This window comes from Chryseobacterium pyrolae (genome assembly GCF_025153485.1).
GTDB lineage: Bacteria > Bacteroidota > Bacteroidia > Flavobacteriales > Weeksellaceae > Chryseobacterium > Chryseobacterium antibioticum.
Window position 1 is genome coordinate 173,014 of sequence record NZ_JANZQH010000009.1, and the last position, 55,379, is coordinate 228,392.

The 55,379-nt window shown below is 36.9% G+C and carries 42 protein-coding genes and 1 pseudogene (1 of these 43 running past the window's edge); 26 read left to right on the forward strand and 17 right to left on the reverse strand.

The window, feature by feature from the left end; translation table 11 throughout:
* Positions 1-2,592, forward strand: partial view of a PD-(D/E)XK nuclease family protein gene (locus NZD88_RS17730; RefSeq protein ID WP_259830911.1) — the 3' portion only. Its footprint begins 102 nt before the window's first position; the window shows 2,592 of its 2,694 coding nt (coding positions 103-2,694); its start codon lies beyond the left edge, outside the window; the stop codon is at positions 2,590-2,592.
* A 62-nt stretch (positions 2,593-2,654) separates the two neighbouring features.
* Here the strand turns inward: NZD88_RS17730 and NZD88_RS17735 are convergent, their stop codons facing one another.
* From NZD88_RS17735 to NZD88_RS17750, 4 genes are all read right to left on the reverse strand, one after another.
* A complete protein-coding gene (locus NZD88_RS17735; protein WP_259830913.1) occupies positions 2,655-4,601 on the reverse strand; it encodes a T9SS type A sorting domain-containing protein in 1,947 nt (648 codons plus the stop codon).
* A 163-nt stretch (positions 4,602-4,764) separates the two neighbouring features.
* Positions 4,765-5,943, reverse strand: coding sequence for an acyl-CoA dehydrogenase family protein (locus NZD88_RS17740; RefSeq protein WP_259830915.1), 1,179 nt, complete (start codon positions 5,941-5,943; stop codon positions 4,765-4,767).
* 128 nt (positions 5,944-6,071) lie between these two features.
* Positions 6,072-6,860: an NUDIX hydrolase gene (locus NZD88_RS17745; RefSeq protein WP_169234191.1), complete on the reverse strand. Its 789-nt coding sequence runs from the start codon at positions 6,858-6,860 to the stop codon at positions 6,072-6,074.
* 23 nt (positions 6,861-6,883) lie between these two features.
* Complete coding sequence (locus NZD88_RS17750; protein WP_259830916.1) at positions 6,884-8,071, reverse strand: MFS transporter; 1,188 nt, start codon at positions 8,069-8,071, stop codon at positions 6,884-6,886.
* Positions 8,072-8,246: 175 nt separating this feature from the next.
* Here NZD88_RS17750 and NZD88_RS17755 point away from each other — a divergent pair, with 175 nt between their 5' ends.
* The 6 genes from NZD88_RS17755 to NZD88_RS17780 all read left to right on the forward strand — a co-directional run bounded on the left by NZD88_RS17755 (position 8,247) and on the right by NZD88_RS17780 (position 18,878).
* Positions 8,247-11,168 (forward strand): SusC/RagA family TonB-linked outer membrane protein, encoded by a 2,922-nt coding sequence (locus tag NZD88_RS17755; RefSeq protein ID WP_259830918.1) that lies wholly within the window; start codon positions 8,247-8,249, stop codon positions 11,166-11,168.
* A 10-nt stretch (positions 11,169-11,178) separates the two neighbouring features.
* The gene (locus tag NZD88_RS17760) at positions 11,179-12,723 is read left to right on the forward strand and encodes a RagB/SusD family nutrient uptake outer membrane protein (RefSeq protein WP_259830920.1); all 1,545 of its coding nucleotides are present in this window, start codon (positions 11,179-11,181) and stop codon (positions 12,721-12,723) included.
* A 3-nt stretch (positions 12,724-12,726) separates the two neighbouring features.
* Positions 12,727-14,160: a glycoside hydrolase family 30 protein gene (locus NZD88_RS17765; protein WP_259830922.1), complete on the forward strand. Its 1,434-nt coding sequence runs from the start codon at positions 12,727-12,729 to the stop codon at positions 14,158-14,160.
* 9 nt (positions 14,161-14,169) lie between these two features.
* Positions 14,170-16,392, forward strand: a complete 2,223-nt coding sequence (gene bglX / locus NZD88_RS17770) for a beta-glucosidase BglX (RefSeq protein WP_259830924.1) — start codon at positions 14,170-14,172, stop codon at positions 16,390-16,392.
* Between the two features lie 193 nt (positions 16,393-16,585).
* Positions 16,586-17,395, forward strand: a complete 810-nt coding sequence (locus tag NZD88_RS17775) for a glycoside hydrolase family 16 protein (protein WP_259830925.1) — start codon at positions 16,586-16,588, stop codon at positions 17,393-17,395.
* Positions 17,396-17,438: 43 nt separating this feature from the next.
* Positions 17,439-18,878 carry a glycoside hydrolase family 30 protein gene (locus NZD88_RS17780; protein WP_259830926.1) on the forward strand — a complete coding sequence of 480 codons (1,440 nt, stop codon included), beginning with the start codon at positions 17,439-17,441 and terminating at the stop codon, positions 18,876-18,878.
* 277 nt (positions 18,879-19,155) lie between these two features.
* On the opposite strand, the gene NZD88_RS17785 is transcribed toward NZD88_RS17780, so the two are convergent.
* Together NZD88_RS17785 and NZD88_RS17790 are read right to left on the reverse strand one after the other, a co-directional pair.
* Complete coding sequence (locus tag NZD88_RS17785; RefSeq protein WP_169234199.1) at positions 19,156-19,977, reverse strand: enoyl-ACP reductase FabI; 822 nt, start codon at positions 19,975-19,977, stop codon at positions 19,156-19,158.
* Between the two features lie 120 nt (positions 19,978-20,097).
* On the reverse strand, positions 20,098-20,397 hold the full coding sequence (locus NZD88_RS17790; protein ID WP_259830927.1) for a hypothetical protein: 300 nt from the start codon (positions 20,395-20,397) through the stop codon (positions 20,098-20,100).
* Between the two features lie 138 nt (positions 20,398-20,535).
* Here NZD88_RS17790 and NZD88_RS17795 point away from each other — a divergent pair, with 138 nt between their 5' ends.
* Both NZD88_RS17795 and NZD88_RS17800 read left to right on the forward strand, forming a co-directional pair.
* Positions 20,536-21,093 carry a DNA-3-methyladenine glycosylase I gene (locus NZD88_RS17795; protein WP_259830928.1) on the forward strand — a complete coding sequence of 186 codons (558 nt, stop codon included), beginning with the start codon at positions 20,536-20,538 and terminating at the stop codon, positions 21,091-21,093.
* A 267-nt stretch (positions 21,094-21,360) separates the two neighbouring features.
* Entirely contained in the window at positions 21,361-22,740 is a 1,380-nt protein-coding gene (locus NZD88_RS17800) for a hypothetical protein (protein ID WP_259830929.1), read from the forward strand.
* Between the two features lie 145 nt (positions 22,741-22,885).
* On the opposite strand, the gene NZD88_RS17805 is transcribed toward NZD88_RS17800, so the two are convergent.
* The 4 genes from NZD88_RS17805 to NZD88_RS17820 form a co-directional block, all read right to left on the reverse strand.
* Positions 22,886-23,761 carry a hypothetical protein gene (locus NZD88_RS17805; RefSeq protein WP_259830930.1) on the reverse strand — a complete coding sequence of 292 codons (876 nt, stop codon included), beginning with the start codon at positions 23,759-23,761 and terminating at the stop codon, positions 22,886-22,888.
* Between the two features lie 278 nt (positions 23,762-24,039).
* Complete coding sequence (locus NZD88_RS17810) at positions 24,040-24,582, reverse strand: hypothetical protein (protein ID WP_259830931.1); 543 nt, start codon at positions 24,580-24,582, stop codon at positions 24,040-24,042.
* Between the two features lie 70 nt (positions 24,583-24,652).
* Positions 24,653-26,269, reverse strand: a complete 1,617-nt coding sequence (locus tag NZD88_RS17815) for a polymorphic toxin-type HINT domain-containing protein (protein ID WP_259830932.1) — start codon at positions 26,267-26,269, stop codon at positions 24,653-24,655.
* A gap of 16 nt (positions 26,270-26,285) precedes the next feature.
* Complete coding sequence (locus NZD88_RS17820) at positions 26,286-28,430, reverse strand: type VI secretion system Vgr family protein (RefSeq protein WP_259830934.1); 2,145 nt, start codon at positions 28,428-28,430, stop codon at positions 26,286-26,288.
* Between the two features lie 594 nt (positions 28,431-29,024).
* On the opposite strand from NZD88_RS17820, the gene NZD88_RS17825 reads away from it, so the two are divergent.
* Positions 29,025-29,783, forward strand: coding sequence for a Rossmann-fold NAD(P)-binding domain-containing protein (locus tag NZD88_RS17825; protein WP_259830935.1), 759 nt, complete (start codon positions 29,025-29,027; stop codon positions 29,781-29,783).
* A 142-nt stretch (positions 29,784-29,925) separates the two neighbouring features.
* Here the strand turns inward: NZD88_RS17825 and NZD88_RS17830 are convergent, their stop codons facing one another.
* Together NZD88_RS17830 and NZD88_RS17835 are read right to left on the reverse strand one after the other, a co-directional pair.
* On the reverse strand, positions 29,926-30,780 hold the full coding sequence (locus NZD88_RS17830; protein WP_169234208.1) for a nucleoside phosphorylase: 855 nt from the start codon (positions 30,778-30,780) through the stop codon (positions 29,926-29,928).
* A gap of 20 nt (positions 30,781-30,800) precedes the next feature.
* Entirely contained in the window at positions 30,801-31,253 is a 453-nt protein-coding gene (locus tag NZD88_RS17835; RefSeq protein WP_259830936.1) for a hypothetical protein, read from the reverse strand.
* Between the two features lie 398 nt (positions 31,254-31,651).
* On the opposite strand from NZD88_RS17835, the gene NZD88_RS17840 reads away from it, so the two are divergent.
* The 3 genes from NZD88_RS17840 (at position 31,652) to NZD88_RS17850 (ending at position 36,977) form a co-directional block, all read left to right on the forward strand.
* Positions 31,652-33,481 carry a cytochrome c peroxidase gene (locus tag NZD88_RS17840; RefSeq protein WP_259830937.1) on the forward strand — a complete coding sequence of 610 codons (1,830 nt, stop codon included), beginning with the start codon at positions 31,652-31,654 and terminating at the stop codon, positions 33,479-33,481.
* A gap of 388 nt (positions 33,482-33,869) precedes the next feature.
* Positions 33,870-36,023, forward strand: a complete 2,154-nt coding sequence (locus NZD88_RS17845; RefSeq protein ID WP_259830938.1) for an alkaline phosphatase PhoX — start codon at positions 33,870-33,872, stop codon at positions 36,021-36,023.
* 54 nt (positions 36,024-36,077) lie between these two features.
* A complete protein-coding gene (locus NZD88_RS17850; protein ID WP_259830939.1) occupies positions 36,078-36,977 on the forward strand; it encodes a leucine-rich repeat domain-containing protein in 900 nt (299 codons plus the stop codon).
* Positions 36,978-36,979: 2 nt separating this feature from the next.
* On the opposite strand, the gene NZD88_RS17855 is transcribed toward NZD88_RS17850, so the two are convergent.
* The 3 genes from NZD88_RS17855 to NZD88_RS17865 all read right to left on the reverse strand — a co-directional run bounded on the left by NZD88_RS17855 (position 36,980) and on the right by NZD88_RS17865 (position 38,168).
* On the reverse strand, positions 36,980-37,303 hold the full coding sequence (locus NZD88_RS17855) for a translation initiation factor (protein WP_259830940.1): 324 nt from the start codon (positions 37,301-37,303) through the stop codon (positions 36,980-36,982).
* Between the two features lie 108 nt (positions 37,304-37,411).
* Entirely contained in the window at positions 37,412-37,735 is a 324-nt protein-coding gene (locus tag NZD88_RS17860; protein ID WP_259830941.1) for a helix-turn-helix domain-containing protein, read from the reverse strand.
* 16 nt (positions 37,736-37,751) lie between these two features.
* Complete coding sequence (locus tag NZD88_RS17865) at positions 37,752-38,168, reverse strand: transposase (protein ID WP_259830942.1); 417 nt, start codon at positions 38,166-38,168, stop codon at positions 37,752-37,754.
* 417 nt (positions 38,169-38,585) lie between these two features.
* On the opposite strand from NZD88_RS17865, the gene NZD88_RS17870 reads away from it, so the two are divergent.
* The 8 genes from NZD88_RS17870 (at position 38,586) to NZD88_RS17905 (ending at position 48,694) form a co-directional block, all read left to right on the forward strand.
* The gene (locus NZD88_RS17870; protein WP_259830943.1) at positions 38,586-40,016 is read left to right on the forward strand and encodes a tetratricopeptide repeat protein; all 1,431 of its coding nucleotides are present in this window, start codon (positions 38,586-38,588) and stop codon (positions 40,014-40,016) included.
* Positions 40,017-40,531: 515 nt separating this feature from the next.
* Positions 40,532-41,980, forward strand: coding sequence for a tetratricopeptide repeat protein (locus tag NZD88_RS17875; protein ID WP_259830944.1), 1,449 nt, complete (start codon positions 40,532-40,534; stop codon positions 41,978-41,980).
* Positions 41,981-42,583: 603 nt separating this feature from the next.
* Entirely contained in the window at positions 42,584-43,369 is a 786-nt protein-coding gene (locus tag NZD88_RS17880) for a hypothetical protein (RefSeq protein WP_259830945.1), read from the forward strand.
* Positions 43,370-43,746: 377 nt separating this feature from the next.
* On the forward strand, positions 43,747-45,288 hold the full coding sequence (gpmI, locus tag NZD88_RS17885; RefSeq protein ID WP_259830946.1) for a 2,3-bisphosphoglycerate-independent phosphoglycerate mutase: 1,542 nt from the start codon (positions 43,747-43,749) through the stop codon (positions 45,286-45,288).
* A gap of 151 nt (positions 45,289-45,439) precedes the next feature.
* On the forward strand, positions 45,440-46,420 hold the full coding sequence (locus NZD88_RS17890) for an acyl-ACP desaturase (RefSeq protein WP_169234215.1): 981 nt from the start codon (positions 45,440-45,442) through the stop codon (positions 46,418-46,420).
* A gap of 95 nt (positions 46,421-46,515) precedes the next feature.
* Complete coding sequence (locus NZD88_RS17895) at positions 46,516-46,947, forward strand: BT0820 family HAD-type phosphatase (protein WP_169234216.1); 432 nt, start codon at positions 46,516-46,518, stop codon at positions 46,945-46,947.
* A 170-nt stretch (positions 46,948-47,117) separates the two neighbouring features.
* Positions 47,118-47,927, forward strand: a complete 810-nt coding sequence (gene map / locus NZD88_RS17900; protein WP_259830947.1) for a type I methionyl aminopeptidase — start codon at positions 47,118-47,120, stop codon at positions 47,925-47,927.
* A complete protein-coding gene (locus tag NZD88_RS17905) occupies positions 47,927-48,694 on the forward strand; it encodes a class I SAM-dependent methyltransferase (protein WP_169234218.1) in 768 nt (255 codons plus the stop codon). Before map ends, NZD88_RS17905 begins: the two co-directional genes overlap by 1 nt.
* A gap of 71 nt (positions 48,695-48,765) precedes the next feature.
* Here NZD88_RS17905 and NZD88_RS17910 read toward each other — a convergent pair whose 3' ends face one another.
* Positions 48,766-49,092: a DMT family transporter gene (locus tag NZD88_RS17910; RefSeq protein ID WP_169234219.1), complete on the reverse strand. Its 327-nt coding sequence runs from the start codon at positions 49,090-49,092 to the stop codon at positions 48,766-48,768.
* A gap of 230 nt (positions 49,093-49,322) precedes the next feature.
* Complete coding sequence (locus NZD88_RS17915; protein WP_259830949.1) at positions 49,323-49,886, reverse strand: Crp/Fnr family transcriptional regulator; 564 nt, start codon at positions 49,884-49,886, stop codon at positions 49,323-49,325.
* A gap of 224 nt (positions 49,887-50,110) precedes the next feature.
* Between NZD88_RS17915 and era the strand changes: the two genes are divergently transcribed.
* The 5 genes and pseudogenes from era to NZD88_RS17940 all read left to right on the forward strand — a co-directional run bounded on the left by era (position 50,111) and on the right by NZD88_RS17940 (position 55,237).
* Positions 50,111-50,986, forward strand: coding sequence for a GTPase Era (era, locus tag NZD88_RS17920; protein WP_259830950.1), 876 nt, complete (start codon positions 50,111-50,113; stop codon positions 50,984-50,986).
* Positions 50,987-51,053: 67 nt separating this feature from the next.
* Positions 51,054-51,482: a DoxX family protein gene (locus tag NZD88_RS17925; RefSeq protein ID WP_259830951.1), complete on the forward strand. Its 429-nt coding sequence runs from the start codon at positions 51,054-51,056 to the stop codon at positions 51,480-51,482.
* Positions 51,483-51,816: 334 nt separating this feature from the next.
* Entirely contained in the window at positions 51,817-54,219 is a 2,403-nt protein-coding gene (locus NZD88_RS17930; RefSeq protein ID WP_259830952.1) for an alpha/beta hydrolase family protein, read from the forward strand.
* A 157-nt stretch (positions 54,220-54,376) separates the two neighbouring features.
* A pseudogene (locus tag NZD88_RS17935) lies at positions 54,377-54,469 on the forward strand (Crp/Fnr family transcriptional regulator); the annotation flags it as partial.
* Positions 54,470-54,733: 264 nt separating this feature from the next.
* Positions 54,734-55,237, forward strand: a complete 504-nt coding sequence (locus tag NZD88_RS17940; protein WP_259830953.1) for a GNAT family N-acetyltransferase — start codon at positions 54,734-54,736, stop codon at positions 55,235-55,237.
* Positions 55,238-55,379 lie beyond the last annotated feature (142 nt).

Here is a 55,379-nt window from a genome sequence, read left to right on the forward strand (position 1 = left end):
CGGCAAATCCTGGAAGAAAACAATTATTCAGGATTTCTTCCCAATTTTTTTACCGTAGAAGAACTGATTGACAGGATCGCAGATAAACAGCCGGTTCAGGGGATCTCATTGTGGCTTTTTGCCTTTGATGTCTACCGCAGCCTTGGTCTTATCCCGAAAGATGATTTTGCAGACTTTTTAAAATGGTTTCCGACCCTTCAGAAGGATTGGGATGATATTCTCAAGTTCTCTGAGAGCGATGAAGCGGTACTGCAGTATATGTTTGATGAGGAACGTATTAAGGAATGGGCTCAGGATTTGGGAGACGATGACGATGTTCCCCGTAAAAAATTCCTGAATTTCTGGCAGAATATGAATATTTTTCTTCCTGTTTTAAAGAAAAAACTGCAGGAAAAGAACTGGGCGACTTCCGGAATGATCCACGAGACAGCCAAAGCGAAGATTGTAGATTTTGCTAAAAATACTTCTGAACATTTTGTTTTTTGTGGCTTTAATGCCTTTACACCGGTGGAAGAGAAGCTGGTAAGAAGCCTGTTGCAGTGGAATAAAGCACAGTGTTTCTTTCAGGCAGACCGTTATTATTTTGATGATGAAAGGCAGGAGGCCGGAAAATTCCTCAGAAATCACAAAACATGGAAAGAATTTGATGATAAAAGAGCTTTTCAGTGGATTGAAGACGATTTCAACCAACCTAAAAATATAAAAGTCTATGAAGTTTCAGGAAATGTAACGCAGACTAAAGTATTGCCTGAAATTTTCAAAGAAATTGAAAATAAAACCTATTCCAATACAGCAGTAGTATTGCTGGATGAAAACCTTCTTCCTGCAAGTCTGGATGTGATGTACGGTGTTGATAACCTTAATATTACCATGGGTTTTCCCCTGAAGAATCTTTCTTTTTCCAATGCTATAAAACAACTTTTCTACCTTCAGAAACAACTGGAGAAAAACAAATCTTCCTATTACTACAGAGATATTTTCCCGATTCTTGAGGAGCTTCCGAAATCAGCTGAAGACGAGCTGATTATCAGTAATTTCAGGACAAAAATAGAGGAGAGGAATATTGTTTATATATCAAGAAAGCTTTTGGAAGAACTTCTGAGTGGTCTTTCTTATTATAATCTTCTTAAAAAAGCAGACCATACGGGGGTGTATCTGGATATGCTTATTGCTTTCTGCCGTGATATTAAATGGCTTGAAATAGATGATATCCAGTATGAAAATGTTTCCCACTTTGAGAGTGCGTTCAGGATCATTAAAAATCAGCTCAGTCCATATGATTTTGAAATTAAGATGGAAACGCTGGAAATCCTGATCAACCAGCACGTGAATTCAGAAAGTATAGATTTTCAGGGAGAGCCGCTCCGCGGACTGCAGATCATGGGACTTCTGGAAACCCGTCTTTTGAATTTTGAAAATGTGATCATGCTTTCGGTAAACGAAGGAAAACTCCCTTTGGGAAATTCACAGAATACGTATATTCCGTTTGATATTAGAAGATATTTTGATCTTCATACGTTTTTGGAAAATGACAGTATTTACGCCTATCACTTTTACAGACTGATTCAGGATTCTCAAAATGTCCATCTGTTGTACAATGCACTTAGCTCAGGAGTAAATACCGGAGAAAAGAGCAGGTTCATTACCCAGATCGAAATGGAGAGCTCACATCCGATAGAACATCTTATTATAGAAAATTCGTCCGAGCCTATTGCCTCAAAACCGATAGAAATCCCGAAGACGGAAATTGTATTGGAAAGGCTTCAGAAATGGAAAGAGAAAGTGTCTGCTTCACACCTTACCAGCTACCTTTATAATCCGATAGATTTTTACCTTTCTAAGATATTAAAGACCTCTGAAACGGATGAAATAGAAGAAGAACTGTCTGTCAAGAATTATGGAAATCTGGTTCACTATTCACTTCAAGAAGTATATGAAATACTTAAAGGTAAAGTTTTAAAGGAAAAGGATTTACAGAATTCAATTAAAGATATAGATCAATATATTAATGTTGCTATTGAAAAGCTTAAACATCAGCCTGAGTTCTATGAAAAAGGAATGAATTACATCCACAGGGCTATTGCTAAAAAAGTAATTGAAAACGTTCTCAACCATGATCTTGAACTGGTGAGAAACGGTAATACGCTTGAGATTTTAGACATTGAAAAGAGATTTGAAAATGTAGATTTTTATCTTGACACCCATGACAAAATTTCTTTCTTGGGATTTATTGACAGGATAGACCGCCTGAACGGAACCTTAAGAATTATCGATTATAAAACTGCAAAAATTAAAAATCTAACGGTAAAGATAGATGAGAACAATGTAGCGGATTATTTCCATAACAGCGAGAGAAAACAGGCTCTTCAGCTTTGCATTTATCACTATGTGGTACAGAATCTTCCTGAATTTTGGGGGCTTCCTATCGAAACCGGAATCTGGAGTTTTGCAGAAGCTAAAAAGGGAGTAGTTTCCCTGCAGTTTGATAAAGGAAGTATTGACGATGCCATGATGTCTGTGAAAAACCTTATCCTGGAGATTCTGAATCCTGATCTTAGCTTTATCGAAAATATTCAATCTTATTCCAATTAAAAATGCACCCCATTGCTGGAATGCACTCAATTTGAAATGAAGAATATACTAGTGTTATCGTATTATAGTTTTACTTTTTTGTTGACTGTTTTTCCGTCAGTACCAACCATCTGAACAATATAAATTCCTGATTCTAAGCTTTTAGATTCAAATTCCGGCTTATTGACCTCCTGCTGAAGAATCAACGCTCCTGAAATGCTGTAGATACTGATGTTTTTAATACCTTGATCTGCTCTCGCAATGATCTGGCGGTTTTTCGTCAATATATCAGCTTTATTGGCTAATAAACGATCTGTCTGTGCTTTTTTGAACTGCAGATTGTAATATTGAGTGACGATTTCAAAGGTATTATTTTGATTGTCAATGTCTTTTGTGTCAATTCCTCCATTTGCAGTATACTGTTCCTGAGATACTGTTTTCAGTAAATTTTTATTCGTATCAAAAATATTGACAGCGATCAGTTCTTCCTGAGGAAGTTTCAGTTTTAAAACACCGTTGATTTCAGACTGTATGATCTCATTTTCAGGAACTTCTATAGGGGTGCTCTTAACGTAGGGAATCAATTTCTGATTATTATTTTCCTGTACTTTTAAAAGATAAACACCATCTTTTAATGCCGATAAACTGCTTTCCGTCCCGGATTTACTGGCTGCTTTCTCCTGATTGAAATCTGTAATTCCAACCAGCTGCATACCACCAAGATCTGGTTTTAGCTGTGAAGAATAAAGTGAATTAGCCTTCGGCAGATGATTCGCCTGTTGCTTTGAGCTCAGTATAGCCCATTGATTCAAAAGGCCGCCGCTTCTAAGAGTATTGAATTTTGCATTGGATGCCAGCGTGAAAGGAACAATGCCTCCCACATGGCCTAATGGTCCCCAATAGAAAGAATCCAGTTTATATTTATTCAGGTCCCACCATGCATAATATCCACGTTGTACATCGATTGTTTTTGATGTATTTTCTGGTGGAATGGCTAGGTCTACTGTAGAATGTCCCAATGTCATAGGTGTTTTGTTGTACCAGTCATAGACATCCTTAGGTTTCATGCATCGTCTGAGATTATTATTAGGGTTATTGGTAACATCATTGACGAAGCTCTGGGTGAAAAGATTCCTCCAGATCACCGGTCCCCAAAGAAGGCCTCCGTTATCCTGAACGACATGATAATTATATTTATCCAGATATTCCGGTGAAATGACCTCCGAAATGCTTGTATTATAGGTTTTAAAGCCTGTGTTGTTACAGGTATGGAGTACATTGGCAAGGAAGGAAGTGAATGGATAGAAATCTTTTTCTAAAACTCCTTTGTTTAATGTAACCCCTGAAAAATCATAAGGTCCGTCTCCCATATACGCATACTTGAATTTCAGGTTGCCGGGATTGGAAACATTCAGCATTTTTAAAGTGGACATTGCTGCGTGCGCGCCCTGGGAATAACCTGCCAGGAAGTATTCATCATAGCGTTTTATTCCTTGCTGGGCCAGAACTTTATTGGCAGCCTTCACAAAATCTATTGTTGCTCCGGCTTCCGTAGCATAATCTACATAGGGATGAACTCCGTCTCCAGTCCCCATTCCTACATAGTCAGGTGCCATCAAGATATATCCATTGAGTACATAAGAAAGTTCGACGACAAATCCGGCCGTTAAAGCTCCTTTAAAATTAGAAGGGACATTATCCCTGCTATCTGTGGTTCCGTGGTCAGATACAACCGTAGAGAGCTTAAAATCGACATTTGGGTACATCAGCAGCCCGGTCGCTTTTACTAAAACATTTTTTTCATTTTTGGTGTAGTAAGTAATTTTGTATCCTTTGAGGCCTACATTGAAACCGTTGAGATAACTGACGAAGTCAGGTGCATTCTGTTCGCCAAGACTATTGGCAATGAAATCAACAACGCCCTGCGGCGTCAGATCCAGTTTTTGTTCAACGTTCACAAGATCTCCTGCCTGTTGAGCAAAAAAGAACGGTGCCGTTAAACCTAATAAAAGCATCGAGATTTTTTTCATATCAATATTTTTTTAGTGGTATTAAAGTAGATATTTTTAATAAAACTATAATAATATTAATGGATCAATAATTATTCAGTGAATATAAGTTCCCTGCAAAGTGAGTAAAACAAGGAGTCCGGCCATTCGGCCGGACTCCTCTTCTGTATATTTTGGTTTTTAATTAAAAAGCATTGATTCCTGTAATATCTAAACCGGTGATCAGTAAATGAACATCATGCGTTCCTTCATAAGTGATCACAGACTCCAGGTTGGCTGCATGTCTCATCATCGGGAATTCACCCATGATTCCCATACCCCCAAGGATTTGTCTGGATTCTCTTGCGATATCGATAGCTATTTTTACATTGTTACGTTTAGCCATTGAGATTTGTGCAGGACTTGCCTTATGATCATTTTTTAGATTTCCTAACTGAAGACATAGCAACTGAGCTTTTGTGATTTCTGTTAAGAATTCAGCCAGTTTCTTCTGCTGAAGCTGGAAAGCTCCAATTGGTTTTCCAAATTGTCTTCTTTCTTTAGAATACTGAACGGCTGTACAGTAGCAGTCAATTGCTGCACCGATTACACCCCATGATATTCCGTATCTTGCTGAATTCAAACAAGATAAAGGTCCTTTTAATCCGGTTACTCCCGGAAGTAAGTTTTCTTTAGGAACTTTTACATCATTGAATACCAGTTCTCCGGTTTTCGATGCTCTTAAGCTCCATTTATTATGAGTTTCAGGTGTTGTAAAGCCTTCCATTCCTCTTTCAACGATCAGTCCCTGTACTTTTCCTTCTTCATTTTTAGCCCATACTACTGCGATGTCGCATACCGGAGAATTCGTGATCCACATTTTGGCACCGTTCAGAAGATAATGGTCACCCATATCTTTGAAATAGGTTTCCATAGAACTTGGATCAGATCCGTGGTTAGGTTCAGTTAGCCCAAAAGAACCGATCATTTCTCCAGCAGCAAGTTGCGGAAGATATTTTTTCTTCTGCTCCTCAGAACCGAATTCATTGATCGGGAACATCACCAGCGAGCTCTGTACCGAAGCAGCAGAACGTACCGCAGAATCTCCTCTTTCCAATTCCTGCATAATCAAACCGTAAGAAATCTGATCTAACCCTGAACCACCGTATTCAACCGGAATATATGGACCTAAAGCCCCGATTTTCCCCAATTCTTTCATTAAGCCCGGAATATCAGTATGATTTTGCGCGGCCTGGTCAATTTGCGGCATTACAAAACTCTCCACCCAATCTCTTACCGATTGACGGATCAGTTTGTGTTCTTCAGTAAGTAAAGCATCAATTCCGTAGTAGTCTGGAATGCTTGTAAGAGGATAATATGACATGATTTTTTGATTTGCCTAAAAGTAAGACTTTTCGTGTGGTTTGAAAAATTTTTTTGAAAATCTTTATTGTCTTTGATTCTCAATAAGATAAAACTGCATCATCATGATTTCAGCAGAAATACAATCTCCTAAGATTCCTCATCGTTGGAGATAGGGTACTGATTGGCAGCATTGTGTACCTTACTTTTGAACTTATAGAGGTACGGAGCTTTGTTCGCAGATCCGTCATAAAATTTCTCTAATCTGTCCAGAATATTTAAACTTAATATCTTACGCTGGAAATTATTTCTCCTGAATTTCTGGTTCAAAATAGTTTCATACAGCGACTGAAGATCTTTCATGGTAAATTTCTCCGGAAGAAGATTACTGGCAGCCACCTCTGTATTGATATTCATACGCAGGTATTCCAGGCCGGTTTCTATGACCCTGTCGTGGTCAAAAGCCATTTTAGGAAGCTTATTTACCTCAAACCATTCGCAACTTTCATTGAAGGCATCCGGAAAAGTATTGGCAACGGAAAAATCGATCAGGCTACAGTAACCCACTGTAATAAATCTTTGGAAGATCCAGTGATCTTTGGGAACCTCGATTCCCTTATTGTTAAGAAGGATCTGGTGGACATTATTCTCTGTACGGTCAATTCTCCCGAAAGTGTGGAACTGTTTCAGGAAAAGATCCTGAAGGTGCGTTCTTTCATAGAGTACTCTGGCAGCGGCCTCACGAAGATCTTCATCATTAAAAACAAAGCCTCCCGGAAGCGACCACAGATCCAGGTCGTGGTACTTTAAAAGCAAAACCTTCAAAATATTATTGTGAAAACCAAATATCGTGCAGTCAACAGATACGTGTGCTACAAAATCTTTTGTATCAATAAGTTCCTGAAGGGTTTCTTTGTTTTTGGTGTCTTTGATTTTCATGGGAGTAAAAATAAAATTATTTTCTATAATTTCTTTCCTGCGAGCTTAAAATATATTAAACTCACCGTAAAAAGCACAGAAACAGCAAGTAAAATGTATAGAGGATAGTAGTTTAATAACTGTTTTCCGAACAAAACAGACATGAGAATAGAACTGACAGAGCTGCCCAGTGATGAAAAAATCACAATCAGGGAAGTAAACAGGTTGATTTTTTCTTTATTGATCTGTGCAATCATTTTTGAGTTGATGACAGGGTAGAGTGGTGACAGAAAAAGCCCGATCACCGGAAATAAAAACAAAATAATGCTGGAATGTACAGAATCAAAATACTGGATTCCCAGGATCATCAGAAGCACAGCCATAATTAAAGAAATACATAATACGTAATATCTTGATAATGAGAATCTCTGAATGATATTAGCCGTCACCGTTCTTCCTGCATACGAAAAAAGGGCAAGGAAAGAAGTGGCCTGCAAAGCAAAGAATGAATTGACATTCAGATGGTTTTTATAAAAGGAGGGAAGCCATGAATTGAAACCCTGTTCTACAAATACAATAAAGAAAACCACAGCAAGAAACGCAATCGTTGCTGGTTTTGCAAATGCTGAAAGTTCCGAAATAAGGCTTCCATTCTCCGTTTTTTTAGCTTCCGAAATATTTAATTTTGAAAATAAAAATATTGTTATTGCACAAAGTACAGCTATAGACAGGAACCCGAATTTCCAGAATTCGGAATAACGACTGGAAATCAGCCATCCAAAACCTGTATTAACTACAAAAATACCTGCCATAAAGGTGGCTTCTACGCTGTTCATCATTTTGGCAAGAGACTTTTCATCTGAAATATTATTTCTGATAATGCCGAAAACGCAGATCTTACCTACCGCAAAACAGGTCCCGATAATGGCAAACCATACCTTGTAAAACCAAAAATCTTCTACAAAAGGAAGAAGACAGGAACAGATTCCTACAATGACCAGGGCCGATATAAGCGCCTTTTTGGTCCCGGTCTTACTAATGAAATTTACGGCGAAAAGGGAAATAAATGCGATCGGAAGATCCTTGAATGATTCTAAAAAGCCTAACTTTTCATAAGTGATCTTTGCTTCCGAAAGCTGAAGAATCACAATGCCCATGCAGTTCAAGACCATTGAGAAAATAAGGAAGGTCAGTTTTAAAGGAAGTGAAATATGGGAAAGCTTGGTTGTCATTTTGGGGATTTTTTTATTCGTTTTTTTGGGTAATTTTATGAATTATGAAGTGAATATAGTGCTTTGAACTCCCAAAAATAAACGAAAAATTAAAATAATTATGAATAGAATGTTAATTAATTAAAAAAAAATATATTTTTATTGTCTCAATTTGAGAATTAAAAACTAACTGTATATGGATTTAAGAATATCAAGAAGCCTGGGAGTGGTTGCTGTGCTGTATTTTACAGCTAATTTTAGTGCACAGACCAGCGTAAAGGACACCGTTCCCAAGGAGAATAAGATAGAAGAGGTCATCATGATCGGTTATGGTAGCCAGAAAAAAAGTAATGTGACAGGAGCCATATCAAGTATAAAAGCTTCGGACATTGAAAATTCTCCCACAGCAGGAAGACCGGAACAGATTATGCAGGGGCGTGCGGCAGGTATAAGTGTAGTATCAAACTCAGGGCAACCTGGAACCGCTGCCACAGTGCGTGTACGTGGAATCACAAGTTTTGGTGCCGGAAGTAATGATCCGTTATGGGTAGTAGATGGAATTGTAGTAGACAATATCGGATGGCTGAACCAATCTGATATTGAAGGAATGGAGATTCTTAAAGATGGTGCTTCTGCCGCTATTTATGGTGTTTCAGCTGCAAAAGGGGTAGTTCTTATTACGACTAAAAAAGGAGCAAAAGGGAGAATGAATCTTTCTTATAATGGTTTCTTTGGAGTGGGAAGTGCCGCAAAAAAACTGGACCTACTGAATGCAACACAGTATGGGAATATAATGAATGAAGTGATTGCCAATGATAATATGTATAACAATCTCAATCCTCCTAATCCTCCTATGTTTGCTAATCCAAACTCATTGGGAATAGGAACTGATTGGCAGAAACAAATTTTCAATTCGGCACAGCGTCAGTCTCATGAATTCAGCATCAGTGGAGGAAATGATAAATCTTCTTTCTATACTTCCTTTGGATATTATGACCAGCAGGGTATTGTCTTGAGAGATATTTCGAATTATAAGAGAATTAATGCCAGATTTAATTCAACCCATAAAGTTTTTGACTTTTTAACCATAGGGCAGACTTTTGCTTATACCCATACAAAGTCTCAGGGAATCAATGATAATAATGAATTTGGAGGGCCTTTAAGCTCTGCCATCAATTTAGATCCCGTAACTTCTGTTTTAGCTACAGATCTTAGCCAGCCTGTTTATACGAATAACCCCAATATTGTAAGAGACGCCAATGGAAATCCTTATGGAATTTCACCCTATGTAAGTAAAGAAATGTCTAATCCATTAGCATTTCAGGAAACTCAAAGAGGTAGATACAAATGGTCTGACGATATTGTTGCCAATGTTTTTGGTGAGCTTAAAATCAATAAAAATCTTAATTTTAAATCTACTGTCAATGGCAAACTGTCTTACTGGGGAAATCAGGCATTTACTCCATCAGCGTTTCTAAGTACCGCAAACAACAACCTCTCTAATAGTTTGTTCAGAGAACTTCAAAGAAAATTCGAATGGAATACGGAGAACACCCTTACTTATCAAAATAAATTTGGTGAACACAATCTAAGTGTTTTACTAGGTCAGGGTTATTATGAATATAACATTAGTTACGGACAGAATGCAACATTTAAGAACCTTCCAACGAATGACTGGCAAGAAGCTTCCTTTAATTTTGATGTTGGAGAATCTAACAAAACTTCTAATGCCTGGGATGGAAAACAAACTCATAAAGCGTCTTACTTTGCAAGAGTAGTGTATGATTACAATAACAGATATCTTTTCACAGGTACAATCCGTAGAGATGGATCATCAAAATTCGGAAGCAATAACCACTGGGGTAATTTTCCGGCAATGTCTTTAGGATGGAATGTTTCCAATGAAAGTTTCTGGCCCGAAAACAAGGTGGTTACCAGCTTTAAGTTAAGAGGTGGATATGGTGTATTGGGAAATGATGCCATTGATGATTTTGCATTTGCCAATTTCCTTGTTCCGGGTAGTAATTATACTTTCGGAGATAATATTATTCATGTAGGATATGCACCAAGTACATTAGAGAATCCTGATCTGAAGTGGGAAAGAACCTCGCAATTTAACATTGCTGCAGATCTTAAACTTTTCAGGAATTTTGATTTAAGTGTTGATCTTTACAGAAAAAAGAGTACCGATATCTTAAGAAGAGTTGAGCTTCCTGGTTATTTAGGATTAAGCCAGAATCCTTTTAGAAATATTGGGGATATGAATAACGACGGGATTGAAGTGACTTTAGGCTATAAGAAGAGTTGGGGTGATTTCGGGATGTCTGCAAACGGAAATTTTGCCTATGTAAAAAATGAAATTTTAAGACTGGAAGGAAATAGAGAGTATGTTACTTTCGCTGGTTTCCAAACATTGGGGACTGTATCCAGATTACAGGTTGGTGAATCTTATGGCTCTTTTTACGGATACAGAAATATCGGTGTTTTCCAGAATCAGGCAGAAATTGACGCTTACAGAAACGCAAGCGGTCAGCTACTCCAGGATAAGGCAAAACCGGGAGATTTCAAAAGAGAAGATGTAAATGGTGATGGAGTCGTTGATATCAAGGACTATGTTAACTTAGGTAATTCTGTACCAAAATATACATTTGGCCTTACCCTAAACATGAATTATAAGAATTTTGATTTAATGGTATTTACGCAGGGACAGGCCGGAAATAAAATTTTCCAGGGGTTGAGAAGACTTGATATACCCGAATCTAATTATCAGACCTCAATTTTAGACCGATGGACAGGTGAGGGCACTTCTAATACAGTAGCAAGAGTAACCAAAGATGATCCTAACCAAAACTATACAGCAATGTCAGATTATTATTTGCAAAAAGGAGATTATCTGCGCATTAAATTAGTTCAGCTGGGATACACTCTTTCTAAAGATATAGCAAAAACGATTGGAGCTTCCAAAATAAGATTTTATGTAACAGGAGAGAATCTGGTTACTTTCACGAAGTACACCGGCTATGATCCTGAAATTGCAGGAGCTGATACTTTTGGTATAGACAGGGCTTTCTATCCACAGGCAAGAACGTTCCTTTTTGGTGCTAATGTTCAATTTTAATCTATAAAAAATGAAAAATAAAAATTTTATATATAAAAGTATTTCCGTTTTAATGCTTACTGGGATTAGCTTTGGAGCAGTTTCTTGTAACAATGGTAATTTGGAAGATGTTAAAAATACAGGAACCTTCGATTCAAATAATTATTTCAAAAATGAAGAGCAGTCTTTCGCAGGACTTGTTGCGACGTACGATATGATGAGAAAATATTCGGGCGGATTTGAAAATATGGTCACATTCTTTAATGGCGCTTCTGATGATTTCTATTCCGGAGGAGGAAGTTCTTCAGATGGCGCAGGTATCCAGGGGTTTTCAAATTATACGCTTAATCCGGTGATTATGCCTGCCAGTTATTGGAAAGATTATTATCAGGGTATTGCAAAAGCCAATCTTTTATTGGACAGAATTCCCAATGCCAATATGAATGATCAAACAAGAAAAAGATTTATTGCAGAAGCAAAAGTGTTGAGATCATTATATTATTTTGAATTATTGAGAATGTTTAAAAATATTCCTTTAATATTAAAGCCTGTTCTAGTAACAGACGACTATTATAATATTCCTCAAGAAGATCCGGCAAAAGTTTATGCACAGATAGAAAATGATATTGTTTCAGCACTTGGAGATCTGCCTATGACTATTCCTGCCAATAATCTAAACGAAATTGGTAGAATTACACAAGGCTCAGCGAGAGCGATCTTAGGTAAAATTTATTTATACGATAAGAAAAACACTGAAGCTGCTGCTCAATTTGAACAGGTCAACGGTACACCTGGGCAAACAAGCCAATATGGGTATAAGCTTGTTTCCAATTTTTCCAGCCTTTGGGTGATAGATAATAAATTTACTACAGAATCCATCCTTGAAGCAATGCATACCAATAGAGGAAATGGAGTTTGGGATAACTGGGGATCTGGTAAAGATGAAGGGAATGCAGTAAATCAGATGGTTGGAATCATTTCTTATGGAACTAATACAAACATTCCCAATAATGATGCCCCAAGTATCCACTCTGGTTGGGGATTTAATCCTATTACAGATGATTTATTCAACTTTATGCAAGGTGATCCTCGTCTTAATGCAACTATTTTTAATGCTAAAATTTTAAAACAACAAAATAAAATCACTTATTCTCCAGGTTTTAGAGATACAGGATATTTCTTAAATAAATATTTACCAAGAAAAGCTGATGAGTCTACTCAACCGGGAAATACAGAACTTAATTTCCGACAAAACTATATCGTAATTAGATTAGCAGATACCTATTTAATGGAAGCAGAAGCCTTAGGCGGTGCAGGAGGAAGAGCCCAGGCATTGTTGGATGCGGTGAGAGCGAGAGTAGGGCTTACTTCAGTTCCGGTTTCTATGCAGGCGATTAAAGATGAGAGAAGAAGAGAATTAGCAGGAGAAGGTCACAGATGGTTCGATTTGGTAAGATGGGGTGATGCTTCGTCTAAACTCGGTCCAAGAGGATTTATTGCAGGTAAAAATGAAGTATTACCAATTCCTTTCAATGAACTAATCAACACAGCTTTGAAACAAAACCCTGGCTATTAAAATATGAAGTTTCACAATTTATATAGTTTCTTTTTAAAAAGTACTACACTGCTGTTTAGCGGTGTGGTACTTTTGCCTTTAAGTTCTTGCAAGTCTAATCTGAATAATAATGGGAATCAAGTTCAGGTTTGGCTTACAAAAGGTGATGAAAGTGTACAACTACAACAACAATCTTCGATCAGTTTTGTAAATAACTCCAACAATTTTCAACATATTGAAATTGATGATACTCAGAAGTTTCAATATGTTGACGGTTTTGGATATACCCTCACAGGAGGCAGTGTTGAAGTAATCAACCGTCTTTCCCCTTCAAAAAGAAAAGCTTTGCTCAATGAACTTTTCGGAAATGATAAGAATTCTATTTCTATCAGTTATCTCAGATTAAGCATTGGTGCTTCTGATCTTGATGGCAGAGTTTTTTCATATGACGATCTTCCGGAAGGGCAGACAGATCCCAAGCTTTCAAAATTCAGTCTGGCCAATGATAGAGATCTTATAGCTATGCTGAAAGAGATTTTGGCAATTAATCCTAAAATTAAAATCATCGCAGCTCCGTGGTCACCCCCGGTTTGGATGAAAGATAACGGTAAATCAAAAGGAGGAAGTTTAAAACCTGAATTTTACAGCGTTTACGCAGAATATTTTGCAAAATATATCCTTGGAATGAAAAAGGAGGGAATTACCATTGACGCTGTGACACCTCAAAACGAACCTCTTCATCCGGGAAACAATCCAAGTCTTTTTATGCCGTCTGATCAGCAGAGAGATTTTATCAAAGGTCATTTAGGCCCCGTCTTTAAAGCCAATAATATCAAAACAAAAATTGTAGTCTACGATCATAACTGCAACAAACCGGAATATGCCCTTGATATTCTGAAAGATCCAGAAGCTTATCAATATATTGATGGCTCAGCCTTCCATTTGTATGAAGGTGATATTTCCGCTTTAAGCACGGTGCACAACGCATTTCCTGATAAAAATTTGTATTTTACCGAGCAATGGACGGGATCGAAAGGCACTTTTAACGAAGACCTGAACTGGCACGTTAAAAACGTAGTCATCGGTTCCATGAGAAACTGGAGCAGTATTGCTTTGGAATGGAATGTAGCGAATGATCCACAATATAAGCCTCATACAGACGGAGGATGTACGGAATGTAAAGGAGCAATAACGGTTTCCGACAGTGAAAATTTCACCAGAAACGTTTCCTATTACATCATTGCGCACGCTTCCAAATTTGTTCCTGCAGGTTCTCAGCGTATTGCTTCCACACAGACAGAAACCCTTTCTACGGCGGCATTTAAAACCCCGGCCGGAAAAACAGTACTGATTATCCAGAATGGAAACAGTACTGATGAAAGTTTTAATATCAAATATAACGGAAAGATTGCTCCCGTCATCCTTTCAGGAAATTCGGCAGCAACTTATGTTTTTTAATTTAATATCATGAAAAAAGTTTATTTCTTACTGGCATTTTCAGCATTGGGAATGAATGCTTACGGGCAGAAAACAGTTGATCAGAAAGTGGCAGAGCTGTTGTCTAAAATGACACTAGAAGAAAAGGTAGGGCAGATGGTCCAGTATAGCGGATTTGAATATGCTACCGGACCTCAGCAGTCTAACTCGGCAGCAGTTTTAGAAGAAATAAAAAAAGGAAAAGTAGGTTCTATGCTGAATGTTGCCGGAGCAGAAGAAACAAGAGCTTTCCAGAAGCTGGCTCAGCAATCCAGACTAAAAATTCCTTTACTGTTCGGGCAGGATGTTATTCACGGATATCGTACAACCTTTCCAGTCAACTTAGGTCAGGCCGCAAGCTGGGATCTTGGATTAATAGAAAGGTCAGAAAGAATTGCGGCTACTGAAGCTGCGGCTTACGGGATCCACTGGACTTTTGCGCCTATGGTAGATGTTGCCAGAGATCCGAGATGGGGAAGAGTGATGGAAGGTTCGGGAGAAGATACTTATCTGGGAACACAAATTGGGTTGGCGAGAATCAAAGGATTTCAGGGGAGGGGTTTAGGAAGTCTTGATGCTGTGATGGCCTGTGCCAAGCATTTTGCTGCATACGGTGCAGCAGTCGGCGGAAGAGATTACAATTCTGTCGACATGAGTTTAAGACAACTTCATGAAATATATCTGCCTCCATTTAAAGCTGCTGCGGATGCGGGAGTGGCTACATTCATGAATTCTTTCAACGATATCAATGGAATTCCGGCCACGGCAAACCAATACATCCAAAGAAATCTGCTAAAAGGAAAATGGAATTATAAAGGTTTTGTGGTTTCGGACTGGGGAAGTATTGGTGAAATGATTCCTCACGGTTATGCTAAAGATGCTAATGAAGCGGCTCAAAGAGCAATTCTGGGCGGAAGTGATATGGATATGGAAAGCCGTGTTTATATGACGGAACTTCCCAAATTGGTAAAAGAAGGAAAAGTAGAGGCAAAATGGTTAGATGATGCGGCGGGAAGAATTTTAACCAAGAAATTCGAGATGGGGCTTTTCGATGATCCGTACAGGTTCAGCAATGAAAAGAGACAGAAAGAGCAGACCGATAATCCGGAGCATAGAAAATTTGGAAGAGAATTTGGCTCCAAAAGCATTGTTCTCCTTAAAAATCAGGGAAATATTCTTCCACTTTCAAAAACGGTAAAGACCGTTGCCTTAATCGGCCCTTTCGGAAAAGAGACCGTAGCTAATCACGGTTTCTGGTCTATTGCCTTTAAAGATGACAACCAAAGAATCGTTTCGCAATTTGACGGGATTAAAAACCAACTCGATAAAAACTCAACTTTATTATACGCAAAAGGATGTAATGCCGATGATCAGGACAAATCTATGTTTGCAGAAGCGGTGGAAACTGCAAAAAAGGCAGATGTAGTCATTATGACCTTAGGTGAAGGACATGCGATGAGTGGCGAAGCAAAAAGCAGAAGCAGTATCGGTTTCTCCGGCGTTCAGGAAGATTTGCTTAAAGAAATCGCTAAGACCGGAAAACCAATTGTATTAATGATCAATGCCGGAAGACCGCTCATTTTCAATTGGGCTGCAGACAACATTCCTGCTATTACTTATAACTGGTGGCTGGGAACTGAAGCTGGAAATTCTATTGCTGATGTTCTGTTCGGAGCCGTGAACCCCGGAGGGAAACTTCCGATGAGCTTCCCGAGAACTGAAGGACAGATCCCCATTTATTATAATCATTACAATACAGGAAGACCGGCGAAAAATTCTACAGAAAGAAATTATGTTTCAGCGTATATTGATCTTGATAATGATCCAAAGTTTCCGTTTGGCTACGGGTTAAGCTACACAGATTTTAAATATGCGGATATGGTTTTAAGTTCAGCCAGCCTCAAAGGAAATCAGACATTGACAGTTAGCGTGACCGTTTCCAATACCGGAAAATATGATGGAGAAGAAGTAGTACAGCTATATATCAGAGATCTTTTTGGGAAAGTAGTAAGACCCGTGAAAGAACTGAAAGGTTTCCAGAAAGTAGCCATTAAAAAAGGAGAAAGCAGAAAAGTAGAGTTCAGGCTGACTCCGGAAGATTTGAAGTTTTTCGATGATGAACTGAATTTTGACTGGGAAAGTGGTGAATTCGATATTATGGTGGGAACTAATTCTCAAAACGTACAGACGAAAAGAGTCATCTGGATTCAATAAAATATTCAATGGAGACGGGCTTTAGCCCGCTTTGGGAAAATAGCAGAGAATCTGACATGTAGATTGTAAATGATTAATAGAAATAAGATTGTCTGGAAAACGAAAGATATTCAATAGGAGCGGGCTTCAGCCCGCTTAACTTAAAAAAATAAAAAATGGCTTTAGCCAAAACCTAATTAGTAGAGTTGCATTCATGAACATCAAACTCCAAAATATCATTCAGTTTTGTACTATGGGGATAGTCATCTTTTCTGCGACTAGCTGTGTTTCAAACAAACCAGATTCCGGGAAGAAACTGATCTGGAGCGATGAATTTAATGGAAAAGGGCTTCCTGATTCCTTAAAATGGAACTATGATGTAGGAGGTGACGGCTATGGAAACGAAGAAGCCCAGTTTTATACCAAAAACAGACTCGAAAATGCCAGAATGGAAGATGGCAATCTTATTATTGAAGCCAGAAAAGAAAACTGGCAAAAGAATAAGTATACATCCGCAAGGCTTTTAACCAAAGGGAAGTTTTCCTTTCAATACGGAACAGTAGAAGTAAGAGCAAAGCTTCCCAAAGGTCGCGGAACATGGCCCGCTATCTGGATGATGAGTGAACATATGAAAGAATGGCCGGATGATGGCGAACTGGATATTATGGAACATGTAGGTTTTAATCCGGGCTACGTTCATGCTTCGGTACATACCAAAAAGTATAATCATATTCAAAGGACCCAGAAAACGGATACTTTGATCGTGAAAGACGTAAGTGAAAAATTCCATGTCTATAAAGCAGACTGGACTCCGGAAAAAATTGACGTATATATTGACGGACAGAAGTTTTTTACTTACGAAAATAAAGAAAAGACCTATGAAGCATGGCCTTTCAATCAACCCTATTTTCTAATTTTAAACCTGGCGGTAGGCGGTTTCTGGGGCGGAAAAGAAGGAATTGATGATCGTATTTTTCCACAAAAATATTATATAGATTACGTAAGAGTTTATCAAAATAAATAATGAAGCGAGGGCAGTTGAGTCCAAAAACAGAAAGAAAAAGATTATGAAAAAACTAATTGTGAGCTGTCTGACAGTTGGAACGTTGTTAAACATCAATGCACAGAACTACTGGAAGAAGAATGCAGGGAAAACAGCGAAAGTTATTTTAACCAGTTCCAAGACCAATGAAAAGATGGCGGATAAAGGAACGGTTAAGTTTGAGAAATTTGGACAGCCGAAAGAAACAGATGCCTGTATCTTCGTGGATCCTGATTTTAAATATCAGAAACTGATCGGAATAGGAGGTGCCATCACGGATGCATCTGCAGAAACTTTTTATAAAATGCCGAAGAATAAGCAGAAAGAGATTATGGAAGCTTACTTTGGAAAAAATGGACTGGGGTACACCGTCGTTCGTACGAATATGAACTCCTGTGATTTCTCCAGCGATTCTTATACCTATGTGGAAGATAATGATACGGCTTTGAAGACTTTCAATATTGCCCATGACGAAAAGTATAAAATCCCGATGATTAAAGAAGCTCAGAAAGCTATCGGCAAAGATTTTACCTTCTATTTCTCTCCTTGGAGTCCACCGGCATGGATGAAATCTAATAAAAGTCTGTATAAAGGAGGCAGGCTGGAAAACCAGTATTACCAGACCTGGGCAGATTACTATATTAAATTCATCAAAGAATACGAAAAGAGAGGAATCAACATCTGGGGACTGACGGTTCAGAACGAGCCGATGGCCACACAGAGCTGGGAATCCTGTATTTATTCTGCGGAAGAAGAAGGAGAGTTTCTGAAGAACAATTTAGGACCAACACTCTGGAAGAACGGGTACAAAGATAAAAAAGTAATGATCTGGGATCACAACAGAGACCTGATTTACCAAAGAGCAACCACTACTTTAAGTGATCCTGAAACGTCTAAGTATGCCCATGGAATTGGCTATCACTGGTATGAAACCTGGAACAATAAAACCCAGCTTTTTGATAACTTAACTGAAACCCAGAGAGCTTTTCCTGATAAATTCCTGGCTTTTACAGAAGGATGTAAAGAACAGTTTAATATGTCAAAAATTTATGACGTGAGCTTAGGAGAATTATACGGCAGAAATATGCTTAATGATTTTAATAAAGGAACGGCTCTATGGACAGACTGGAATGTGCTGCTGGATGAAACCGGAGGTCCGAACCATGTCGGGAACTTTTGTTTTGCACCGATCATTGCTGATACCAAAACAGGAGAATTACATTATACTTATGAATATTACTATGTTGGTCATGTTTCAAAATACATTAAGCCGAATGCTCAGAGAATCGGAAGTTCTTCCAACAGGGCTGCTCTAACCTCGACTACTTTCATGAATGAAAACGGACAATTGGTTACCGTGATCATGAATGATTCCGAAAACGATATTGAAACGAATCTGTGGATCGAAGGAATGTCTGCCAAGCTATCGGCCCCGGCACATTCTATACAGACTGTTATTTTATAGAATTAAATTTAATGGCTGGAAGCAGGAAGAGGGAGGCTGGAAGTTACTGTTGAGCAGATTATCTCTGTCAGTCATTATGAAATATGATGTAGTAGCCTTTAGAATAGTAATATAAACGTATTGCAGTTGTTTTTTCAGATTCAAGAACTTCCTTCTTCTGGCTGGCTTCCAGCTTCCTTACTAAAGATTTAAAAACTTCATATTAGCATTATTTTAAAGAGAACCGGCGGCCTCGTAGAGGCCGCCGGTTTATTTTTGATATAAATTATTAATCAGATTAACTATTTTTACTTTCAGCGTCATATTTGTCCACAACTTTTTGCGAAACCCCTGTATTGCTAAACCCTCCATCGTGGAAAAGATTCTGCATCGTTACTTTTTGAGTAAGATCAGAGAACATGCTTACACAATAGTTCGCACAGTCAAGCGCCGTAGCATTTCCTAGCGGAGACATATCGTCTGCGTACCCTAAGAAACCTCCGAAACCTTTTACACCGCTTCCTGCCGTAGTAGGAGTAGGAGATTGAGAGATCGTATTGACACGTACTTTTCTTGCGCCCCAATAGTTTCCGAAAGATCTTGTGATGCTTTCAAGATAGGCTTTGTTGTCTGCCATATCATTATAATCCGGGAAGGTTCTCTGCGCTGCAATATAAGTAAGGGCAAGGATGCTTCCCCACTCATTCATACAGTCTTTTTCCCAAGCTACACGCATTACTTTGTGGAAAGAAACAGCGGAAATATCCCAGCCTTTTTCTAACCAGTCGTAATTCATTTCTGTATAATGCTTTCCTTTTCTTACATTTACGGACATGCCTATTGAATGAAGGATAAAATCTATTTTACCATATTTCGCAACAGCAGCATCAAAAAGTTTTTCAAGATCTTCCACAGAAGTAGCATCTGCACCTATCACTTCAGAACCTGTTTTTTCTGCTAAACCATTAAGTTCTCCCATTCTCAACGCAATTGGAGCATTGGATAAGATAAATTCAGCACCTTCTTCATGACATCTTTCTGCAACTTTCCACGCGATAGATTGCTCATTAAGGGCTCCAAAAATAATTCCCTTTTTGCCTTTAAGTAGACCGTATGACATAATTTTTTAATGTTTATTTAAATACAAATGTAGCAATAATTTGTGTTTGCGACATAATAAAAATGGAGCCTTATTGATTTAAGACTCCATTTTTTTGAAAATATTTATATGACTGAAATTTTAATTGGTTTTCTTATTCCATTCTGCTTTTACATCCTCTGCTGCATCTTTTGTTTTTTCCCATGCATCATTGGCTTTATCTTTAATGTCATCCCATGCATCAGAAGCATTATTTTTTACCTTCTCCAACCAATCTTCCTGGCTAGCCTCCTCATCATTGTTTCTTTTTTCATTGATATAATCTTTTGCTTTACCAGCCAGATCTTCAATTTTCCATTTTGCATTGTCTGCGGCATTCTTTAAAGAATTTTCCGTGTTGTTTACTGCATCTTCCGCTTTGTTGTATTCTGAATTGTTCATAATGTGTAATATTTTATTGTTGTGTACCAATAATTAAACAAGAACCATTCCTAAAATCCGGGGGTATTGTTAAACTTTTCTTAATCTTTTGTTATACTTTTCTAAATCAGTGCTAACTTTAATTTAAAATATACTGTTATGAAAAAAATACGCTGTGGCTGGTGCGAGAAAGATGATCTCTACAGACAATACCATGATGAAGAATGGGGAAAACCGGTCTATGACGATGAAACCATCTTTGAGTTTCTGGTTCTTGAAAGCTTTCAGGCAGGGTTGAGCTGGTATACCATTCTTTCTAAAAGAGAGAACTTCAGAAAAGCTTTTGATGATTTTGATTATCAAAAAATTGCTCATTATACCGATGAAAAAATAGAAGAACTCATGAAAGATTCCGGCATTATCAGGAACCGTCTTAAAATTAAGGCCACTGTTTCCAACGCACAAAGATTCCGGGAAGTACAGCAAGAGTTTGGCAGTTTTTCCACTTACATATGGGGTTTTGTAGAAGGAAAGCCTATTGATAATAGCCCGGCTGCTTTAGAAGATGTTCCTGCTGTAACAGACATTTCGGATGCCTTGTCTAAAGATCTTAAAAAAAGAGGGTTTAAGTTTATGGGATCTACAGTCGTTTATGCTCATATGCAGGCGACGGGAATGGTCAATGATCATATAAAAAGCTGTTTCATCAGGCAGTGATAGATTTTATTTTATTCAATTTTATGTGATGTTTTTTAATAATAATGTAATTGTATCTGGCGTTTTTTTTATTTGAATTGTTGCTATGCTGCTTCACGAGGGGTTTGGTGTCTGTTTAATGTTTAAAAATGTTTCATTTAATAGTGATTAATGGGCTTTTTAATCACTATTAAGTGTGTTTATTTATTAATTTAATAAAATAATATGTCATTTTATCAGAAATTCGTACATTTGCACCCTCGAAAAATAACTATTAGCAATACGGTGATGCCAACCAAAATTAAATTTCAGCTCTTTCTTCTTTTTTTAGGATTTAATATTTTAATTCAAGCACAGGTGGGGATCGGAACGTCCAACCCGGATCAATCAGCTATGCTGCAGATTCAATCCAAGAACAAAGGAATGCTCCTTCCAAGTGTTGCTTTAGCATCATCTACAGACCAGACAACCATTCAAAATCCAGCTGAAGGCTTGATCGTATGGAACAACGGATCAGGAACTTTGGCAGAAACAGGTTTCTACTTCTGGAGCAAATCAAAATGGAATATGCTTTCTACCACTGCTGCCAACAGTGGAAATGGGACGAATGGGGGAAATGTAAGCCCGATGTCGGTTTGGAATAATTCAGCGACCAATAGTGGTAACTCCGGAGGGGTCAATACGAATCTGTCTTTGGGAACCAACACGTCTGATGACCTTGTTTTTAAGGTCAATTCCACATCCGTAGGAAGACTTGGGGTGAATAATTCAATAAGCTTCGGAACGGCAGCAAGTGCAGCACAAAACGGGATTGCTTTAGGGAATTCCAGCAGTGCATATCAGGGAATTGCTATTGGAACGAATACTTCCGTTACCGCCAATGAATCCGTAGCACTGGGAGCTAATTCTAAGATTTCCGGATATCAGTCTACCGCAGTCGGGTATAACGCGAAAGTAACAGTAAATGAAGCTACAGCGGTAGGCAATAATGCTGATGCCTCAGGATATCAGTCTATAGCATTAGGATATAATGCGAGAACGACGACCAATGATGCAACGGCAGTAGGAAAAAACTCAACGGCCTCTGGATTCCAGTCCATAGCAGTAGGTTATAATGCCAAAACCAATACAAACAGCGAAACAGCAGTAGGCTATAATACAATGACCAACAACCAGAATTCAACTGCAGTAGGATCGGGGGCAAATGCTTTGGGGCAGTTTTCTACAGCATTAGGTTATGGATCTGTAACTTCACAGGTCAATGCTGTTGTGATCGGAAACAACAGTGCCAATATAGGAATAGGTACCTCAACACCCAATACTTCTGCTAGAATAGATGTCAACGGACCATATAAACTGGGTGAAAAGGGAAGTGTACAGAAAAATCAGATCAGCTTTGAAGCCTGGCCATCCGTTTCTGTGAATAATCTAGCTCCGGGGAAATCCGTAAGCATGGAGATTTCTATTCCGGCCAATTTGCAGCCTGGTTCCACAAGAGCTGCGATTGTGGTTTCTCCGGCGGGAGATTTTGCGGGTAATACTTCGTTTTCCATATCCAATCCAAGAATGACGTCTACTTCAAGTGTGACGATCAATCTTACCAATATTTCCGGAAATACGGAAAGCTTATACTCGGGACATTTTTATGTGATGATCAATGAGTTTTAGGGAGAGAGTAGATAATGTAATGTCTTCCAAACAAGGAGATATCAATAGTGAATTTTTGCTTTCCAAGTGAATTTTAATTTCCCCACAAACTACACTGATTGCACAGACGATTTGGGATAGGTTTAATATATATTTTTGCTAATCTCTAATCTCTAATCTCTAATCTCATATCGACAAAATACGCCAAATGATCATGCAGTTTTTCAGTGAAATGTAGTTCTGCATTATTTATTTTGGATGATGATTTTTCAAAACTATACTTTATTTTTATACTGAATTCAAAATTATCGATAGAGAAATCGGGCTTGTCTTCATAGAGCTTTTTCAGATGGCTTTTGATCAGCTCATTTTTGTTGTTGAGAATAGAGTGGAGCTCGACGGAAAGGGTATCTTTTTCCTCATCAAGTTTAACCAGTTTCATTTGATAATTATATTCCATTCCATCGACCAATCTGGAGTTGAACTGGAGTTGGCTGGATAAAAAGCTGAAATGCTCATTGGGAGGGAAAATAAGGCTGTATATTTCCGGGAGCAGCAGAACGTACTGAAGATTTTTCTTCAATCCTGTGTCAAAGTCCTTCAGTCCTTTTTCGTAATTGGAAATCATTTTAATCTGATCCTTCTCTTCTGGGAAAACAGAAGAAAGTCTGTTCTGTTTCCAGAGTTCCCAATCTTTCCATAGGCCTTCTTTTTTTTCAACGGACAGCATTTTTCCATCGAGGTTTCTTTTAATAAAAAGGCTTCTGGAGATATCCGAAAGTGCCAGACTCTGCATTAAGAAAGGTTTCATAATGTGATCTTCCGTATCTCCGGTAATATGAAGGAGCTCTATTGTATTATACAGAAAATTCTCATCCTTTTCCTGCTCCAGAACAATATCTGATGTTGTTTTCAAAGAGATAGGCGGATTCTCCTTTCCCATCAGAAAAGTATTCTCAACGGTCAGTATGTAGGGTTGTGAGAATGATTCCAGCTGTAAAAGCGGGATATTTTCTCCAAATAAAGATTTTGATAGGCTCATTGGTGTATGTGATGTGACAATTAAGTGTTCTTTTGTTTACAGCGATCATTTTATCCGACAGATCATCAAATTCATTTCTTTCAGGAGCTATATCTATATAATTAAGACTAAAGTTTTCTTGTAAATAGGGCAGCATTTTTTCTTCTATTAATAATGATTTTTCAATACTTATAACTACATCATCAATATCTTGCTTCCCGATAACTTGCAGCCAGTAAAATTTTTGAAGCTCTTTTTTTAATTGATAATAATTATCAAAATATTCATCCTTAATAATGTTACGCTGGTACAGAGGGAAGCTGGTTAAACAAATTTTGATAATCTAAAAGGTATTCATAGTCTAAATAATTTTTAGGACTATCAAACCAATGTTTAGAAAGGTCAGCAGTTCCAAATTGTTCAATGAGTTCTATTTTTTCATTTTCTTTTGTAAACTCTTTCAAAAAAATATTATTTTTCTTTTTATTAGAATAGAATAAGATTGTTTTTCCTAAATCACCATACCAGGATATTTGTTTTAGAAATATTTTTTTATTATCAAACAGTATAAAATCTCCATTAACTATTTCACCTTTAGAAAAGACTATCATTAGATTATACTTAAGTATATTATTATCATAAAAATTAAATTTTATTGTCATAGAATCAATAGCGACCTGACAATAAGGTTTTTCATCCTTGTAATAATTGATAGTATATTCCAGTTCATTTTCAAAAGCATAATTAGCCCATTCATCTGGCGTATATTTTAAGAAATCTTTTGGAACATTTTGGCTAAACTCTGTTGATAAATGAACTTCTAATGTGGTTTGTTCATCCATTATTTTGTTCATTATTCCATTATACTTCGAAAATTCTGTTTTGTACATTTTATAATAAATATTAAATTAATTAAAATAAACCTGAAATATTATCTACTATTTCTACCCCTTTTTTTGTTGCATGATCAAGAACATCCTTACTTAAATTGCCAACTTTCTCGACATGCAAAATTACCTTATCACCTGCAGAATGTATTACTTCACCTGTTTTGGTCATAGCTTTACCATTATACTTTGCTGCATCATCAATATAGCTTTTGATTGTTTTATCTGTAATTTTAGTTAAATCACTGGCCTTCCGTTCAATAATTTTAAAAGTACCATCTGCATTTTCAATTAACCCGTCTATTTTTCCAACTTTGCCTTTCTTTAATAATACTTCAACTTCATGAGAATATCTGAAACCTTTTTCCAATGCTTGCTTCCTTAACTCGCTATTCCATACGAGATTGAAAAAGTATCCTCTCCTAACTTTCTGAAACCATTTCTGAGATTCCAGCATCATCTGGGACAGACATCGTCCAGAGTTGTGAACTAACAGGGCTAGAAGTCCTACAAAATACGTATGAAAATGAGCTACCGTAAAGTTATAAACTTTTTTAGGTTCGTAGCTGTATTCTGTTTTTTCAATGGAGATTTTAGTTTGGCCTTTGGTGATAATTTTTTCTCCTGCTTCAAGTTCAGATGCATCTTTCCATCCGTTTTCTGTATAAAAAGGATGAATCGCTGTAGTCTCAATCACTTCAGCTTCCGTATAAATACTAATGGTATGATCACTTTCATTCACCATCAAATCAATAACAGGTTGCAGTGCGACCGTATCTGTATCCTCATCATAAGCCCAGACCATATCACCGACTGTTATATCTTCAATGTTTTTAATGCCCTGTTCCGTATGAACGGGTGTGCCTGCTGGAAAACAGGCAAATACACAGGTTTTAAGCAGTTTTTTCGCAATATCGTCGACACTTTTCTTTAAAGCTTCCTTGCTTAATTTTTTGAGTGCCGCTTTTCCCATTTGCTGCAACGCCTCTTTCGAAACTGCTTTAGCGCCTGCTTTTATGGCGCCTTTTATTCCCGCTTTAGCACCCTGCATCGCTACAGTTCCGGTTCCAAAGGAAACAACTCCCACGGTTATAGAAGCTACATCCCAGATCAGAAAACCTGCGTTCATAGCAGCGCCCCAGCCATCGCCGGTCTGTATATCGTTGATGAGGTCTCTTCCGCTTCCCCAAACCGGGATCATCCCTTCAACTAATCCTGCTTCACCCACGCTATCGCCCTGTCCGTTGTCATCCAGTTCACGTTGTGCTTGGTCCTGCATATCTTTTACTTCCTGGGCGGCATCATCCGGGAGCGGAACCTGTCCGCTGGTCATAAATTCTACTTTTCCGCCTACCGGACAGCGGCAGGTACTTTTACCGATCAGGGAATGTATTCCGTTTATTTTTACCTGCCATGTATCCTGCCACGTCATAGGGACAGTGGCAGGGGTGCAGGGCCCTCCGGTAATTTTGCATACTTTAAAGGACGGTATATTGATAAGTGGTGTGGCATCTTTATTGGTCGCCACCAGACAACCGTGGATTTTAACCTTGGTATTGTAGGTCGGCTTGAAAAAGTCCGGCGCGGCACCCTGATCACACATCATCAGGGCATTCAGCGTTATGTATTCTAATTCATCCATGATCTGTTGTTTAGAATTACATAATATTGGTATCCCCTGAAGACATTACGGCTGTAGGTCCGCCAGTGATTGTAAGTGCCGAATCTGTGGTTATATCCATAGTACCTCCTTTACTGGAAAGTCCTAAAGCGCCTGCCAGTGCGGTGATGTCTATGGTTCCTTTTCCGGCTGAAGCGGTAATCCCTTCACCCGATATGGTAATAGAGTTTTCGCCTACTTTCAGAGTAATACTTGTCTTTCCGTCAAGCATGATGTTTCCACCGGCATCCATCTGCAATAGCGATTGTGGGGGAGCGTCTTTTTTTCCACCCACGTTGATGACACTGGAATTTCCTGCGTTGGTGGTGTGATTGGCATTAGCATTGGTGGTGGCATTTCCGCCTCCGTCAAACTTCATATTGGCGCCTCCCTGGTCTGTCAGAAATACAGACCCTGCTCCGTCATCCAGTTCCAGTTTATTGCCGCTTCGGCTGCTTAAACTTTTAAGGTTATTATTTTGTCCGCCGCCGCCGCCAACACCACCATGAAACATTCCTCCCATTACAAAGGGACGGTCCGGATGCTGGTGCACAAAATTGACAACCACCTGGTCTCCAACTTCAGGAATAGCCATAAAACCGCGGTTTTTACTTACCTTATCGCTTCCGCCTGCATCAGGAGTCATCACGCGGATAAATTCTGTGTTATCCTGTCCATTTTGCCAGTCAAACTGAACCTGTATGCGTCCCTGGTTCAAAGGATCAGTGTTTGAAATAACTTTAGCGAACTGAGGGTCTGCTTTTGGCATCTGAAATTCAGGTCGGGGCATAAATCCGGTATCTGCTGCGATAGCTTCAAAATTTCCCGTATAATAACCTCTTCCATCTACCTCATGACTGATTTCTGTAATCATCAACTTGGTAAAGTAGGCCGTTTGATTGGTTTCAGATTTACGCATTTCTACATCTGCAGTACATCCCGGATACAAAAACGGGACACTGGTGGTTCCGGAAGTCATAAAGACATCTACTGCTTTACTTCCAGCCGTGCCTTTCTGTGAGGCATCAATATCCATAAAGGTTGATGCTTTGATTGGAGCTACTCTTAAGGAAGGGGTTGTAAATGTTTTTTGAGATATTTCATACGCACGTTTCGCAATATCGGATTGGTGGTTTATTTTTGAGGTTCCCGTTGTGAGCTTTTCATTTTTGCTGCTGTTGTAGCCATAAAAAGAGGGATTCACGTGCTGGGCTTTCATTTTAATCTTTATATCATGTACGCTGCTTCCGTACACCAGTTGTACCGGTTTTTCCTGTGGTGGTAATTTTCCAAAATGAAGAACTTCACCATCATAATAAAACTGTTCGCCGTAAGCTTCTGCTATCCTTGCGAGATAGTTGTAGTGAGTTTCTTCATATTGTGAGCTGTAGGAAACATTTCCGTGCTGGGAATCTACCCTGAAATCAAATTTATTAGATCCTAAACCTTCTTTGATGACCCAGTCTGCAATACTGTTCAGACTGATCTCCTGTGTACCACCGAAACTTTGAATATGTGGCGCTGCATCCAGAAGTACGGTAGGACTGTTTCCGGTAAGTACAATATTACCCAGACTGCCTTTGTCCTGACTGAATCCTACTTCTGTGATTACTCCTACAAAATTCCTTTCCGGACTTTCTTCTACATCTTTATATTTAAATACAACAGTGATCCTTTTACCTAGAAAGTTTTGTGCCTGCTCCAGATTATGATTTTCAGCGTCTCCCAAAGTGTCATGGGCAAGAGTTAGATTGAATTCATGATGCTTAATGGCACTTTGAGTGAGTTTAAAATGTTTGAAGTGCTTTATAATCTTACCTTCAATAATGATTTCAAGCTTGACCACACGGTTAATTCCTAAAAGTTCGCTTGTGGGAATAGAGCTGGCATTATATATTTTGGAGGTAGGCTGTTCTGTCCAGATTTTATTTTCTGATACCAAAGCTGTATTAGACTGGGAAACTTTGTTCATGAAGTTATCAGCATAGGAGAGTGTCTGTCCGGCTGTCTGTACAGTTTTCTTTATTTTATCAGCTTTTTTTACAGTTTCTTTACCTGCATTGAAAGTTGCCGGTTCTATACTATCCAGATCTTTTTTAGATTTTGAAATCTGGTTCTTTGATGATTTACTGTCTTGGAACATAACATATTTTTTCTGGTTAGTGTATGTAAACATCAGCCTGGCGAACAGGTCTGCATTATAGTTTTTTCTTGTCACTCACTGCAGATGAAAATACTGCCTGATCCATGTCAATAGATAATATCTTTGGTGAGGACTTTATCGTTCTTTTTTCACTTGATGTGTGGGTAAAACCCGCTCTGTTTACTATTTTAAAATACAATTAATGTTTTATTTTCATAAATTTAATATTCTGAATTACAGATTAATATCGGTATTGTGAAAATCACGTTCCTGTGAAAACAAATATAAGAAGCAATGGCTCGAATCAGAAAAAATTGGAAGGATATTTTACTTTTTGTCGTAGTTTTACTACTAACGATTGTTAGGCTCAAAATGAGACAAAAAACAGGGATGCAGATGCGCCTTCGTATGGAAAGTGACTTTCTTTTATTCCTTTTCATTTTTATTTCTTAGCCCAAACTCAGCTTAATTGGGAGTTGAGAAAAACTAAAATATTGCACTCTGTATAAATTGATTTAATTTTGCTGAAAATCTATATGTTTTTTCTAAATACGGGAAAGAACATTTAGACCATTAATGCAGATATCTGAATTTATGAAGAAAATAGGAATTATAGGCTGTGGCTGGCTGGGATCCAGGATGGCCGCTTCAATGTCCGACCGGTATACAATGTATACTACCACAACCATTAAAGATAAAGTTGAGGATCTTTCTTTCAAGGGTTTCCATACCTCTGTCGCCAGTTTCCCTGATTTTCAGCTGGAAGAAAAAATTGCGCAATGGAGCGAGATTAAAAATATTGATGTTCTGGTTATTACCATTCCGCTTTCCGGGAAGAGCTGCTGCGCAAGTTCGTTGTATAACAGAATACAGCATTTATTGTCGTTCATTGGTGATTTTGATGGACAAATGTTCGTGATGAGCTCTACAGGTGTATACCCGGATATGGCAGGAGCGTATACCGAAGAAAATCTTTCTTCCGATCAGGTTCCGGGAGAGAGAATGATCAAAAACAGATATCCGCATGTTAATATTTTGAGATTATCCGGACTGATGGGAGACAACAGGCTACTTAAAAATTATAATGTATCAAATCTGGAAGCTCCGGTGAATCATATTCATTACGAAGATATTTCCGGCGTGATTGAAAAAATGATTGAAAAAAGTTCTGAAGGAAAGCTGTATAATGTGACAGCGCCGCAGCATCCGTCAAAAGCTCAGGTGATCAATGCCCAGAAAAACCTGACATCTCCTGAGGAGGCAGTAGGGGAAGGAAAAATAATCCTGCCTTCAAAATTAATTTCAGAATTGGATTTTGTGTTTAAATATCCGGATCCTCGAGCGTTTCATTAAAATAATAATTTCTCATGGATTCGCCAGCTTGCAAAGAGGTTTGGTTTGTGCTATCTTTTTGCAAAATGTATTTATAAACTAAACCTTGTAGGTTTCACTATCTACAAGGTTTAGAATTCAAGTTTTATCCTTGAAATATATTTTATTTAATGATTCTGTCCAATACCCAATCGATCAGGTTCTTTTCAGAAGCATGATGGTCTGCGGAGAATTCTCCTCGTCTTCTGTTGGCAATAACATTATTGACGGTGATTGCCTTGTGACCTAATAGTTTTGAAAGAGCGTAGATCGCTGAGGTTTCCATTTCAAAGTTGGTGACTCCCAGATCATTTAAAGTTTCAAGAAACTTATCATCAAATGCCTTTAGACGAAGTTCTCTTCCCTGTGGCGCATAGAATCCCGGGAAAGTAGCTGTATTTCCGTGGTATTTGGCATCTTTGTAGTATTCTCCCATTTCTTCTGCCCAGTCTGAGAAATAAAGCATCGGTTTGATCTTTGCGTACGGGAATTTCTCCATGAAGTTTTTGGAAAATTCATTCTCGAAACTGTAATCCTGATAGAAATGCATCAGTCCGTCAAGACCTACCACATTCTGGGTTACCAGCATATTATCAACCTGTACATCAGGGTTTACACTTCCACAGGTTCCCATACGGAACAGTTCAAGCGCCTTATGTTCTGTTTTGAATTCTTTGTTTTTAAGATCAATATTCACCAAAGCATCAAGCTCGTTCATCACGATATCGATGTTTTCGGTTCCGATACCTGTGGACATAACCGTAATTCTTTCTCCACGCAATGTTCCGGTATGGGTATAGAATTCTCTTTTGTTTTTTTTGATCTCTACTTTGTCAAAATATTTTGAAACTTTTGCCACTCTGTCCGGATCTCCTACAAGGATAATCTTATCAGCAATATCTTCAGGTAAAAGATTTAAGTGGTATACACTTCCGTCATCATTCAGAACCAGTTCTGAGGCAGCAAGTTTATTTAGCATAACTTATAATTTTTTGTTTTTTAATTAATGAAAATAGCGTCTTTGTAAGGTGATCCGGTAAGGTCGTAGATGGTATCATATTCCTCTACAATTCTTTTTTGTCCCTGAAATATTTCGTAGACCGTTACGATCGTCTTTTCAAAGTTTTTGGGATCTTTTCTTTGAGTTGTGATTTCGTAGAATTTGTCTCCTTTTTTTAAAACAGAAACCATCTCTTCTTTGGTCGAATTGTTCGAGTTCATCATACCCGGGAAATCCATCACAACATCCTTGAGATCCGTATACTTTTTGTAGGGTTTTGTAACTCCGTTTGAATACACGTACACATTGGGTATCTGTTTATCCTGTTCCAGGCGTATCAGATAATAATCATTGCCTTTTTTCTCTGCGTAAACGGCCATTTCTTTCTTTTGTGAAAATGCACCAATGGAAAGAAGACCCGCCGCAAAAGCGAATAATACTTTTGTTTTCATAATAATATTTTGTTTTGATCTGCTGAAAATAATGTTAAAAATCCTCCCCAAATATCTTTCGTCATCATTTTTTAAACCGGCATGAAGAAGTCAGCCGCCCTTAAGTATAATGAATTTGATTTCGGGGTTTAAAATTAATAAAAATATTTCTATTTTTTATGGATGGAAGTTGGAAGATGGAGGTTGGATATTATTAAAGTTAAAAGAAGGTCTAAGTATCGTTTTCTTGTTCTTTTACAGGCTGCTTTATCAAATTGTATGATGATTTAAAAAATTTCAGCCTCTATCTTCCGTTTTCTAACGGTCTCACCAGAAACTCAGGTGAAAATATAAACATTTTTTAATCTGCCCTTAAACTTAACATAACATGAGAACAGTAGTTTTGCCGCTAAAAATTCATGAGATTGTATCCGCTGCTAGCTGTGATTGTGTTGATAGGTTTTGCTGTCATGTCTTTTAACTCTGTTGATAAAGGCAGAGAAAACGAAAATACCTTTGTCAATAAAGGTCTCTCTGATTTTAAAAACAGGCTAGACCGGCTGAAATCAGACGTATATAAATTCTCTGACGACCAGATCTCTCTTGAGGAACTCAGAAATTCTTTAAGCAGTACCAGGAATTCATTTAAAGAAATAGAATTTTATATTGCTTATCATTATCCGGAATTTACAAAAACACACCTCAATGCTGCTCCGTTGTTTCATATAGAAGCAGCAGGTACTTCGGCCTACACCTTACCACCGGAAGGACTTCAGGTTTTAGACGAACTGATATTTTCCGATGAAGCCGGAGACGAGAAAGATAAAATCAAAACCATTACCGATTTTTTGTACAATTCCTATTCAAGCTTTTATCTGAGTGCTATGAAGAACGGTTTAAGCCGTGGAAATAACAAAACCTTACCTTTAAGGATAGAGTTAATAAGAATTTATACGCTGGGAGTTACAGGTTTCGATACACCCGGTTCCCTGAATATTTCTGAGGAGGCCAGCCATGCGTTTACAGGCATTAAAAAATACATCAATGATGATGCCTATTTTAAAAATTATAATGTTCAAAAAGCGAATCAGATTCTTACAGAAGGGATAAATTATCTTTCAGCCCACAAAGATTTTGAAACTTTTGACAGAATTGAATTTTATAAAAAATATATTCAGCCTCTGTATGAAGAATTGGGAAAATGGGATGGAAGAGAAGATGACCTTAAAGAATTTTCCGGCTGGAATGTAAAGAGTAAAAATCTATTCAGCAGTGATTTTCTGGATCCTTATTTCTATACGCTGCTGCAGTCTTCTGAAGATAATGCAGATTTAAGAAGCCTCGGAAAATCTATTTTCTATGACCAGAACTTAAGCCAAAATAGCAAAATGAGTTGTGCAGCCTGTCACCTTCAGGAAAATGCTTTTACAGATCTTAAGGCAAAATCACCGAGCAATGTAGAAGGAAAAACAGTCTTACGAAATTCACCCTCTCTTTATAATGCTGTTTTTGCGAAAAGATTTTTCTATGATCTTCGTGCTTTTTATCTGGAACAGCAGGCTGAACACGTGATTTACAATGATGACGAGTTTAATACCAGCTATGAAGACATCATCAAAAAATTAAAAACAAAACCTGAGTATAAAAAAGCGTTCCGTGCCGCTTTTAAAAATGGTGAAATTAGCAAAGAGAATTTTTCTAAAGCTTTAAGTTCTTATGTATCTTCCCTGTATTCTTTTGACAGTGATTTTGACCGTTTTATGAGAAATGAAAAAGACGTTTCTGATGATGTCAAAAAGGGCTACAATCTGTTTATGGGAAAAGCCAATTGTGCCACATGCCATTTTGCTCCGCATTTTTCGGGTCTTGTACCACCGTTCTTTAATGAAAATGAATCTGAAGTTTTAGGAATAACGAAAAAACCGGTCAACCAGCTTCCTGTAGAGTTGGATGTCGATCTGGGAAGAGGAAATAGTCCTGTGAAAAAAGAAAAATCATGGATTTATGATTACTCTTTCAAAACGGTTACGGTAAGAAATATTGCCCTTACCAAACCTTATTTCCATAACGGTGCTTTCAATACGCTGGAAGAAGTTATGGATTTTTACAACGAAGGCGGAGGAGAGGGACTCGGGATAAAAATGAAAAACCAGACATTGCCACCGGACAAACTGGAACTTACAAAAACCGAGATCAAACAGGTTATCGCTTTCCTGAATGCACTGACGGATACTAGCAAAGCAAGGTGATGTTTAAGAGTAGAAGAGTTTTAGGGTTTGAGAGTTTTTAGGGTAGGGGTTTAAGATGTAAAGCTTAATAATGCCAAATTATGAAGGCTCAATCGTAATATTAGTTCTAATCAGTTTTTCAAGATTTATCTTCTCAATGCAAAAATAATTACAGCCTAATAAATCTTTATATTTCACTAAAACACTAAAACACTAAAACACTAAAACACTAAAACACTAAAACACTAAAACACTCCAACTCAAAAGACAACATTATTTAACAATTATTTAATTCCCTTAACATTGGGTTCCGAATTAATTAATATTCCCTGATCTTTATTTAAAGTCCTATTAACAGAGGTTTGGCGCCAAAAAAATATTTTTGCAAGGTCTAATAAATCAATAAAAAATGAAGAAAAAATTACTTACAATTGCGGCATTGGCAATGGTCGCTGGTTTTAGTGTACAGGCCCAGACCTTTTTGTTCAACAAAAACTCGTCTTGGAGCTACAAAGACAACAACCAGGCCCTGGCAGATCCGTGGAAAGGCCAAGCATTTGATATTTCAACATGGGCAACAGGAAACGGTCCTCTTGGATATGGAGATCCTGTAACAACTACGATCAGCTCAGGTCTTACAGCAGCTTATTTTGCTAAAGATTTCACTGTAGACTTGTCAACCCTTTCAGACACTATGGAATTGGGCGTAATGAGAGATGACGGAATCGTTGTTTATCTTAACGGAGTTGAGGTGGTGAGAGATAACATGCCAACAGGAGCTATTGTTTTCAATACACCTTCCAGTACAACAATTGACGGAGCTGCAGAAAGCGGTTATAATATTTTTTCTATTCCAAAGGCACAATTTGTAAACGGTACCAACAGGATCTCTGTAGAACTTCACAACAGAACCGGAACCAGTTCAGATCTAAGAATCGATGCTTATTTAAAAACAACAACTACGGTTACGCCACCTCCTGCATGTACAGGTACGCACATCAGCTGTTTTACTTCTATTGTTCCTACAGCACAAACCAATAAACTGATCATTCCGGGAGAACATAAATACCAGCTTATCTTAAAAGAAGGTGACAGCTACACCGAAGGAGGCGGAATGGTAGGAGGTCAGAATGACTTTACCGCCTATGTTGCCAAGACAGGAAGCAGTACGAACGGATATCTTTCTGTAAACCACGAAACAAATCCTGGAGGGGTTACGATGGCTGAGGTTAACTACAATTCTTCCACAAAACTTTGGCAGCTAACAAGATCAAGAGCGGTAAGCTTCTCAGATCCAAGTCTGGTTCAGACGATCAGAAACTGTTCGGGTGGAGTTACGCCTTGGGGAACTGTTGTTACAGCAGAAGAATCCGTTACTTCCAATGACGTAAACAGTGATGGCTACAAAGATTACGGATGGCTAGTGGAAATTGATCCCGCTACAGCTCAGGTTGTTTCCAAAAATACAGACGGATCTAAAGGAAAACTATGGCAGATGGGTATTATGAACCACGAAAATGTGGTGGTTAATAATGCAGGAACTACGGCTTATTATGGAGAAGATGGTGGAACTCATATGGTATACAAGTATATCATGGATACCCCGAACAATCTTGCTTCAGGAAACCTATATGTACTAAAACTTGACCAGGGATTAAGTGCTTCCGGAGATCCGGTGGGAACTACAGCCACTTGGGTTCAGGTTCCGAATAAGGTGAAAGCAGACCAGAATAATACAACGGCTCTTGCTCAGTCCTTGGGAGGAACAAGATTTAATGGAGTAGAAGATGTAGATATCAGCCCACTAGATGGAAAGATCTATTTTACAGCAAAAGGATTGGACAAAGTATACCGTCTTCAGGATAACGGAACAACAGCTTCTCAGGTAGAAACTTTTGCAGGTGGTGCTTCCACATCGTATTCATTCAATACACCGCAGGGAATGAAAACTGAAGCGTGGGGCGACGGAAATGACAACCTTACGTTTGATGAGCTTGGAAATCTTTGGGTTCTTCAGGATGGTGGAAAAAATTATATCTGGGTAATTGCTCCGGATCATACGCAGGCTAATCCTAAAGTGAGACTTTTTGCTTCTATGCCGGCAGGATCAGAGCCTACAGGATTGACATTTACACCTGACCATAAATTCGGTTTCTTCTCTATTCAGCATCCGGATTCTACGATTTCTACGGATATCGATGCTACAGGAAACACAATCGATTACAGAGGGAAATCAGCTACTATTGTTATTGCTTTAAAACAAAACTTAGGAACAGCTGGTGCATTAGGAACAGTTGAAAGTCACAATGCCGAAAATACGGTTGAGGTGGCTCCGAATCCTACGTCAGGAATGGTTAAGATCAACTCTCCAAAAGGATTGAAAGACATTTCAGTGACTGCATACAGCATGGATGGAAAGATCGTTTATACGAAAAAATTCAGCGGGGTAAACAGATCACTGGATCTTGATTTTACCCATCAGTTGGAAACATCCCGTATCCTGGTTCTGAATATCGAAGCAGAAGGCGGTTTCCAGAAGACTGTGAAATTATTAAAAAAGTAAATTATTAATACCCATTTCGGGCGGCGGCAAAGCCGCCGCCCGAAATTTATCTCTATGAAAAAACTTGTTCTCTTGATTGCTGTTTTGTCTCTCTGCCTTACGAAGGCACAGATTGATCCTGTAAAATATCCTACGTTTACCAGCATAGAGGAGGCTCTGAACAGTAAAAAGACAGTTTACAGTATGAGTTTCAGGGAAAAGGGGCTTTTTAACCTTCCTCCACAGATCTCGAAACTAAATGCTTTGTTCTTCCTGAATATGATGGGTAATAAGCTTGAAAAAATGGATCAGGAGATCTTTGCTTTAACTGAACTGGAGATCTTAAATGTGAATGAAAACAGCATCAAATATATTCCTGATGAAATAGGAAATTTGAAAAAGCTGAATACATTTTCCATGAATCTTAACGGTCTTACAAGTATCAATTCTAATGTTGCAAAACTTCAACATTTAAAAGCTGTTCATTTTGATGCCAATAATCTGAATGTTTTTCCCGAAGCACTGATGGAGATTCCTGCTTTGGAAGAAATTAATCTTCAGGGAAACCAGATCAGCGTCATTGCAGACCGTTTACACAGAATCAAAAATTTAAAATTTCTAAACTTATCTGAAAACCAGATTAATGACCTTGGAAACCTTTCTTTTCCTAAAAGTTTAAAATATCTGGAACTTCAGCATAATGCTATTGTAAAGCTTCCGGAAAACCTGTTCAAAGCTAAAAATCTTGAATTTTTGAACGCAAGCGACAATCATATCACAGAAATATCTTCTGGAATAAAAGGACTGAAAAATATAGTCAGTATGAATCTGGCCAATAATAATTTAAAAGACATTCCTGAAGAAATAGGACAGCTGAAAAACTTAAAAACCCTTATTCTTACAGGAAATCCAATAGAAAAAACTAAGATTGAACGATTAAAAAGCCTGATGCCGGAAACACAGATCTATTTCTAGGTCTATCCGCCGACTCTTTTGGTTTTATATCCCATTTCTTTAAGGATATTCATTATTTTATCACGATTATCGCCCTGAATAATGATCGTTCCGTCTTTCTCTGAACCGCCTATTCCTAAGGTGGTTTTTATTTTTTTTGAGATTTTCTTCAAATCATCCTCATTTCCTTCCCAGCCTTCAACAATCGTTACAGGCTTACCGTTTCTGCCTTTCTTTTCAAATTTGCATACCAGAGGTTCCTGCTGCTTAAATTCTTCCTTAGGCATCTCAAAATCCTTTTCCTCATGTTCAGGAAAAAGGTTCTTTAACTGATCTCGTAAATCCATAAAGCAAAATTAAATAATAATTTATAAAGGACCATCGATGAGGTTAAAAATTAGTCAGGATGGATGAAATTTTCTTTGGGTAACCCTCTGGTGATTATAAATTGCTATTCATACAAGATATTTTTTCTTCCACTTTGTAAGGCTATTACGGCTTATTTTAAATTTTAAGGCAATTTGAGTATTATTAAGATGATATTCCTTTTGATATTCAAGAATTTCTATTATTGTTTTCTCACAGTAAGCACGATGTCTTTGGTTAAAGGTCATCGATTCTCTATCCTGCTCTCCGAATATTATTTTATTTAATGTAATAATATCCAGAGTAGAAAGTATTTTTTTATTTAATATTTTTTGGCATATAGATATTTTTTGAGGATACTTTTTATCTAAGATATCAATATAAATCTTTTTATAATTAGGAATATTAATCATGTTTCTATAATTTTCTTCATTTTTGGTATTTGGTTATCCATTTATAAAGGGTAGTTTTAGGAATTCCATATTCCCGTGTTATTTGTGCTTTGGATTTTTGCTGTGTTTCCAAAAGATCCAGCATAAATTCAATAATTTCCTTGGTATAAATATTCTTTCTAAAAGAGGGTAGCTGTGTTTTACTGTTGTTGTAAGCCACAGATGCTGGTGGTGAATACAAAATAAGGTGTTGTGAATACAGCCTGAAAAAATCATATTCCAATAATTTGCTCAGCTTTAAAAGTACATCAGCTTCTACAGATTTTTTTTCATATATTTTTTCAACTTCTTCCCCTGAACATTTTAAAAACTTACCTATTCTATCTGTTGAAGTATTACATTCTAAAACTCTTTGCTTAATGAGTTGTCCAATATCTATTTCTTTTAAATCCATTGTCATTATTTCAGTTTTACAATTTTACAGGATTTTTATTACGGTAGAAAAAAAAGGGATCCTACTTAAATATTACATTTATTTACGAACCAATTTTATTGTTTGATTTTTAAGAAAGCTGAATGATTTGTCTGTTTTTTTTAATAAAGGCTAATTTATTAATCAGATTATACTATGTAATACTTATGTAATAGTGGAAAATGCTCAATATTCATTTGTGAATTTTTAACATTGTCAAAATAATATTGACAATATTATTTTTAAAAAACACGAGCATTTTAAAAACATAAATATATCGTGAATAAAATGTGTAATGTGTTCATTTATTATTAAATTTATTATAATAATATTGTTATGTGTGTAATTTATTTATTTTTGATTGAGAGATTTGCAATTGAATAAACCCCCTGAAACACAATGAAGCTTCTTATTTTATTTTTTCCTTTTTTTCTGTTTGCTCAGCAAAAGATTACTACAACAGGTATTGATAAGAGACTGGAAAAGTCGAACGCTCTTCTTTTTGAAGGTCAAACAGATAGTATGATTAAATTAAATCTTTCAATACTGGAAGACTCAAAACATATTAATTATCCAAAAGGAAAAGTATATGCATGCTATAATTTAGCTCTTGCTTTTTCTATGCAATACAGGTACAATAAAAGTAATTACTATTTAAAATTAATGGAATCAGAGTTTAAAAATTTAGACGACGAGGATGAAGAAATTTCTATGAATTTATTATACAGCATGAATTATAAAGGCATTAAAATGTATGATGAGGCATTGAAAAAACTCAGAAAGAATCTAGTACTGGCAAATAATATAAAAATAGATTCTACCAGATATTCCTCAAATGCAATGACCCTGGTTGAAATGGCTAAAAACCATATTGAGAAAAAGAGCTATGATTCTGCTACCTATTATTGTAATAGGGTTATTGAAGAAGTGAAAAAACCTAAAAACCTGAATTCAGGTTTGAATACAAGCTTAAAAATCGCACTATTAATTTTAACAGAAACAAAACTTAAAGAAAATAAAATTGATTCTGCAGAATTTTATATAAAATCAGCTCAATCTGTACCGATTGTACTAGGTAATAATGAATTTAGAACATTTAAACTTTTAGGGGAAATTAATGGGGCGAAAAAACAGTATGATTCTGCCATTGCAGATTATAAAAAAGCAATAGAGCTTGCTGCAAAAGTAAAGAATATAAAAAAATTATTGGAATTGTATAGCTTAATATCCGAGGCATATGAAAAAACAGGTCAAAGGGATAATGAAAAAAAATATACACTTAAATATAATATTCTTAGCGATAGTTTAAAGACAATTGAGAATGAGAATCTTAAAGATACTGTTGACCTTCTGGTAGAAGAAAAACAAAAGCCAATGGAAGATAGAAATAACTTTTTACTTTACATTATATGTATAGTAGGTACAGGTTCCATTATTGTTATCTTCTTAGTAAATAAGAGAATACACAAAAAGAATAAAATTCTAAATGTAAAAGAAGCGGAAACTAAAGTATTGACTCAAAAATTAAATATTGCTTTTGAAGAAGTGATTCAACTGGCTAAGAATAATGACCCGGAGTTTATGACCAGATTTCAAGAAGTTTATCCTGATTTTTTTCCAAAATTGCTGCAAATTGAACCCCAATTGCAAAACAGCGAATTAAAATTCTGTGCTTTATTATTTTTGAATTTTTCTTCCAAAGACATTGCCGCATATACATTCGTACAACCTCAATCCATACAGATCAGAAAGAATAGACTGAGAAAAAGACTCAATATTTCTTCAGAAGAAGATCTGTATATCTGGATGAAGAACATCAATACTAATTAAATGTATTCAGTAGAATTATATATCACTTTTGGCTATAGTTTTTATAGAAATTAAATTTGGTTGGCAGGAATAATAATTTAAGGATAATTTCTTCTTATCAAAAAAATTTTACAATGTTACATCTTTGTGGTTAGTGGCGCAAAGAAATGGGCCATACTTATGTATAACATTTAAATGTTTTTATTGTATTCCCATTAATTGTTTTGATTATTATATGCTTGATTTCTTTTTACAAGAAAAAGTTGAATTTTCTTGAGATGAGTAAATACCATAAAAAAATAAATGTTATATCTGTGTAGTAGCTCTCGAGAGCTACTTTTCCTTTTTTTATCTATAACATTGTTGTCCTGATAAATCTAATCTTTTAAATAAAACAATTAAAAACAAACGAATAAATGATTAATAAAAGGATGAATGTCTTTTTATTATTAAATTTGTATATGTAGTGCTTTTTTTTGAGAAATCACATTGATTTTTATTTTATTGATTTGTTTTATATATGTAAACACTGTGAAATGATGAAATATCTAATTGTTCTTTTCCCATGGTTGTTATTTGCTCAGCAAAAAATGACCCCTCAATATATTGACTCGGATTATAATAAACTTGAAATCCTATATACTGAAGGAAAGATTCATGAAGGTTTAAAAAAAAATATATTTTTACTGGAAGAATCTAAAAAAAATCAATATTCTAAAGGAATAATAATGGGTTATTTACGGCTTTCATACTATTATTCAAATTCAAGAAATTACAAAAAGGAATTGGAATGTTTAAAATTGGCAGAATTAGAATATGAAAAGGGAAATTATAAACACGATCTTAAATTTGAAAGTGAAATTAAAAGAGAGCTAGGATTTAGTTATTTAAATATTGGTCTTTATCAAAAAGCAATTGATAAATTTAAAGAAAATGTAAAATTATCAGAGAATATTGATGATTATTCTTCTAAAATAAAAGTCAAATCTATTGCCTATTTTGATATAGGTCGTACTTATAAAAGAAAAAACCAACCGGATTCATGTAAATGGTATATAAAAAAGGGAATTAATCTTTTAAAAGATGAAAAAAAACTAGATCGTATAGTAAAGATGCATTTTGTATACAATAATTTAATACTGGCTGAATATGATATTTCTGAGAAAAAACTAGATTCGTCAGAAAGATATGTAAAATCCTTTGATGCCTCATCAAAAGAAATATTGGGGAATAATAATTTCCAGTTGTATAAAGTAAAGGGAATGATTAATGAATATAAAAAAGAATATGATTCTGCTATTTTTAATTTTCAGCAAGCCATCTCTTTAACCAAAAAAACCGGCAATGTCGAAAGATTGCAAGGATTATATAGTGATATTTCGAGAATTTATCAGCAATCAGGTGATAATAGTTCTTCCCAAAAATATTTGCAGAAATATATCTCTATTAAAGATAGTCTAGCCAATGCTAAACAACCGGCCATTGAAAATACCGTGCAGGAATTAGTTGTACAAAAAGAAAAAGAAATAAAATCCAAAAACAAATTTTTGATCTATATTATGATATGGATTGGGGTGTTCACGTCAATCATTTTTATTTTGATAATAATAAAGAGGGAGCGGAAAAAAAATAAAATTTTGAATGTAAAAGTACAGGAAACCCAAATGTTAAATCAAAAATTAAATATTGCTTTTGATCAGGTAATTCAACTCGCTAAAAATAATGACCCCGAATTTCTGACAAGGTTTCAGGAAGTTTATCCTAATTTTTTTCCAAAATTGCTGCAAATTGAACCCCAATTGCAAAACAGCGAATTAAAATTCTGCGCTTTATTATTTCTGAACTTTTCTTCCAAAGACATTGCTGCCTATACATTCGTACAACCTCAATCCATACAAATCAGAAAGAATAGACTGAGAAAAAGACTCAATATTTCTTCAGGAGAAGATCTGTATATCTGGATGAAGAATATCAATACTAATTAAATGTTCAATAGAATTATATATCACTTTTTTGCTATAGTTTTTATAAAAATTAAACATATGAAAGGTAAAGATTTTCATTTTTTCTGTATGTGCTAAAGAAGAGAGTAAAATAATACCATTGATGTGTTGTTGTTATTTTGTTTTGATTATCAGTAGTTTATGTTGATGTAATATCCGTGTAATATCCGTTTTTTTTGAATAATTGGATAAATAATTCAAATTTGTATCAAGATTTTAAGTGTTACGCAAATGAGAAAAAGATAGTTGAAAAATTAATTGAGTAAACAACGTGATTATGGATTTAATAATACGAGCTCAAAAGGTAGATCTAAAAGTTACCAGATAGTTACCGCCGCAAGCATAAGATTGCTTTTAAACTTGGCAATCAGATACACCAAAAACTTATAAACACATTGAAATAGTTGAAAAAACTTTTCATGAATAAAAAATATTTGAAAAGATATTTTGAGGGATCTTTTTTCTCAAATTTTAACTAAAAATAGTCACAATCAGATAATTAACAAACCTATTTTGAATAAAGATTGATTTTAAAGAAATTATAAAACAGATTGAAATAAATATTAACAAAAAAAGAAACACACAATGAAAACAAAACTTTTATTTTTATTTGCCATGGCGGCATCTTCTGTAAGTTTATTCTCACAGGTAGGAATAAATACCACAACACCTGATCCTTCTTCAATTTTGGATATAGTCTCCACTAATAAGGGATTATTGATCCCCCGTATATCATTAACGGGAAGTACTGATGTTACCACTATCCCTAATCCCGCTAATGGATTGTTAGTGTATAATCTGGTAGATGCGGGAGGAGCTAATCCCGTAAAAAAAGACAATTTTTATAAATTCAACAGTACTGCTAATAAATGGCAATTAATGCTTGATGAAGGTAATCTGCCTTCGACAGTGATGGCGCCTGCAGTATTTGAACTAGGTAATGATATGAGCAGTTTTTTAAATGGACAAGGTGCAGGAGCTTCCGTAGTGGTTCCAATGAATTTAGTTTCTAATAGCATCCCAGGGCTTACCTATAATACTGGTACTTCCACGATTACATTTCCTGCCGGAACTTACAAAATGGAATTTGTTTATGAAGGCGATCATAATATTGCTGGTTGTACTCTCAGTTCTTATATTGTTGACTTCCCAGAAGGAGCAGGTACTGCTGTTAGAAGAATACATTCTACGGCTTCTCATAATCAAGGGGGTACCAGCAATCATGGTGGCGTAGTAACTTATACTACAACAGTTCCTACCGGAAGAACATGGGCAATAAAATTAGGCAGAGGGGTGTCCGGAAACTGTAGTGGGACAGGAGGGACATTAAGAGGTAAAAGTACACAGTTGTTGATTTTTAAAATGAATTAATTCGGTTTTATACTATATTGTTTTACTCCTCAACCTGACACAATACATAATATAATAGTTTAGATTCTAAGTTCACAAATGACATTCCCTCAAAATGTGGTTAAGGGGTAAAACTTTTTAGATCATTTTTGGAAGATACTGAACATTCCGGATGTAAATATTTCTATGAATCTTGTTAAACTGCCATAGAAATATGGCAGTTTAACACTATAATAAAATGAAACTTAATAGATCATAAATTATGAGTAAAAGATTAAGGCTTTACCAGACGTTTATTTAATTAACTTACATACATATGATTGTTTTTAAAATAAACCTTTCAAATTCTTTCATTCATCGGAAATTAGGTAAATTTGTGTAACAAAAAGTTATACGAAATGTCAAAAAAAGCAATATTAGCAATCCTTGACGGATGGGGACTGGGAACAAATCCAGAAGTGTCTGCCTTAGACAAAGCCAACACTCCATTTATAGACAGCTGTTATCAGAAATTTCCACATACAACACTTGAAGCCAGCGGTCTGGCTGTAGGACTTCCCTTAGGACAGATGGGAAATTCTGAAGTAGGACACATGAATTTAGGAGCAGGAAGAGTGGTATACCAGAATCTTGTGAAGCTGAATATGGCCGTTGAGAATGGTACATTGGGGCAACAACAGATTATTCAGGATGCCTTCGACTATGCTAAAAGAGAAAATAAAAAACTACACTTTATCGGATTGGTTTCCAACGGAGGTGTACATTCACATATCAATCACTTAAAAGGTTTATTAACGGCCGCTCAGGAGTTCGGACTGCATGAAAATGTTTTCGTTCACGCATTTACAGACGGAAGAGACTGTGATCCGCATTCAGGACTTGAGTTTATAGAAGAACTTCAGGATCATATGGCAACTACGGTAGGTAAACTGGCAACCGTGATCGGAAGATACTACGCAATGGACCGTGATAAAAGATGGGAGCGTGTAAAACTGGCATACGATGCTATGGTAGATGGAGTAGGACTGGAGACGACAGATGCTTTGGCAGCTATTAAATCTTCTTATGATAACAACGTAACCGATGAGTTCTTAAAGCCTATTATTTTGGTGAATACAACAGAAACAGGGAATGTAGTTCCGGTAGCCAAAATTATAGATGGTGATGTGGTCATCTGTTTCAATTTCCGTACAGACAGAGGGCGAGAGATCACAGAAGTTCTTACCCAGAAAGATTTCCCTGATTTCTTTATGCGTAAACTCAACCTTCATTATATCACTTTAACCAATTATGATAAGACCTATCAGAATGTACAGGTTGTATTTGATGAAGAAGTACTGAAGGATACCATGGGAGAAATCCTTGAGAGAAATGGTAAAACCCAGATAAGAATTGCTGAGACGGAAAAATACCCTCACGTGACTTTCTTCTTTTCCGGAGGTAGAGAGGAAGAGTTCAATGGTGAAAGAAGACTTCTGTGCCCAAGTCCGAAAGATGTTCCAACGTATGATCTTAAACCAGAAATGTCTGCTTATGACATCACAAATGCCATCGTACCGGAACTGGAAAACGGAACTGCTGATTTTGTTTGTCTGAATTTTGCCAATACAGATATGGTAGGACATACCGGAGTTTTTGAAGCCGCTGTAAAAGCCGCTGAAACAGTAGATAAATGTATTGAAAGAGTAGCTACTGCAGCGTACGAACACGGATACACCGTATTTATTCTTGCAGATCACGGAAACTCAGATGTAATGATTAATCCGGACGGAACACCAAATACGCAGCATTCCACGAACCTTGTTCCGTTTATTGTCATGGATAAAGACCATACGTGGAATCTGAAACCCGGAAAACTGGGCGATGTAGCTCCAACGATCCTAAAGGTAATGGGAGTGGGAATTCCGGAAATAATGACAGGAGATATTTTAGTTAGCTAAAATTCAATAATAATGTCTGAAAAATGTCGTTATACTATAGATGGCGGCATTTTTGTATGATTTATATCAGTCATCGTATGGGTTGCATATGTTATTATGCGACAAATAATAAATAAATCATATCTTTGTAAATTAAAATCCATATAATAAAATGTATCAAACGCTTGTCAGAAAAGAAGTAATGGGAATTTTGGAAAAGGAGGTAGGTTCTTTTCTGGATAAATTTTTAACGCCAATTGAAAAAATTTGGCAGCCCTCTGATTATCTTCCGGATCCATCAAGCTCTGATTTTAAATATGATCTTGAAGAAATTCAGACTTTCGCACGTGAAATGCCTTACGACCTTTTTGTAACGCTGATCGGAGACTGTATCACAGAAGAAGCATTGCCTTCGTATGAGTCGTGGTTGATGGGAGTAGACGGAATTGATCAGGAGAAGAAAGAAATCGGCTGGGCCAACTGGATAAGAGCATGGACTGGTGAAGAAAACAGACATGGAGATCTTTTGAGCAAATATCTTTATTTGTGTGGAAGAGTGAACATGAGAGAATTGGAAGTTACCACTCAATATTTAATTAATGACGGTTTCGATTTGGGAACAAGTATGGATCCTTACAGAAACTTCGTATATACAAGCTTTCAGGAAACGGCAACTAATATCTCTCACAGAAGAGTAGGGACATTAGCCAAACAGTGCGGAAACGGAAAGCTGGCTAAAATGTGTGGTGTTATTGCTGCAGATGAGGCCAGACATGCTAAAGCTTACAAACATTTTGTGGCTAGAATTTTAGAAATAGATCCGTCAGAAATGATCCTGGCATTTGAAGATATGATGCGTAAAAAGATCGTAATGCCGGCTCACATGATGAGACAGTCCGGTCAGAAAGCAGGTGAACTTTGGGGACATTTCTCAGACGCAGCACAGAGATGTATGGTCTATACAGGAAATGATTACATCAATATTTTATCAGACCTGTTGGATGAATGGAAGATTGAACATGTAAAAGGACTTACCGAAAAAGCTGAAAAAGCTCAGGAATATTTAATGAAACTTCCTTCGAGACTTCAGAAAATTACAGACAGAATTTCTACTCCGGATCTTCAGTTCCAGTTTAAATGGGTGAAAAGCTAGTTCCGGATTATCAATAAATTATAAAAACTTAAGAGTGCCAGCGTTTTCGGCACTCTTTTTATTTCTTATCTTTGCAAAGCTAAAAAAGGTATACAATGTTAAATAATAAAAAAATTGCTGTGGATTTCGATGGAACTATCGTTGATGATGCCTATCCTGCAATTGGAAAAACGAAAACTTTTGCTTTCGAAACATTAAGAAGACTTCAGGCAGAAGGATACAGATTAATCCTCTGGACATACAGACATGGAAAGACTTTAGATGAAGCCGTAGAATTTTGCAAAAGTAACGGCATTGAATTTTATGCCATCAACTCCAGCTTTGAAGGGGAAGTTTTCGATTCCGAAAATCAATCCAGAAAACTGGATGCAGACTGGTTCATCGATGACCGAAATCTTGGAGGATTTCCGGGATGGGGTGAAATTTACAATATTATCCAGGACAGGATAGAATTCCGCGTAGAAGGAAAAGAAGTTCTGGCCTATTCAAAACTTAAAAAAGAAAAGAAAAAAGGACTTTTCTGGTAAAAATTTAAAATAGAAGTTAGAAGTCAGAGATTAGAAATTAGTTTTTAATGCTGCTTCTTTTTTTTAATTTATCAGGAAACCGTAGATGCCAGAAGACTATTATTATCGTTAAAAATATACATTAAGCTGTAGTCTAATATCTGACATCTAATATCTAACATCTAAAAAAAATGATTCAATTAAAAACAATAGAGGAATTACGCCTCATGAAGGAGAGTGCACACCTGGTGTCTAAAACACTGGGAATGCTTGCTAAAGAAATAAAACCGGGAATCAATACTTTATATCTTGATAAACTGGCCCACGATTTTATTAAAGATCACGGGGCTGAACCAGCTTTCTTAGGCTATGGTGGTTTCCCGAATTCTTTATGTATCTCTCCCAATGATCAGGTAGTTCACGGTTTTCCCAATAACGATATTATCCAGGAAGGAGATGTACTTTCAGTAGACTGTGGTGTTATTCTGAACGGTTTTGTAGGAGATCATGCCTATACCTTTGAGATTGGCGAAGTAAAACCTGAGGTTAAAAAACTATTGCAGGTAACCAAAGAATCTCTTTACAAAGGAATTGCACAGTGTGTAAGAGGAAAAAGAATAGGAGATATCTCCCATGCCATCCAGAGCCATTGTGAAAAACAAGGATATGGTGTGGTAAAAGAACTTGTAGGGCATGGTCTTGGAAGAAAGATGCATGAAGATCCACAGGTTCCGAATTATGGAAAACAAGGAAGCGGAAAAGTCATCAAAGACGGTCTGGCTATCGCTATTGAACCGATGGTAAACCTGGGTACTGAAAAAGTAAAATTCCATAATGACGGATGGACGGTAACGACTTTGGATAATCTGCCTTCTGCTCACTTTGAGCATGATGTAGCTGTGATCAATGGTAAACCGGTATTGCTTTCCACATTCAAATATGTTTACGAAGCCTTAGGTATTGTAAGCGATGAAGAGAAGCCATTCCAATTGGATTTTTAATGAAAAGAGTAGCCAAACTTTTACTCAATACCCTGCCACGTCCGATGCTTATTAAAATGAGTATCTGGGCGAGGCCACTTATTTACCAGTTTTTTAAAGGAGATAAGTTCTATGATCCTATCGACGGAAAATCTTACCGGAAATTCCTTCCTTACGGGTATGGAAAGCAGCGCGAAAATGCACTTTCTCCGGGAACACTGAGTTTGGAGAGACACCGCCAGATGTGGTTGTACCTTCAAAACGAAACGGATTTTTTCATTAAAAATGCCAAAGTCCTGCACATTGCTCCCGAACAGGAATTTCTGAGGAAATTTAAGCTGATGAAAAATCTGGATTATATTTCTGCAGACTTATTTTCTCCAATCGTAGATGTGAAAGCGGATATTCTGGATTTGCCTTTTGCTGATGAAAGTTTTGATATCGTTTTCTGTAACCATGTTCTGGAACATATAGAAGATGATGCAAAAGCCATAAGCGAGCTTTACAGAGTGATGAGACCCGGAGGTTGGGGGATTTTTCAGGTTCCGATGAGAAATGCTCTGGAGAAAACCTATGAAGATTTTTCTATTAAAGATCCAAAAGAACGCCAGAAGCACTTCGGTCAGTATGACCACGTCCGCTGGTACGGAATGGATTATTTTGACCGTTTGAGGAAAGCTGGTTTTGAAACAGAACCGAATTTCTATTCCCAAAATTTTTCAGAAGAAGAAATCACAAAATACGGGTTAAGACAAAATGAGATCTTACCTGTAGTTTTCAAAAAATAAAAGCAACAACAAACCCGTCTTCAGATTCGAAGACGGGTTTGTTTTAATATAGATAGAAATTGTTTTAGATTTTAGTGGGAAACAGATTTCAGTCCAACCACAGAACCAATCAGGGTGGCAATGAAAAATATTCTCCAGAAGCTTACAGGATCTTTAAAAAAGAACATTCCCATCAGAGCGGTTCCTACAGCGCCTATTCCTGTCCATACCGCATAAGCCGTTCCAATGGGAAGCGTTTGGGTAGCTTTGATCAGCAGCAGCATACTGATCGTCATGGTTACCAGAAAGCCGGCATACCAATAATACATCTCGGATCCTGATGTTTCTTTGGCTTTTCCTAAACAGGACGCAAAGGCAACCTCAAATAATCCGGCGATGATTAAAATAATCCAATTCATTTTTTTTTGATTTTCTCTCCTGCAAATTTCAGGATTTGAAAGGAGAAATAATTTTACATTTGTTAAAAAACGAATTTATTTTAATCTGAGTCAGGAAGTCTGAAGCTGGAAGAGGGAAGTTTATTGATACCACAGCACAACTATAGTGCGCGATTTATTCATTTTTTAGGGAAACTATTAAAAATGAATAGTCAAAGTAACTTCCAGCCTCCCTCTTCCAGCTTTCTTTATTATTTTATTTCTGCCCGAATCCTGCTCAGACTTACCTGGGTGATGCCAAGATAAGAGGCGATATGACCCAGCTGGACTCTTTTCAAAAGATCAGTCTTATTGATCATCAGGTCTTTATAACGTTCCAGAGATGTTTTGAACTGCCTGGAAATAATCAGCTCTTCCGTTTTCACGAGTTCTCTTTCTGCAAATTTTCTTCCCCAGTTCGCAATGTGAATATCTTCATTGAAAAGCTTTCTTAAGCTTTCCGTTTCCAGAATATACAGATCACAGTCTTCCAGAAGTTCGATGCTTTCATAGCCGGGCTTGTTTTCCACGTAACTTTTCATGGAAACTATGGTTTCACCTTCACTTCCGAACCAGAAGGTTATATCATTGTCTGCCGTAGAGGCGTAGGCACGTACAATACCTTTCCTGATGAAGTAGATGTAAGGAATGATCTTGTCAGATTCCATAAGGCAGAAATATTTGGGATGGGATACTTCTGTAATATGCTTTTTCAAAGAGGCCTTAGAAGCTTCAGGGAGTGCATAAATGCGGTCAAGGATCTGGTCTATATCCATAAAGTGAATTATAATGTCAAAAGTATTGGTTTTAAAAGTTGCAATACAAAAGTATTTCGTTTAATTTTCAAAATTAATAAGATAAATATACAGATGAATCATTCGAATAAACAGCATCCGTAAATTTTTTTAGAGCGATTAAGCTTTTTTATTTTCTAAAAGTAGACTTAAACCGTGAAGACCAGTTTTGTTTTAGTAACTTTGCAGTTCGTAATACTATTTATATGCATAAAGCTGGATTTGTAAACATAGTCGGAAAGCCCAATGCTGGAAAATCTACCTTATTAAATCAATTAATGGGAGAAAAACTAGCTATTGTAACGCAGAAGGCACAGACAACCCGCCACAGAATTTTTGGAATTTATAATGAAGAAGATCTACAGATTGTATTTTCAGATACTCCCGGAGTATTGGATGCAAAGTATGGTCTTCAGGAAAAAATGATGGATTTTGTAAAGGATTCTTTACAGGATGCCGATGTATTTTTATTCATCGTAGACGTCACCGATAAAGCTGAACCTTCAGAATTTTTAATTGATAAACTTAATAAGATCCCGGTTCCGGTATTGCTGTTACTGAATAAAGTAGACCAGACCAATCAGGAAGGACTTGAAAAACTGGTAGAAGAATGGCACAACAGGATCCCAAAAGCTGAGATCCTTCCTATTTCTGCTTTGAATGCCTTCAATACAGATATCATTCTGCCGAAATTAAGATCCCTGTTGCCGGAAAGCCCTGCTTATTATGATAAGGAACAGTATACGGATAAGCCGGAAAGGTTTTTCGTAAACGAAGCGATCCGTGAAAAAATCCTTTTAAACTACGAGAAAGAAATTCCATATTCTGTAGAAGTGGTTACCGAGCAGTTTAAAGAAAAAGAAGGGATCATTTTTATAGATTCTATCATTTATGTGGAAAGAGATACCCAAAAGGGAATTATCATCGGACACAAAGGAGACGCGATCAAAAAAGTAGGAACAGAAGCCAGGATAGATCTGGAAAAATTCTTTTCCAAGAAAATTCATTTGAATCTTTTTGTAAAAGTGAAAAAAGACTGGCGTAAAAACGACAGGGATTTGAAAAATTTCGGGTACAGATAAACTAAAAACGCTCGTGATTCCGTTCTATTAAAAGATTTTTATTACCTTTAATCTAAATTTTTAGTAAATGAACTATTTCAATTCAAATTCCAGCTCAGTACTTAAAGATATTATTTTATTAGTAGTGAGAGTGTTTGTAGGTTTTGCGATGCTTTCTCACGGTTTTCCAAAGCTTCAAATGCTTTTGGAGGGCGGTAAAATTGAATTTTACAACTTTCTGGGATTAGGTCCTTTAGTGACCCTGATTCTTACTGTTGTTGCTGAATTTGCGTGTTCTATACTCCTTATATTAGGATTGTTTACGAGAATTTCGTTAGGTTTTTTGATTTTCACAATGGTCATAGCTGCTTTTGTAGTTCACGGAGCAGATCCATTCGAGAAAAGAGAAATGAGCCTGATCTATCTGTCTGTTTATCTTCTCCTGATGGCTTTTGGCGCAGGGAAAGTGTCAGTAGATCACATGATAGAAAAAAGAAGAAGAGCTTCAGACTGGTAAACCGGTCTTGAAATATAAACACAGAGCATTAGTTATCTAATGCTCTTTTTGTTTTTACGATGATTTACAGGGCAATGAAGACCATACATAGGTCTGATGATACAGTTTTCATCTTCTCCGGCTGTACATGGTTTTATACCATGAAGGACATGATGGCATCTGTCCTCCAATGATGATTTTTAAATCACTTTTAGATAATTTTTTCATAGTCAACATTTTAATTATTTAATCTGATTAGTATAAAATTATTTAATTATATCACAATATGGGGGATTAAAATTAACGGTTTCAGTTATATCACAAAAATCACTACTTTCGTAGAAAATGAATTTATATGAAGATAAAACTGACCATTTGCCTTCTGGCATTTCTCAATTTCTACGATGCACAGGAGAATATTACTTATCAAAAGCCATCTGCAGAGATTCTAAAACTGGCAGATTATGAAAGGCCCCCAAGCGTTCTGATGAACAGCAAAAAAGACTGGGTAGTTTTTACTTACCGTCCTACTTATAAAACACTGGAAGATCTTAATCAGCAGGAAATGAAACTGGCAGGATTAAGAATCAATCCGGTTACTAATATTTCAAGCAGTGTTACCTATTCCAATAATCTGAAGATCAGAAAGATCAACGATAAAAATGAAACTCAGGTGAAAAACCTGCCTGCCAATGCTAAAATTACCTATATTTCATTCTCACCGGACGAAAAGAAACTGGTATTTACCAACACCACAAGTAAAGGAGTAGAGCTTTGGCTAGTGGATATGGAAACGGCTACCTCCAAAAAAATTACTGAAGATAACCTGAATGCGAATCTGGGAACGCCTTATGTATGGTACAACGATTCACAAAGTTTGCTGATCAGAACACTTCCTCAAAACAGACCTGCTCTGATTGATGCCGCCAAAGATCTTCCTACAGGACCTATAGTTTCTACAGCTGACGGTAAAGTTTCACAAAACAGAACTTATCAGGATCTTTTAAAGAATCCTCAGGATGAAAAAAACTTTGAGGTACTTACGGCCTCAGAAATTTATAATGTAGATCTGAATGGAAATCTTAAGAAAGTAAAAGATCAGGACATGTATTCCGGTCTGAGTTTTTCTCCGGATGGAAATTATTTAATGGCCGTTGTGATCAAAAAGCCATTCTCATACATTGTTCCGTTAAGCAGATTCCCGCTGACCGCTACCGTTTATGATATGAAAGGGAACGCTGTAAAAGTAGTGAATGATGTTCCTTTGAATGAAATAATGCCTAAGGGATTTTCATCCGTAAGAATAGGAAAAAGAAGTATGGGCTGGAGAAGTGATGCACCGGCAACATTACTGTTTGCAGAAGCATTGGATGGAGGCGATCAGTCTAAACCCGCAGAATACCGGGATGAGATCTTTATGTGGGAAGCTCCGTTTGCAGCTGCTCCGAAATCATTCTTTAAAACAAAACAAAGATATGAAGGTGTAAGCTGGACCAATGACCACTATGCCGTAGTTTCTGAAGGGTGGTATGATACAAGGAATACAAAATCGTATCTGGTAGATCTTAATAATGGCGAATCAAAAGTCATTGATGACAGAAATTACCAGGACGTTTACAGTGACCCGGGGAATTTCAATACAGCGAAAAACCAGTATGGAAGATATGTGATCGATATGAAAGGAGGGAAGACCTACCTGATCGGGGATGGATTTACGAAAGATGGACAACATTCTTTCATCGACGAAATGGACGTAAAATCACTTAAAAAGAAAAGACTCTATACTTCCAACGTTAAAAATGGGAAGGAAGAGATCATCGATATCCTGAATCCTTCAAAAGGAGAAATTTTAACGACTCAGCAGTCTCCAAGTCTGTATCCGAACTATTTCAAAAAGAATATTAAATCGGGTAAAGCAGAAGCTGTAACTCAATTTGCAAACCCTTTTGAAAGCATTAAAGATGTGTACAAAGAGGTGATTACGTATAAAAGAAATGACGGAGTTACATTAACGGGAACGCTTTATCTGCCTGCTAATTATGACAGAAAAGCTAAGAAAGAAAAGCTTCCTTTACTGATCTGGGCTTATCCAACAGAATATAAGGATAAAAACACAGCAGGTCAGAATACCCAGAACCCGAATGACTTTACGTTCCCATACTATGGATCTTTCGTATACTGGACAACCAAAGGCTATGCGGTACTGGATGATGCTGCATTCCCGATCATCGGAGAAGGAAAAACAGAACCAAATGACACCTTTATTCCACAGCTGGTAGCCAATGCTGAGGCTGCGATCAATGCGGTTGACCAGTTAGGATATATCGACAAAAAGAAAGTAGCTGTAGGAGGACATTCTTATGGTGCTTTTATGACTGCTAATCTATTGACCCATTCTAATCTTTTCGCATGCGGTATCGCAAGAAGTGGTGCCTATAACAGAACGCTGACTCCATTTGGTTTCCAGAGCGAGCAGAGAAATTATTGGGATGTTCCGGAGATCTACAACAAAATGTCTCCATTTATGAATGCAGATAAAATGAAAACGCCAATGCTTTTGGTTCATGGTGATGCGGACAATAATCCGGGAACTTTCACTTTGCAGACCGAAAGATATTTCCAGGCCCTGAAAAACTTGGGAGCTCCTGTGAAAATGGTTTTGCTTCCCAAAGAAGCCCACGGTTATGTGGCTAAAGAAAATATCTTACACCTTTTATGGGAACAGGATCAGTTTTTAGAGAAGTGTTTGAAGAAATAAAATAATTTGAGAGAAAGCCCGTTCATGATTCGAACGGGCTTTTTTTATAAAAGTTTCAGTATTTCATCAATACTTGTCAGCTCCATAAAATTGTCATATTCCAGGTGATGCTCATGTTGTTCATGACTCCAGGTCACATGATAAGGAATGTGCGCAGCAGAATATTCAGATTTCAAAAGAAGATATGGCTGCTTACCTGGGAATTACAGTGAGAAGTCTGAATAGGACATTGAAGAATTTGGGAAAGTAAATAAAGTAAGGAAGATGGAGGAAGGAAGTTATTGAAGATGAATAGACAGCTTGTATGTTTTTATGAAAAAACAGTTAGACTACTTTTTACCATAAAAATATTGAGCAATAGCCGTGTCAAGGTTTTGAACCTTGACACGGCTATTTTCCAAGTTCCTTCTTCGAGCTTCTCTCCCTTGCATTAATTGCAATTATTGACTGAATCTCTACGTTTAAAAGTTTTTACTCCTTATTTTTGCAATGAAATAAAACCGGAATCTACAAAATGGAAGAGCTGAAATTCAGGAATGCTGACCTGAAAGATTTAGAGAAAATAGTGGAGATATACAATTCTACGATCCCTTCAAGAATGGTAACCGCCGATACAGAAAATGTTTCTGTAGAAAGCAGAAAAGAATGGTTTGAAGAACATAATCCTGAAACCCGGCCTCTCTGGATCATTGAAAATAATGACCAGGAAACAATAGGATGGGTGAGTTTTTCTTCATTTTATGGGAGACCTGCTTACAATGGAACCGTTGAAATGAGTATTTACATGGATGAATCATGCAGAGGAAAAGGGTATGGGAAAAAAGTAATGGAACACTGTATGATCATGGCCCCCGGTTTAGGGATAAAAACACTCCTGGGGTTTATCTTTTCTCATAATGAAGCCAGTTTGAAACTCTTCAGGCATTTCGGATTTGAAGAGTGGGGAATGTTTCCGGATGTAGCTGTTCTGGACGGGATAGCAAGGAGTTTGACGATTTTGGGAAAAAGGATGGATTAAGTAAATTAACATTATGCAGAAGGAAGAGAGAGGTTAAAAACTACTGTTATCCATGTCAAGGTTTTAAACCTTGACATTCTATGTTAATTAGCAAATTTTATAAGTTAAAATATTTATATTTTTTCAATAATTGTGTTGATAT

Bases quoted from the DNA above. Each gene is read 5' to 3' on its own strand.
- NZD88_RS17735 (WP_259830913.1), bottom strand. From the start codon at position 4,601: ATGAAAAAAATCTCGATGCTTTTATTAGGTTTAACGGCACCGTTCTTT.
- NZD88_RS17740 (WP_259830915.1), bottom strand. From the start codon at position 5,943: ATGTCATATTATCCTCTTACAAGCATTCCAGACTACTACGGAATTGAT.
- NZD88_RS17745 (WP_169234191.1), bottom strand. From the start codon at position 6,860: ATGAAAATCAAAGACACCAAAAACAAAGAAACCCTTCAGGAACTTATT.
- NZD88_RS17750 (WP_259830916.1), bottom strand. From the start codon at position 8,071: ATGACAACCAAGCTTTCCCATATTTCACTTCCTTTAAAACTGACCTTC.
- NZD88_RS17755 (WP_259830918.1), top strand. From the start codon at position 8,247: ATGGATTTAAGAATATCAAGAAGCCTGGGAGTGGTTGCTGTGCTGTAT.
- NZD88_RS17760 (WP_259830920.1), top strand. From the start codon at position 11,179: ATGAAAAATAAAAATTTTATATATAAAAGTATTTCCGTTTTAATGCTT.
- NZD88_RS17765 (WP_259830922.1), top strand. From the start codon at position 12,727: ATGAAGTTTCACAATTTATATAGTTTCTTTTTAAAAAGTACTACACTG.
- bglX (WP_259830924.1), top strand. From the start codon at position 14,170: ATGAAAAAAGTTTATTTCTTACTGGCATTTTCAGCATTGGGAATGAAT.
- NZD88_RS17775 (WP_259830925.1), top strand. From the start codon at position 16,586: ATGAACATCAAACTCCAAAATATCATTCAGTTTTGTACTATGGGGATA.
- NZD88_RS17780 (WP_259830926.1), top strand. From the start codon at position 17,439: ATGAAAAAACTAATTGTGAGCTGTCTGACAGTTGGAACGTTGTTAAAC.
- NZD88_RS17785 (WP_169234199.1), bottom strand. From the start codon at position 19,977: ATGTCATACGGTCTACTTAAAGGCAAAAAGGGAATTATTTTTGGAGCC.
- NZD88_RS17790 (WP_259830927.1), bottom strand. From the start codon at position 20,397: ATGAACAATTCAGAATACAACAAAGCGGAAGATGCAGTAAACAACACG.
- NZD88_RS17795 (WP_259830928.1), top strand. From the start codon at position 20,536: ATGAAAAAAATACGCTGTGGCTGGTGCGAGAAAGATGATCTCTACAGA.
- NZD88_RS17800 (WP_259830929.1), top strand. From the start codon at position 21,361: ATGCCAACCAAAATTAAATTTCAGCTCTTTCTTCTTTTTTTAGGATTT.
- NZD88_RS17805 (WP_259830930.1), bottom strand. From the start codon at position 23,761: ATGAGCCTATCAAAATCTTTATTTGGAGAAAATATCCCGCTTTTACAG.
- NZD88_RS17810 (WP_259830931.1), bottom strand. From the start codon at position 24,582: ATGGATGAACAAACCACATTAGAAGTTCATTTATCAACAGAGTTTAGC.
- NZD88_RS17815 (WP_259830932.1), bottom strand. From the start codon at position 26,269: ATGGATGAATTAGAATACATAACGCTGAATGCCCTGATGATGTGTGAT.
- NZD88_RS17820 (WP_259830934.1), bottom strand. From the start codon at position 28,430: ATGTTCCAAGACAGTAAATCATCAAAGAACCAGATTTCAAAATCTAAA.
- NZD88_RS17825 (WP_259830935.1), top strand. From the start codon at position 29,025: ATGAAGAAAATAGGAATTATAGGCTGTGGCTGGCTGGGATCCAGGATG.
- NZD88_RS17830 (WP_169234208.1), bottom strand. From the start codon at position 30,780: ATGCTAAATAAACTTGCTGCCTCAGAACTGGTTCTGAATGATGACGGA.
- NZD88_RS17835 (WP_259830936.1), bottom strand. From the start codon at position 31,253: ATGAAAACAAAAGTATTATTCGCTTTTGCGGCGGGTCTTCTTTCCATT.
- NZD88_RS17840 (WP_259830937.1), top strand. From the start codon at position 31,652: ATGAGATTGTATCCGCTGCTAGCTGTGATTGTGTTGATAGGTTTTGCT.
- NZD88_RS17845 (WP_259830938.1), top strand. From the start codon at position 33,870: ATGAAGAAAAAATTACTTACAATTGCGGCATTGGCAATGGTCGCTGGT.
- NZD88_RS17850 (WP_259830939.1), top strand. From the start codon at position 36,078: ATGAAAAAACTTGTTCTCTTGATTGCTGTTTTGTCTCTCTGCCTTACG.
- NZD88_RS17855 (WP_259830940.1), bottom strand. From the start codon at position 37,303: ATGGATTTACGAGATCAGTTAAAGAACCTTTTTCCTGAACATGAGGAA.
- NZD88_RS17860 (WP_259830941.1), bottom strand. From the start codon at position 37,735: ATGATTAATATTCCTAATTATAAAAAGATTTATATTGATATCTTAGAT.
- NZD88_RS17865 (WP_259830942.1), bottom strand. From the start codon at position 38,168: ATGGATTTAAAAGAAATAGATATTGGACAACTCATTAAGCAAAGAGTT.
- NZD88_RS17870 (WP_259830943.1), top strand. From the start codon at position 38,586: ATGAAGCTTCTTATTTTATTTTTTCCTTTTTTTCTGTTTGCTCAGCAA.
- NZD88_RS17875 (WP_259830944.1), top strand. From the start codon at position 40,532: ATGATGAAATATCTAATTGTTCTTTTCCCATGGTTGTTATTTGCTCAG.
- NZD88_RS17880 (WP_259830945.1), top strand. From the start codon at position 42,584: ATGAAAACAAAACTTTTATTTTTATTTGCCATGGCGGCATCTTCTGTA.
- gpmI (WP_259830946.1), top strand. From the start codon at position 43,747: ATGTCAAAAAAAGCAATATTAGCAATCCTTGACGGATGGGGACTGGGA.
- NZD88_RS17890 (WP_169234215.1), top strand. From the start codon at position 45,440: ATGTATCAAACGCTTGTCAGAAAAGAAGTAATGGGAATTTTGGAAAAG.
- NZD88_RS17895 (WP_169234216.1), top strand. From the start codon at position 46,516: ATGTTAAATAATAAAAAAATTGCTGTGGATTTCGATGGAACTATCGTT.
- map (WP_259830947.1), top strand. From the start codon at position 47,118: ATGATTCAATTAAAAACAATAGAGGAATTACGCCTCATGAAGGAGAGT.
- NZD88_RS17905 (WP_169234218.1), top strand. From the start codon at position 47,927: ATGAAAAGAGTAGCCAAACTTTTACTCAATACCCTGCCACGTCCGATG.
- NZD88_RS17910 (WP_169234219.1), bottom strand. From the start codon at position 49,092: ATGAATTGGATTATTTTAATCATCGCCGGATTATTTGAGGTTGCCTTT.
- NZD88_RS17915 (WP_259830949.1), bottom strand. From the start codon at position 49,886: ATGGATATAGACCAGATCCTTGACCGCATTTATGCACTCCCTGAAGCT.
- era (WP_259830950.1), top strand. From the start codon at position 50,111: ATGCATAAAGCTGGATTTGTAAACATAGTCGGAAAGCCCAATGCTGGA.
- NZD88_RS17925 (WP_259830951.1), top strand. From the start codon at position 51,054: ATGAACTATTTCAATTCAAATTCCAGCTCAGTACTTAAAGATATTATT.
- NZD88_RS17930 (WP_259830952.1), top strand. From the start codon at position 51,817: ATGAAGATAAAACTGACCATTTGCCTTCTGGCATTTCTCAATTTCTAC.
- NZD88_RS17940 (WP_259830953.1), top strand. From the start codon at position 54,734: ATGGAAGAGCTGAAATTCAGGAATGCTGACCTGAAAGATTTAGAGAAA.